Here is a 56,767-nt window from a genome sequence, read left to right as displayed (position 1 = left end):
TGCCCCAGAGCCGCTTGTAGGACGGGTTGTCGGGATTCCACACCGCCGGCCAGTCCATGACCTCGTCGAGGCCGGTGACCATCAGGCTTTCGCTCATGAAGCGTGCCTGTTCGTCGCGGCCATACCAGCCGCCGCCCCACTCATATGCGGTCGGCGGCACAGCCGAGCCGGGTTGCGGAAAGATCTTCAGCGGCGAGCCGCGACGGCGTGCCTCGAACCAGAATTCGAGATTGCGCGCACCGTTGACGTTGGAGAATTCGTGGCTCGCCTCGCAGGTCCAGGTATTGCCGTGCGGCAGCACCAGCGCCGCTTCCCATTCGGGCGTCAGATGCGAGCTTTCGATATGCTTGTGCACCTCACCGAAGCCGGGCACAGCTGCAAGATCCGGCCGATGCATACGCTCGCGGACCTCGCCGGGATAACTGCCGGCCGGGCCCACCCACGCGATCCGCCGGCCCTTGAAGACGATCTCCTGGTCCTCGCTCCACGTGCGGCTGTGCACGTCGAGCAATTTGCCGACCCGCAACGAACGATCGGCCGGGCGACGACCGAGCGCCGTCAGCACCAGGTCCTGGCGAATGCGCACCTCGTCAGGCGCATTGATCAGGAGATCGTCGGGTATCGCGTTCATGGCTGCCTCACTCTATGCCGGTGCTTTCGCAGCCGCGGTCCGCTTCCGAGGTGGTTTGCGCCCCTTGCCGGCGCGCGCAGCAGCGGCATCGCGCTGACGCACATCCTTCAAAAGGGTCGTGAGCGCCCATTCGATCGCGTCGGCGATCTCGGAGCTCGTCATGCCGAAATCCTCGCGCATCGCGTTCCAGGCCAGCACGTTGTTGAGGTAGGACGCGAGAGCTTCGGCCTGGCGGACGTCCTTGGCGGTGAGATGGCGCACGAGCGGCGCCATCGCCTTGCGATGCTGGTCAATTAGGTGCCGTCTGAAGCCTGCACGCACCCGGCGCCCCACCCGCGTTATCGCAATGGCGCGCGCCAGATGCGGATGACGGTCGAACCGCTTGCACAGCTTGCGGAAGATCTCGGGAAGCTCGTCGGGCGAGGTGAAGGGAATGTAGCTGAAGACGTTGTTCTCGATCCACTCGCCGGCCGCGGCGAACAGCTCCGCACGGGTCTTGAAGTGCCGATAGATGGTTCGCTCGGCCACCTTCGCGCGCTTGGCCACCGCGGCCATCGAGATGTCGTCGGCCTCCTCGTCCTCGAGCGTCGCAACAAAAGCGGCAACGATGCGCTGCCGCGTCATCTCGGCATATTCGTCACGAATGCTGACGGTATGTCGCTCTGCTGTACTCATGTCATAAGTCTGACACCGGTCGATTTTGCGGGTCAAGCCGAGACTTGAGGCACGTGGCGCTGCAAGAATAGGCGCCCGCCGGCTCGGGGGAACTGGTACCCCACGTTAGCACGACGGTCACTGCCGCCTGAAAAATGGACTTTTGCGCATCGCCAAAATCGGATTTGCTCCGCCGAGAACTGCGCGCAACGGCGCCGCGCGGGTAGCAAGGGAGCTGATCATGAACGGGCTTGGCGGACTGAACAAATCGCCTGAGGGCGTCGTGATTGGGCTGGTTCAGTTGCAGCTACCGAACGTCGTCACCCGCGCCGATCTCGCCAGGCAAACCGAGCGCATCGCCTGGATGGTCGGCAAGGCCCGCCGCAATCTCTCCACCATGGATCTGGTGGTCTTCCCCGAATACTCGCTGCACGGCCTCTCGATGGACACCAATCCGGAGATCATGTGTCGGCTTGACGGACCGGAGGTCGCGGCCTTCAAGCAGGCCTGTGTCGACAACAGGATCTGGGGCTGCTTCTCCATCATGGAGTTCAACCCGCATGGCAATCCCTACAACTCGGGCCTGATCATCGACGACCACGGCGAGATCAAGCTCTACTATCGGAAACTTCATCCCTGGATTCCGGTCGAGCCATGGGAGCCCGGTGACATCGGCATTCCCGTGATCGAGGGCCCGAAGGGCGCCAGGATCGCGCTGATCATCTGCCATGACGGCATGCTCCCGGAGATGGCACGGGAATGCGCCTACAAAGGCGCGGAGATCATGATCCGCACCGCCGGCTACACCGCGCCGATCCGCGAAGCCTGGCGCTTCACCAACCAGGCCAATTCGTTTCAGAACCTGATGGTCACCGCAAATGTCTGCATGTGCGGCTCGGACGGCTCGTTCGATTCCATGGGCGAAGGCATGATCGTCAATTTCGACGGCACCGTGCTGGCGCATGGTACGACCGGCCGTGCCGACGAGATCATCACCGCAGAGGTCCGGCCGGACCTCGTGCGCGAGGCGCGCATCAACTGGGGCGTCGAAAACAACATCTACCAGCTCTGGCACCGCGGCTATGTCGCGGTGAAGGGCGGCGCGATGGACTGCCCCTACACCTTCATGCAGGACATGGTCGCCGGCACCTTCCGACTGCCGTGGGAAGACCAGGTCAAGGTCACCGACGGCACCTCGTGCGGCTTCCCGGCCCCGACGCGGATGTTCGGCAAGACGGCGAAGGCGGCGGAATAACCCGGTTTCTCGGGCGTGACCGCGACATTCTGGCACGGTTGTTGCTCCTCTCTGACGTCCAGGACGTGTCAAAGGGGAGTGCACCATGTCGACCATCGCCGCGGCACCCGCCGCCGAGCCGAAGCCGCTCTACACCTCGCTGTTCGTCCAGGTCTTGGCTGCGCTGGTGCTTGGCGTCATCCTGGGGATGGCCGTTCCGAACTTCGCCATCAGCCTCAAGATCCTCAGCGATGCCTTCCTGAAGCTGATCTCGATGATCGTGGCGCCGATCGTGTTCTGCGTCGTCGTGCATGGCATTGCCGGCGCCGGCGATCTCAAGAAGGTCGGCCGCGTCGGCGTCAAGGCGTTGATCTATTTCGAGATCATGACGACGGTGGCCCTCGTGGTCGGCCTCTTGCTCGCCTACATCTTCGGTCCCGGCCACGGCATGAACATCGATCCCTCGACGCTGGATGCCAAGGCGCTCAACACTTATGCCGACAACGCCCACAAGCTCTCCGGCGGCGGCATCGGTGCCTTCCTGATGAACGTGATTCCGACCACCTCCTTCGATGCGCTGTCGCGTAACGACGTGCTTCAGGTGCTGTTCTTCGCGGTTCTGTTCGGCATCGGTCTGGCGCTCGTCGGCGGCGAGAAGGGCGCGCTCGTCACCTCCATGATCGACGCAGCCTCCACCGTGCTGTTCCGCGTCATGGGGCTCATTGTGCGGGTTGCGCCGCTCGGCGTGCTCGGCGCGGTCGCCTACACGGTCGGCAAATATGGCGTCGGCTCGCTGAAGCAGCTCGTGTCGCTGGTGATGCTGTTCTACGTCTCGGTCGGCATCTTCGTGCTCGGTGTGCTCGGCGGCGTGATGGCGCTCGCCGGCATCAACATCCTCAAGTTCCTCGCCTACCTGCGCGAGGAGCTGACCATCGTGCTGGCGACGGCATCCTCGGACGCGGTGCTGCCCCAGATCATGAAGAAGCTGGAGCGCATGGGCGTGAAGGATTCCGTCGTCGGTCTCGTCATTCCGACCGGCTATTCCTTCAACCTCGACGCCTTCTCGATCTACCTCACACTCGCCGTCGTCTTCATTGCGCAGGCCACCAACACGCCGTTGTCGTTCGGCGACCTGCTGCTGGTGCTCGGCGTGTCCTTGATCACGTCGAAGGGCGCACATGGCGTGCCGGGCTCGGCGATCGTGATCCTCGCCGCGACCTTGAACGCGGTGCCGAGCATCCCCGCGATCGGCCTCGTGCTGGTGCTGTCGGTCGACTGGTTCATCGGCATGGCCCGCGCGCTCGGCAACCTCGTCGGCAACTGCGTCGCAACCGTCGTGGTCGCGGCCTGGGAAGGCGATCTCGACCGCAGCAAGGCAGCCAAGGTGCTGGAGGGCGGCGAGGTGGTCGACGTGACCGCGGGATAGCGGTTCGCGGGATCAGTCATTCCACTGGAGGAGTGGCGTGCCGTACGCCCGCCTCCAAACCGACAGGAAGCGCGGAAACCACGAGTGGGCCACGGCGCCCTTATAGGCCCAGGTGCGATACTTCAGACCCTGCTCCGAGATCAGCTCCTGATAGCCGCCGTGGACCTCGGTCGCGGTGCGAATGTCCTTCAGGATTCCTTGCGCGCAGGCCCGGTAGATCGCACTCCCTGAGGCCTCATCAAAGTCGAGCATACGATCCGCAAACTCGACATTGAATGTCGGCCAGGAGGAGCGCCCCTGATAGGCGGGCGCCGCTATCTTGTGGATGATCTTGTTGCGCGGATTATCCGCCGACACCAGGAAGTGGAACGTGCTGGGAATGCGAAACCGCGGTTCGGCGATGATCAGATCCGCCGTGGCCGCGAACAGCGCGCGCTCGCTCGCCTCGCTCATATTCCAGAAGCCGCGATGCACGCTGACGAAATCCAATGCGACCGACGATGCCGGTGAGCTCGCCGGGCCGTCCAGGGAATGCCTGATATAGCCGTCCTTCCCGAACAGGCGGAGCAGGTCCCTCTTGTACTGCGCGAGGTCGCGCCCGAGCAGCCGCTTCAACTCGTTCTCGCCGACAATTCCGAGCTGCACGCCCCACACGAAGGTCGTGTAGACACAGGCATTGGTGACGAAACGCCGGCGCTCGGCGCGGGTATCCGTCGCCGCGGAGCGCGGGCCGGTGGAGTCGCACAGCAAATATCTGGTGCCGTCAGCGTCGAATGCCTCCAGCTCGCTCGCAAGCTTCAGCATCGCGCGCTTCAGGTCTCCGCCATATTCGGCCAGCAGCAAGCGGCCGGCATGCGCGCATTGCGACATCGCCAGGTAGGATGAGGCCCTCTGCTCGGCAGATAGCATCTGCTGCAGACCGGCGAGAATGCCAAGCAGCGTATCCGAGGGCCGCGAGAAATAGTTCACGCCGAGATACCGGCCGCGCCCCGCGGGGACGATGGTCGTGGTGACGACGTCGGCGCGAACTGCCTCCAGCAGCAGGCGAACGCTCTTTTCGAGCAGACGGACCCGTCGCACCGCGTCCCGCGAGTCCATGATCGTCTCGGGATCGAGCACGTCAGGATAGAACCAGGCGAAGTCGCGGGGGTAATAGGCCGATGCGTGGGGTGCGCCGGTGACCAGGAAGGCCTCGGTCAGGGAAAAGGCACTGTCCATCGAGTGCCGATAGAGGTCCGCGATGGCCGACAAAGAATGGGGCGATTGTCTCAGAAATCGATCACCGAGAAAATTGACCGCCTGAAGGGCGTTGGCGACGAAGGTCGCAGCCATCCCCTGATAAAACCGGTTCTCACGATGTGATGGAAAAGAGATGTCGCTGTTCATGTCCGTCAATCGGCTGATTGTCTCGTGACCCTCGCGATGATGGCCACCATTCTAAACATGACTGATTCGTATCTCTACCCGGTGACTTGCGGGTTCGTGACGCTTGCCTAAGCCGTACGCGGCCTGAAATTCTCGATCACCCTGAGCAGCACACGCGCGCCGGCGTCGGCATCGGCAAGCTCGACATGCTCGTCCGGATGATGGCTGATACCACCGCGGCAGCGGACGAAGATCATGCCGACGTCCGCGATGTCGATCATCGCCATGCCGTCGTGCCCTGCCCCGCTCGGCAGCTCGAACACGGAGAAGCCTTCGGCTTCGATCGCCTGCGCGATCTGCTGCTTGAGCCAGGGCGCGCAGGGCGCGGTGCGGTTCTCGTGGGTCACGTCAAGTTGGAGTCCCAATTGCCTCCGCTTGGCGATCGCCTCGATCTGGCGGACGACATCGGCCACCGCGCGCTTGCGGTGCATATCGGTCGGCGCGCGCATGTCGATGGTGAAGGATACTTCGCCCGGAATGACGTTGGTCGCGCCGGGCCTCGCCTGGATGTAGCCGACGGTGCCGACGAGGCCGCCCTCGTCGGTGCGGCAAAACTGCTCGATCGCACCGACGCATTCGGCCGCGCCGGCGAGCGCGTCGCGGCGCAGCGCCATCGGCACGGTGCCAGCATGCCCGGCCATGCCGGTGAGCCGCGCCGCAAGGCGTGTGGCGCCGGCAATCGCGGTCACGACGCCGACGGGCAGGTTCTGCGCTTCCAGCACCGGCCCCTGCTCGATGTGCAATTCGAGATAGGCAAGCAGCTCGCGCCGCGTCCGCGCGGCCGCGCCGATATGGTCGGAATCGAGGCCGAAGTGAACGAGGGCCTCGCGCATCGACACGCCATTGCTGTCGCGCGTATTCAGCACGCTCTCATCGAAAGTGCCGGCCACCGCACGGCTGCCGAGCAAGGTCGAGGCAAACCGCACTCCCTCCTCGTCGGCAAAACCGATCACCTCGATCGCAAACGGCAGGCGCTTGCCGCGGCGGTTGAGATCGGCGACGCAAGAGATCGCCGTGATCACACCCAGCGGTCCATCCCATTTGCCGGCATCGCGCACGGTGTCGTAATGTGAGCCGAGCATCAGGCAGGGCGCGCCCGGCCGCTCGCCTTCGTACCGTCCGCAGACATTGCCGATCGCGTCCAGATGCGCGCTCATACCGGCCTCGCGCATCCAACCCATGATGAGGTCAGCGGCCTTGCGCAGCTCCTTGCTGAGAAAGATGCGGGTGAGTTTTTCGGGGTCTTCCGAGATCGCGCCGAGCTCGTTGATCCGGCGAGCGATCTCATTGCTGAGCGATGCATCGTGAACGGTACCAGCGCCCATCTCGGCGAGCTTTCCATCTTCTGAGGACACGGCGGTCCTGGCGACAATCGATACAAGTTCGGTGCCAGCGAACATCACCGGCGCCGTCCCAGTCAGCGCGTGGTTAGCATGAATGCGCCTTGCCGGCCGACCGTCCAACGGCGGTCATACACATGCGCGAGCTGGTTCGGACTGCTTAACTCCACTGCATACAATATTTAGATATTGCCCATAAATTAATCTGCACCTTTCCTCGCCAAGTTCGACGCTCTCCTTATCTAGCATTTGTTTTCAAGTACTTATAACGAATTGCTCTCTTCATAGCCTCTGGCACGAAGCTTGCGACATCTGGTCCCGGCTCCGCCAAGCCGGCGCAGCCGCGAGATCAAGGCGGGACATCCGCCAAGGGGAGCGAGCAATGGATTATGGCAGGATTTCACGACGTCATTTGTTGCAGGGCGGCGCGGCCCTCACCCTCGGCGCGGCTGCGGGCCTCCGCCCGGCCTTCGCGGCCGAGACCACCATCGGCTTCATCTATGTCGGCTCGCGCGACGACTACGGCTACAATCAGGCCCACGCGCAGGGTGCGGCGGCGCTGAAGAAGATTCCCGGCCTCAAGGTGGTCGAGGAGGAAAAGGTGCCGGAGACCGACGCGGTCGAGAAGACAATCGAGTCCATGATCAATCTCGACGGCGCCACCCTGCTCTTCCCGACCTCGTTCGGGTACTACAATCCGCACATGATCAAGATGGCCAACAAGTACCCGAAGCTCCGCTTCGAGCATTGCGGCGGCCTCTGGAGCGACAAGGACCCCAAGAATGCCGGCAGCTATTTCGGCTATATCGACGAGGCCCAGTACATCTCAGGCATCGTCGCCGGCCTGACGTCGAAGAGCGGCAAACTCGGCTTTGTCGCAGCCAAGCCGATCCCTCAAGTGCTACGCAACATCAACGCCTTCACGCTTGGCGCCAAGTCCGTCAATCCAAAGGCCACCACGCAGGTGATCTTCACCGGTGACTGGTCGATGCCGGTCAAGGAGGCCGAAGCCACCAACAGCCTGATCGATCAGGGTGTGGACGTGCTCACCTGCCACGTCGATGGGCCCAAGACCATGGTCGAGAATGCCGCGCGGCGCGGCGCCTTCGTCTGCGGCTATCACACCAACCAGTCGGCGCTGGCACCCAAGGCCTATCTCACCGGCGCGGAGTGGAACTGGGAAGCGCTCTATCCGAAGTTCGTCAAGATGATCGCCTCCGGCGAAGGCATCCCGAATTTCTACCGCGGCGGCCTGAAGGAAGAGATCGTCAAGACCTCGCCCTATGGCGAAGCGGTCTCGGCCGAAGCGCGCAAGGCGGCCGACGAGGCCAAGGCAAAATTCCTGTCGGCAGAAGGCTACGCCATCTTCAAGGGTGGGCTGGTCGACAACAAGGGCAAGACGGTGATCCCCGCCGGTACCGACCGCGGCCAGAAGGATCCTGAGCTGGAGAAGATGGACTACCTCGTCGAGGGCGTGCTCGGAGCCACTTCGTGACCACGGAAGCGGCGGATTCCACGGACGCGGTCGGGACAGTCGCCCCGGCCGCCGATCCCGGTTTCCTCCAACGCCACGGCGGCACGATCGAATATGTCCTGATCCCCGGCGCGGCGCTCGTCGGCGCGCTCGCGGTGTTCGGCATCTTCGTCGCGATGTTCGGCAAGAACCCGTTAGATCTCTATTTCTACATGTATTACGGCGCGTTCGGCACCTGGTTCTCCTGGCAGAACACGCTGACGCGCGCAGCGCCCCTCATCCTCACCGCGCTCTGTACCGCGCTGCCGGCGCAGCTCGGCATGGTCATCATCGGTGGCGAAGGCGCGCTGCTGATCGGCGCGTTGTCGGCAACCAGCGCCGCACTCGCGCTTCAGGGCATGCCGCCGTTCGTCGTCCAGATCGCCATGGTCTGCGCCGGCGTGATCGGCGGCGGACTGTGGATCATGCTCTCAGGCGGCTTGCGGCAGTATCGCGGCGTCAACGAGACCATCTCGAGCCTGCTGCTCGTCTACATCGCGCTCGCGATCCTCAACCATCTGGTCGAAGGGCTGATGCGCGATCCCGCCAGCCTCAACAAGCCGTCCACCCGCGAGATCGGCGCCGCCAACATGATCGGCTCCATTCCCGGCACCGACGTGCATTGGGGCCTCGTGTTCGGCGTGATTGCCGCGATCGCCTCTTACATCCTGATCTATCACACCGTGTTCGGCTTCGCCGCGCGCGTGGCTGGCGGCAACATCCGTGCTGCGAAGATCGTCGGCCTCGGCGTCGACAAGCTGATCCTGACCGTCTGCTTCCTTGCCGGTGGCGCGGCTGGCCTTGCCGGCATGGTCGAGGTCGCCGCCGTGCAGGGACGCACCAACGCCAACCTCGCGGCCGGCTACGGCTTCACCGGCATCCTCGTTGCCTTCCTGGCGCGGCAAAATCCGCTCGCCATCATCCCCGTCGCAATCCTGCTCGGCGGCATCAGCGCCAGTGGCGGCCTGCTGCAACGCCGCTTGGGGCTACCCGATGCGTCCGTGCTGGTGCTGCAGGGCATCATCTTCGTTTTCGTGCTCGCCAGCGATGCGCTCTACGGCCGCATCGGATTTCTGAAGGGAAAATCCTGAGATGGCAGACGGATCGATCGGCCTCTGGACAGTCCCGCTCGCCGTCCTTGGCGGCGCCATTCGCGTCTCCACCCCATTCCTGTTCGTGAGCCTGGGCGAATGCATCACCGAGCGTTCGGGCCGTATCAATCTCGGCCTCGAAGGCACGCTGGTGATGGGTGCGATGAGCGCCTATGGCATCTCCTATCTCACCGGCTCTCCGTGGCTCGGCGTGCTGGCCGCCGGTATCACCGGCGCGCTACTGGGTGCGCTGCATGCCGGCATCTGCTCGCTGCCGCGCGTCAACGACGTTGCCGTGGGTATTGCCTTGATGCTGTTCGGCACCGGCCTTGCCTTCTATCTCGGCAAGCCGCTGATCGAGCCGACAGCGCCGCGGCTGCCCGCCATCGACTTCGGCTGGTGGAGCGACATCCCGCAAGTCCGCGCCGCGCTACGCATCAACGTGCTGTTCCTGATCGGCGTGGTGCTGGCGCCAATCCTTTATTGGGCCTTCCGCACCACTCGCTGGGGCTTGCTCATCCGCACCGCCGGCGAGAGCTCGGATGCCGCACGCGCGATGGGTCATTCCGTGCTGCTGATCCGCCTGCGCGCCACCATGGTCGGCGGCTTCCTCGCCGGCATTGGCGGCTCGTTCCTGTCGCTGTTCTATCCGGGAAGCTGGAACGAGGGCCTTTCCTCGGGCCAGGGCATCACCGCCGTCGCGCTCGTGATCTTCGCGCGCTGGGATCCCCTGCTCTGCCTGTGGGCTTCGCTCGCCTTCGGCGGCGCGGCGGCGCTGGGTCCGGCGCTGCAATCGGTCGGCGTCACCTCCGGCTATCACCTCTTCAATGCTGCGCCCTACATCCTGACGCTGGCGATCATGATCATCACCTGCTCGCCGAAGCGGACGCTGACCGGCGCGCCCGCCGAACTCTCGATCACACGGTAAACACGCACGAGGTCGTCCATGCCCGAGCGCTACATCAAGTCCGAGCCCTATGCCTGGCCCTACAATGGTGATCTCCGCCCGGAGAATACGGCACTGATCATCATCGACATGCAGACCGATTTCTGCGGCGTCGGCGGCTATGTCGACAAGATGGGCTATGACCTCTCGCTGACGCGGGCGCCGATCGAGCCGATCAAGCGGCTGCTCGCGGCGATGCGCAGCCAAGGCTTCCACATCATCCATACCCGCGAGGGCCACCGCCCCGATCTCTCCGACCTGCCCGCCAACAAGCGCTGGCGCTCGCGCCAGATCGGCGCCGGCATCGGCGATCCCGGCCCGTGCGGCCGCATCCTGGTGCGCGGCGAGCCCGGCTGGGACATCATCGAGGAGCTGGCGCCACTGCCCGGCGAGCCGATCATCGACAAGCCCGGAAAGGGCTCGTTCTGCGCCACCGATCTGGAGCTGATCCTGCGCGTCCGCGGCATCGAGAACATCGTGCTGACCGGGATCACGACCGACGTCTGCGTCCACACCACCATGCGCGAGGCCAACGACCGCGGCTTCGAATGCGTCCTGCTGCACGATTGTTGCGGCGCGACCGACAAGAGCAACCACGACCACGCGCTGAAGATGATCAAGATGCAGGGCGGCGTGTTCGGCGCGGTCTCGACCTCTGATGCCTTCATCGGAGCGATTTCGTGATCATCGGCGAAACGCCTCCGCCCTCGGGCGCCTTCGGCGTCGATGCCATCGCCATGACCATGCGCTTCGGCGACTTCCTGGCGCTGGACAATGTCGAGCTGAAGGTGCGGCCCGGCTCGTTCCATGCTCTGCTCGGCGAGAATGGCGCCGGCAAATCCACCCTCGTCAAATGCATCATGGGCTACTACCACGCGACAGAAGGCGACATTCTCGTCGGCGGCCGCGAGCAGGCGATCGCCAACCCGAAGGATGCCCATGCCCTCGGCCTCGGCATGGTCTATCAGCATTTTACGCTGGTGCCCGCGATGACGGTTGCCGAAAACCTCGTGCTGGCGCGCGACGACGTGCCGGCCGTGGTGAGCTGGCCGAACGAGATGAAAGAGCTGGAGGCGTTCCTTGCTCGGATGCCTTTCAAGGTGCCGCTTGCCGCGAAAGTTTCGGACATCTCTGCCGGCGAACGGCAGAAGTGCGAGATCCTCAAGCAGCTTTATCTGAAGCGCCGCTTCCTGATCCTGGACGAGCCGACCTCGGTGCTGACGCCGGCGGAAGCGGACGAGGTGCTCGGCATGCTCCGCGACATGGTCGTGAAGGGCGAGCTGACCATCCTGATGATCACGCACAAGTTCCGCGAGGTCATGGCCTTCGCCGACGAAGTCACCATCCTGCGCCGCGGCAAGCTCGCTGGAGCCGGCAAGGTTTCCGAGCTGACGCCGGATGAGATGGCACGCACCATGATCGGCGCCGAGGAGCTGACGGTGCAGCCGCCGCGCACCGGCGAAGCCGGTCAGGCCAGGCTGGAGCTGCAAAAGCTCCGCGCCCTGGACGATGCGGGCGCCGTTGCCGTGCACGATGTCTCGCTCACGGTTCGCGCCGGGGAGATCGTCGGCATCGCCGGCGTTTCCGGCAACGGCCAGCGCCAGCTCGTCGAAGTTCTGGCCGGCCAGCGCGAGGCCGAGAGCGGCGATATTCGCGTCGCCGGCGATCCCTATCACGCAAGCCGCGAGGAGATGCGGCGCCACAGGATGTCTCTCCTGCCCGAGGAGCCGCTGAAGAATGCCTGCGTCGGCGGCATGAGCGTCGCCGACAACATCGCCTTCCGCGAATTCGACCGCGCACCCTTTGCCAGCGGCGGCTGGTGGCTCAATCGCGGAGCCTTCCGGAGCGACGCCAGGAAGAAGATCGGGCAATACAAGATCAAGACCCGCACGCCTGACACGCCGATCTCGGCACTGTCCGGCGGCAACGTGCAGCGCGCTGTGCTGGCCCGCGAGCTAGGCGGCGACGTCGAGGTGCTGATCGCCGCCAACCCCTGCTTCGGCCTCGATTTCGCCGCGGTGGCGCAGATCCACGCCGAGATCATGGCGGCGCGCAACCGCGGCGCCGCCGTCCTGCTCGTCAGTGAGGACCTCGACGAGCTGCTCGAACTGTCGGATAGGCTGGTGGTGATGTTCCACGGCGAATTCGTGTATGAAGCACGGACCAGCGAAGCCGATCTCACCGTGGTCGGCCGGCACATGGCAGGACACTGAACGGAGGATCGATGGACGACGCATCAGGGCGCGACGAGCACTTCCTGCGCCTGTCCTTCGCGGTCGCCCGTCGTTCCCTCACCCATGGCAACCACCCGTTCGGCTGCATCGTCGTCGATGCCGACGGCAAGGTGCTGATCGAGACCGAGAACGGCTACATGCCGGATCGCGACGCCACCGCGCACGCCGAGCGCCTCGCAGCCACCCAGGCCTGCCGCACGCTCGATCGCGAGGTGCTGGCGAAAGCCACGCTCTATTCCTCAGCCGAACCCTGCGCGATGTGTGCGGGCGCGATCTACTGGGCCGGCATCGGCCGCGTCGTCTATGGCCTCAGCGAGCATCGCCTGCGCGGCATCACCGGCAACCATCCGGAGAATCCGACCCTCGACCTGCCATGCCGCGAGGTCTTTGCCAGCGGCCAGCGGCGGACGGAGGTCGTCGGGCCCCTGCTCGAAGACGAAGCCGAAGCGCTGCACGACGGCGTTTGGACGACGTAGCAGCACATCCCCAAAGGACCAAAGAAGATGACGCCGCGGAGGTTTGACGCGGCGCCATCGTCTTCACCTGCAGAGCATCAGGCGATCAGAACTTCACGGTGATACCGGAGTAGAGCGAGGACTCGGTGCACGCTCCGGTGCTCACCCTCGCGCCACCGACGAGCGTGGTACAGCCGACCGCGAGGTTGTGATCGAGACCAAACTTGTTCTGCCAGTAGCGGTAAGCCACCCAGACGTCCACGAAGTGCGAGTACTTGTCGCCCCAGGCCGCCTTCGACGCATCGAAGGTCAGACGGATGGGCTCCGAATTCAACTCGACCGCGGTGTTGTAGACGCCGTTCGCCGGGCTGTAGGGAAGCGGCTCGGTGTCCGTGCCCTTCTTGCCGTACCAGCCGGCGCGGCCGCTGATCGAGAAATACTGCATGTTCGGCGGCAGGAAGCCGAGGTCCATGTAGTAATTGACCTCGACGGCCCAGGTTGGCTTGAACGACGTGTTGCCGTCCGCAAGACAGGTGACGCCGGGAACGCCCGGACCGAACAGCCCGCACTGGCTGAAGGAATTGTGGTTGGCGAACTCCCAATAGACCAGCGGCGCGACATTGACGTACCCCTTGTAGGGCAGGTCGAATGCGAACTGCAGACCGCCGACGACGTCGCGCTTGGCAGCGCCGAAATACCGGTTCTCGGTATTGGCATCCATGCCGACTTCGAACGAAATGTTGTGCAGCGGGCCCGCGCTGAAGGCCTTGGTGTTGAAGAGTTCGTTCCAGCCGAAGGTCGAGCGGAACAGGCCGTAGATTTCGGTCGCACCCGCGCACGTCGCCGGCGCACCGAAGATTGTCCCCGCATTGGTGCACGGCCCCGCCGGATCATTGTGATCCGACTTGAACAGGGAGATGGTGAAGAAGTTGGTGCCGTACGCCCAGAGGTCGAAATGGGTGAACGAATAGACCTGCTTGGTGGTCTTGCTGTCGATCGACCCATCTGGCCGGAATGACCACGCGCCCGGTTGCGCAGCGTTGAAGATGTATGAGAACGTGACGCGGTTATCGATCACCAGGAAGAACGGAAGGTCTGGAGCCTTCTTGGCCGCCTTGACCGGCAGGTCCGCCGCCTGAGCCAGGCCACCGATGGCCAGCGTAGCAAGTGACAGCGCCGCTGCTGCCACTGCCGTATAACGAAACGACATCCTGAATACCCCCTCGTTTGGGCAAGCAAAAATGCGCGCCCCCGGGTGCGACATTTGCGCCGATCTCCCGGGCCGAGAAGCCTCAACTTTTCACATGGCGTGCCGCATGTTGCAGCAGCGCGCGACAGGCGACCGAAGAATCTCAGCGCTTGCGCATGGAGCGAACACACAAGGAGAGGGGCGCCGCTGCCGAACATTCCCGATTGTTTTTATTCGGATTTTCTGATTGAGCCCGAACGCAGTGCCGCATCGACGCAGCTGTTGCCGTCGCTGCACTCCTCGCGATGGACGACCGACGCGTCCATTGCTCAACATGGCGTCAGGACTGCACAGCGGGTTCCGATTTACCTTGAACCGTCACAAATTTGCAACAGAGGACCGACTCGCGGACGCGATCGCCCCCACCGTCCAGGTGCCGTTTGCGGGAATTGATCGCCCGGAGTCGACGACGAGCGCTGGCCCGAGGGCCTGCCGAAGCGTTGAGCAAGGGATGATGCTTTTTCACATCTTACACCGCGGTCCAAACTGGCCCAGTATTGAGGCACTTCACCCATGCAAGCGCATCAGCGAATGTTAGATCGGACGCCCAACGGCCAGCATTCCGGCAAATCCCCGCTCCTGAGGACCATCGGCCTCACCAAGCGTTACGGGGATTTCCTTGCCAACGATTGCATCGATATCGACATCTGGCCGAGGGAAATCCACGCCCTGCTGGGCGAGAACGGCGCCGGCAAGTCCACGCTGGTCAAGGCGATCTACGGACTGATCCAGCCCAGCGCCGGCGAGATTCACTGGCAGGGCGAGCGAATCGTGCTGTCCGGTCCGTCCGAAGCGCGCAGCCGCGGCATCGGTATGGTGTTCCAGCACTTCTCGCTGTTCGACAATCTCACGGTGGCCGAGAACGTCGCGCTCGGCCTCGACGGCAAGGAATCCTTCAAGGACATGTCGGCCCGGCTGGAACAGGTGTCCAAGACTTACGGTCTGCCGCTCGATCCCAGGCGCGAGGTGTGGCAACTCTCCGTCGGCGAGCGTCAGCGCATCGAGATCGTCCGCGCCTTGATGCAGGATCCGAAATTCCTGATCCTAGACGAGCCCACCGCGGTGCTGACGCCGCAGGAAGCCGACCAGCTCTTCATCGTGTTGGAGCGCCTCAAGGCCGAAGGCCGCGCCATCCTCTATATTAGCCACAAGCTGGAGGAGGTGAAACGGCTCTGCGACACCGCCACGATCCTGCGCGGCGGCAGGAAGGTCGAGACCTGCAATCCTCGGCTCGAAACCGCCGCCTCACTTGCGCGGATGATGGTCGGCGGCGAGGTCAAGGAAGTGAAGGCCGCATCCGGCCGCAAGACCACCGTGCCGCGGCTCGTCGTCAACGATCTCTCGCTCGCCCCCGCCGAGGCGCATGGCGTGCGGCTCGAGCACATCTCATTCGAGCTAAAGGGCGGCGAGATCCTCGGCATCGCCGGCGTCGCCGGCAACGGCCAGGACGAATTGTTCGCGGCGCTGTCCGGCGAGCGCCTCTCGAAGGACCCCGGAACGGTGGTGATCGAAGGCATCGCCGCCGGTCATCTTTCGATCACCCAACGGCGAAAGCTGGGCGCAGCTTTCGTTCCCGAGGAGCGGCTCGGCCACGGCACGGCTCCGCGGATGAGACTGTCGGAGAATGCGCTGCTCACCGGCCATGCCGCCAGCGGCATGGTCCATCGCGGCTTCATCGATACGGCGGCCACGCTGAGAACGGTCGACCGCGCGACCGAAACCTTCGACGTCCGCAAGGCCAAGCGCGATCCCGAGGCCGCGAGCCTGTCCGGCGGCAATCTGCAGAAGTTCATCGTGGGACGCGAGATCCTGCGCAACCCCGCGGTGCTGGTGGTGAGCCAGCCGACCTGGGGCGTCGACGCCGGCGCTGCCGCCGTCATCCGTCAGGCACTGCTTGATCTCGCCACCGCAGGCGCCGCGGTGCTCGTGACCAGCCAGGATCTCGACGAGCTCGCCGAGATCGCCGACCGCATCGCCGTGATGTTCCACGGCAAGCTGTCGGCTCCGCTCTCGGCAGGCGAAGCAAGCCGCGAGAAGCTGGGCCTTCTGATGGGCGGCAGCAGCCTGGAGCCGAAGGAGGTCGCGCATGCAGCTGGTGCTTGAGAAGCGTGCCGAGCGCTCCAATACGATCGCGCTGGTGTCTCCCCTGATCGCGATTGGCCTTACGATCGTCACCATGGTCATCCTGTTCGCGATCCTCGGCAAGAATCCGCTGCTTGCCCTGCACGCCTATTTCATTGCGCCCCTGACCGACGGCTATTCGCTCCAGGAGATCGCGGTGAAGGCAACGCCCCTGGTGATGATCGCGATCGGCCTGTCGCTGTGCTATCTCGCCAACGCCTGGAACATCGGCGCCGAAGGGCAATTCCTGATCGGCGCCGTCGCGGGAAGCTGGATCGCGGTGAAGACGCAAGGCACTGACGCCGGCGCCTGGGTGCTGCCGGCCATGCTCGTCCTCGCCGCCGCCGCGGGCGCGCTCTATGCGCTGATCCCTGCGATCTGCAGGGTGAAGTTCGGCGCCAGCGAAATCCTGACCAGCCTGATGCTGGTCTATGTCGCCGACCTTTTCCTCGACTATCTCGTGCGCGGTCCCTGGCGCGATCCGCACGGCTTCAATTTCCCGACCACGGCCGAGTTCGATCCGGTGGCGACGGTGCCGTTGCTGATCGAGGGCGGCCGGCTCCATGTCGGCTCGATCATCGCCCTGCTCGTCGTCGCCGCAGCCGCGATCCTGCTCGGGCGCACCATCAAAGGTTTCGAGATCCGCGTGGTCGGCGCGGCGCCGCGTGCAGCGCGGTTCGGCGGCTTCAACGCCAACCAGCTGATCATCCTGACCTTCGCCGTCTCCGGGGCGCTGGCCGGGCTTGCCGGCATCATCGAGGTGGCGGGGCCGGTCGGGCATCTCCAGCCCGGCATCTCGCCCGGCTACGGCTTTACCGCGATCATCGTCGCCTTCCTCGGCCGGTTGAACCCGCTTGGAATATTAATTGCAGGCCTCTTCCTCGCGTTGACCTTTATCGGCGGCGAGCAGGCGCAGATCGCGATGAAGATTCCGCTGGACGTCACCAAGGTCTTTCAGGGCATTCTGCTGTTCTACGTGCTCGCCTGCGACTCCCTCATTCTCTACCGCTTCAAGCTGGTGTTCCCGAACCGACAGGTGGCCCGTGGTGCTGGTTGAGGCCATCATCCTGGCGGTGCTCGCCGCGTCGACGCCGCTGTTGATTGCGGCGACGGGCGAGCTCGTGGTCGAGCGTTCCGGCGTGCTCAATCTCGGCGTCGAGGGCATGATGATCGTCGGCGCGGCCTGTGGCTTTGCCGGCGCGTGGCTGACCGGATCAACCTTTATCGGCGCGCTGTTCGGCATCGTCGCGGGCACGCTGATGTCGCTCGTGTTCGCGCTGATGGCGCTCGGGCTCGCCGTCAACCAGGTCGCAACCGGCCTCGCGCTGACCATCCTCGGCGTCGGGCTCTCGGGCCTGATCGGCGCCGGCTTCGTCGGCGAGCGCATCACGCCGGCCGTGCACCTCCATATCCCTGTCCTGACCGATATTCCGCTGATCGGCCGCGTGCTGTTCGGCGAGGACGGCTTCGTCTATTTCTCGATCGCGCTGATCGTCGGCGTGTGGTGGTTCCTGTACCGCACCCGGGCGGGACTGATCTTGCGCGCCTGCGGCGACAATCACGTTTCCGCGCATGCGCTCGGCTATCCCGTACTGCGCATCCGCACCTTCGCGGTGATGTTCGGCGGCGCCTGCGCGGGTCTTGCGGGCGCCTATCTGCCGCTCGCCTATACGCCGTTCTTCATTCCAGGTATGACCGCGGGGCGCGGCTGGATCGCATTGGCGCTGGTGGTGTTCTCGTCCTGGCGGCCGGGCCGGCTCGTTGTCGGCGCCTATCTGTTCGGCGCGGTGACGATCCTGCAGCTGCACGCGCAAGGTTGGGGCGTCGGCATTCCCTCGCAATTCATGTCGGCGCTGCCTTACCTTGCGACCGTCATCGTGCTGGTCCTGCTCTCCCGCGCGCGCACGGGCGGCTCGACCGCACCGGCCGCGCTCGGCACGGTGTTCGTGCCCGACCGCTAGATTTCGTTTCCGCAGTGTGCGCGAAGGGGCGCGCATGCGGCGGATTGTGGCTTCCCCCGATGTTTGGAGATTGATGATGAGGAAATCACTTCTTGCACTGGCTGCCGGGCTCTTGCTCGCCGGGAGTGTCAGTGCGGCCTCCGCCGCCGACAAGCTGAAAGTCGGCTTCATTTATCTCGGTCCGATCGGAGACCTCGGCTGGACCTATCAGCACGACCTCGGTCGCCAGGCGCTGGTGAAGGAACTGGGCGACAAGATCGAGACCACCTATCTCGAGAACGTGCCCGAAGGCCCGGACTCCGAGCGAGCGATCGAGCAGCTCGTCCGCGCCGGCAACAAGCTGATCTTCACCACCTCGTTCGGCTACATGGATCCGACGCTGAAGGTCGCCAAGAAATACCCGAACGTGCATTTCGAGCACGCCACCGGCTACAAGCGCAACCCGAACATGTCGACCTATTCGGCGAAATGGTATCAGGGCCGCTACATTCAAGGCCTGATCGCGGCCAAGATGTCGAAGTCGGGCGTGCTCGGCTATATCGGCTCGTTCCCGATTCCGGAGGTCGTCTCCGGCATCAATGCGACGATCCTGGCGGCGCAGACCATCAATCCGAACATCAAGGTCAAGATCATCTGGGCCAACACCTGGTTCGACCCGGGGAAGGAGGCCGACGCCGCCAAGGCGCTGATCGACCAGGGCGCCGACGTGATCATGCAGCACACGGATTCGCCCGCGGCCATGCAGATCGCCAGCGAGCGCGGCAAGCTGGCCTTCGGGCAGGATTCCGAGATGATCAAGTTCGGGCCCAAGACCCAGCTGACCTCGATCCTCGACACCTGGGGCCCCTATTACATCGAGCGCGTCAAGGCCGAGCTCGCCGGCACCTGGAAGTCCGAGGACACCTGGGGCGGCCTCGACAGCCACATGTTCGCGATGGCGCCCTACACCAACATGCCTGACGATGTGAAAAAAATGGCTGAGGATGCCCAGGCCGCGATCACCGCTGGCAAGCTGCATCCGTTCAAATGCCCGATCGTTGGGCAGGACGGCAAGCCGGTCGAGTGCAAGGGCGGCGATCACCTGGATGACGGCCAGATCCTCGGCATGAATTTCTACGTGAAGGGCATCGACGACAAGCTGCCGGGCAAGTAGCACGCTTCTTGCATTGGCTAAATCACCTGCTCCTCCCGGAGGAGGTTCGGAGGGGGTGGCCAGAAGCACCCGGCACTTGTGGCTGCCCCCTCTTTTTATTTCGCCCCGACTATCCCGCCTGCATAGCCTGCGCCGCGGAACTGTGGCGACGGATGAGATCGGCGACATCGAGGCCCGGGATCGCACCGTCGATCACCGCCCATTTTCCAGCCACCATCACCCGGTCGGCGCGATGCACCCCGCACAGCACAAGCGCGGCCAGTGGATCGCCGTGGCCGGAGAAGCGCAGCTCGTCGAGCCTGAACAGCGCAAGATCGGCGGCCTTGCCGACGGCGATCTCGCCAAGTTCCGGCCGGCCGACACACGCCGCCGAGCCCTTGGTGGCCCAGCGCAGCGCATCCTTGTGGCTGACCTTCGTGACGCCATAGCGCGCCCGTTGCAGCAGGAACGCGGCCCGGACCTCCTGCATCAGGTTCGATCCGTCGTTGGAGGCCGAGCCGTCGACACCAATGCCGATCCCGACGCCGGCTTCTTCCATGTCGCACACCGGGCAACAGCCGGACGCGAGCAGCTGGTTGCTGCACGCACAATGGCTGACGGTCGTGCCGGCCTTGCCGAGCCGTCTCATCTCGTCCGGATTGAAGAAGATTCCATGGGCGAGCCAGGTCCGCGCATTGAGCCAGCCGCATTGCTCGAGATAGTCGAGCGGACGGCAGCCATACATCTCCTGGCAGAATCTGTTCTCGTCCTCGGTCTCGGCGAGATGGGTGTGCAGGCGCACGTCGAGCTTGTCGGCGAGATCGGCCGTGGCGCGCATCAGCGACGTCGTCACCGAGAACGGCGAGCATGGCGCGAGCGCGATCTGCACCATCGCGTCCGCGCCGCGCTGGTGATGCTTGGCAACCACGCGGGCGCTGTCGGCGAGAATGGTGTCCTCGTCCTGCACGACGCTGTCCGGCGGCAGGCCGCCGTCGCGCTGCGACAGGTTCATCGAGCCGCGCGTCAGCAGCACGCGCACGCCGAGGCGCTTCGCCACCGCCACCTCGATATCGACGGATTCCTCGAGCCCCGCCGGGAAGACGTAATGATGATCCGTCGTGGTGGTGCAGCCGGAGAGCAACAGCTCGGACATCGCCACGGTGACGCCGAGCTCGAGCGCTTCGGGCGTCAGCCTCGCCCACACCGGATAGAGCGCCTGGAGCCAGGGGAACAGCTCGCGGTCCATTGCGGCCGGCAGCGCCCGCGTCAGCGTCTGGTAGAAATGATGATGCGTGTTGATCAAGCCCGGCAGCACGACGTGCTCGGCCGCGTCGAACACTGCGACCTCCGCACTTGCCGGCACACCGCCCGCCGGCACGAGCTCCACGATCCGGCCGTCCTTGACGACAATGCCGCGCTCGGCCCCGTCGGCGAGGATGGCCAGCGGATCCCTGATCCAGGTTGGACTTGCCTCACTCATGATCCTGGTTCTCCTCACACAAGCTGACAGCGGAGCCGCAAGGCGGAGGACGACTTGCGTCCTTGCTGCGACTTGCTGTTGCCACTTGGCTCCCGTCTTGCAACACTTCTCTCGGACCATTCACCCTTGGGACGCGTTGGCCCAGCCATGGACTTGAATACCATCACAGCCGTCGCCCATCCGCAAACGCGCGCGCAGCTGCCCGTTTGGACGGCAGGTGATGCTTGGCTCGCAGGCGGCACCTGGCTGTTCTCGGAGTCGCAAACGCATCTGACACGACTGATCGATCTCACCGATCTGAAATGGCCGGCGCTGACGATCACCGAGAGCCACCTCTCGATCGCGGCCACCTGCACCATCGCAGAGCTCGATGGACTCGCCTGCCCGTCCGATTGGCTCGCGGCGCCGCTGATCAACCAATGCTGCCGGGCCTTCCTTGCGTCGTTCAAGATCTGGAAGACCGCGACCGTCGGCGGCAATCTCTGCATGTCGCTGCCGGCGGGACCGATGATCTCGCTCGCCTCGGCGCTCGACGGCGTCTGCACCATCTGGACGGCCGGCGGCGGTGAACAGAGGCTTCCCGTCGCCGAATTCGTCACCGGCAACCAGCGCAATCGCCTGACGCCAGGCGACCTTCTCCGGCAGATCGACATCCCGCTTCCCGCACTGAAGCGCCGCACAGCATTCCGCCAGATCTCGCTGGCGCCGGTCGGCCGCTCGGCAGCGCTCTTGATCGGCAGCCTCGAAGCCGACGACACGCTGACGCTCACAATCACCGCGTCGACGGTGCGGCCGATCCAGCTGCGCTTCCGCAAAGCCCCGGACTCGAGCGCGCTGCGCGCCGCGCTCATGCAAGAGATTACAGATGATCTGTACCACACGGACATCCATGGCACGCCACTCTGGCGCAAGCACGTGACGCTGCGTCTTGCCGAGGAAATTCGCGGCGAGCTGCTGGGAGCGACACCCGCATGAGCCTTGAGGTCAACGGCAAGGCATTTTCTCAGGAGCCGCGCGCCGGCCAGTGCCTGCGCACGTTCCTGCGGGAGCTTGGCCATTTCGGCGTGAAGAAGGGCTGCGATGCCGGCGACTGCGGCGCCTGCACCGTGCTGCTCGACGGCGAGCCCGTGCACAGCTGCCTGATCCCGGCGTTCCGGGCCGAGGGCCGCACCGTGACTACGATCGAAGGCCTTGGCGGCGATCATGGCACGCATCCGATGCAGCAGGCCTTCCTCGATGCGCAGGGCTTCCAATGCGGCTTCTGCACCGCCGGCATGATCCTGACCTGCGCCTCGCTGAACCAGGCGCAGCGCACCGACCTCGGCGCGGCGCTGAAGGGCAACATCTGCCGCTGCACCGGCTATCGCTCGATCGAGGACGCGATCATCGGCAAGACCAATGTCGAGGCGAGCGTCGAGGCCGGCGCCGCCTTCGGCCGCAGCCTGCCGGCCCCCGCAGGCCCCGACGTGGTCCGCGGCACGGCACGCTACACCTTCGACACCGCAATCGACGGCCTGCTCCACATCAAGCTGCTGCGATCGCCGCACGCCCACGCCAGGATCGTCGCGATCGACAAGTCGGACGCTCTGAGCATCCCCGGCGTGCACGCCGTGCTGACGCATGAGGATGCGCCGTCCGTCCTGATGTCGACGGCGCGGCACGAGAAGGACTGGATGGACCCGGAGGATACCCGCGTCCTCGACGACGTCGTCCGTTTCATCGGCCAGAAGGTTGCCGCCGTCGTCGCGGAGACCGAAGCCGCCGCCGAGGCGGCGTGCCGCAGGCTGAAAGTCAGTTACGACATCCTGCCGGCGCTGATCGATCCCGAGCAGGCGATGGCACCGGGCGCGCCGGTCATTCATCCCGGCCGCACCAGCGCGAACCGCGTTGCCGATGCCGAGCGCAACCTGGTCGCGGAGACTCATGGCGAGTTCGGCGACGTCGCATCGGCGCTTGCGACATCTGCCGCTACCTATGAGGCCACTTTCCACAGTCACCGTGTGCAGCACGCTGCGCTCGAGACCCATGGCGGCCTCGCCTGGCTCGATGATTCCGGCGTGCTCAATGTCCGCACCTCGACGCAGGTGCCGTTCCTGACCCGGCGTGCGCTGTCGGACATCTTCCAGCTCCCCATGGACAAGGTCCGCGTGTTCTGCGAACGCGTCGGCGGCGGGTTCGGCGGCAAGCAGGAGATGTTCGTCGAGGACATCCTGGCGCTCGCCGCGCTGAGGACGGGGCGGCCGGTCAAGCTGGAGCTGACACGCGAGGAGCAGTTCATCGCGACCTCGACGCGGCATCCGATGCGGATCCACGTCAAAGCCGGCGCCGATAGCGACGGCAAGCTCACCGCGCTCCAGCTCGACGTGCTCTCCAACACCGGCGCCTACGGCAATCATGCCGGTCCGGTGATGTTCCACGCGCTGGCCGAGTCCATCGCCGTCTACAATTGCCCGAACAAGCGGGTCGACGGCGTCGCCGTCTACACCAACACCGTGCCGGCAGGGGCGTTTCGGGGCTATGGCCTGCCGCAGGCGTTGATCGCGGTGGAAGCGGCGATCGACGAACTGGCGAGGCAACTTGGCATCAACCCTTACGAGATGCGGCGGCGCAATATCGTGAGGCCCGGCGATCCCATGCTGTCGCCGCCGCCGTCCGAATATCACGACGTGCTCTACGGCTCCTATGGGCTCGACCAGTGCCTCGACCTCGCCGAGCGCGCGATGCAGGCCGATGGCCCGCAGCCGGAGCTGTCGCCGGATTGGCTGATCGGCGATGGCATCGCGCTGACCATGATCGACACCGTGCCGCCGGCCGGCCACTTCGCCGATGCTGCGATCGCGCTCAACGACGACGGCGGCTTCGACCTCACCGTCGGCACGGCCGAGTTCGGCAACGGCACCAGCACCGTGCATCGCCAGATCGCGGCGACCACGCTGGCGACCACGGTCGAGAGGATCCATCTGCGCCAGTCCGACACCGCCCATGGCGGCCACGACACCGGCGCGTATGGCAGCGCCGGCACCTTCGTTGCGGGCAAGGCGACGCATGCGGCAGCCGTGCAGCTTGCGAGCGAGTTGAAGGCGGCAGCCGCCGGCGCCTGGCTGTGCGATGTGGAGACTTGCGCGCTCGATGCGGACGCTGTCGTCAGCGGCGTCCGCCGCATGCCTTTTGCGGAGCTGGCGAAGCTCGCCCGCGAGCGCGGACGGCCGTTCGCAGGCAGCGGCACGTCCGGCGGCACGCCGCGATCGGTCGGGTTCAACGTGCAGGGCTTTCGCGTCGCGGTGAACAAGGGCACCGGCGAGCTCCGGATTCTCAGGAGCGTGCACGCCGCGGACGCGGGCGTGGTCGCCAATCCCATGCAGTGCCGCGGTCAGGTCGAAGGCGGCGTGGCGCAGGCGCTCGGCGCTGCGCTCTACGAGGAGATGGTGATCGACGCGAACGGCCGCGTCATCAATCCGAAATTCCGCGACTACCACCTGCCCTCATTCGCCGACGTGCCCCGCACGGAAGTGTTCTTCGCCGACACGTCCGACACGATCGGACCGCTCGGCGCGAAATCGATGAGCGAGAGCCCGTACAATCCGGTCGCCGCCGCGCTCGGCAACGCGATTGCGGATGCCACCGGCATTCGCTTTACTGCACCACCCTTCAAGCCGGACCGGCTGTTTCCGGGGCTGCTCGACAAGTTTGGGGGCTTCGACCGGACTCGATAGCAGCGACCATGGTGGCGCCATGCTCCCTCGCCCCGCTTGCGGGGAGAGGGTTGGGGTGAGGGGGAGTCTCGGCGAGGACGGTGACAGTTGGACTCGCGGAGAGTCCCCCTCACCCGGATTGCATCTTCGATGCAATCCGACCTCTCCCCGCAAGCGGGGCGAGGTGAAGAGAGCGCTCGCATTTAGCTGCCGCGATAGGTCGAGTAGCTCCAGGGCGTGACCAGCAGCGGCACGTGGTAATGGCTTTCCGGCTCGCTGATCGCAAAGTGCAGCGGGATCTCGTCGAGGAACGGCGGGTCGGACAGCGGCACGTTGCGCGCGGCATAATATTTGGCAACGCTGAAGCGCAGCTCGTAGCGGCCGATCGGCAGCGGACGGCCGCCGATCAGCGGCCCGTCGGTGCGGCCGTCGGCATTGGTCACCGTGCGCGCGATGACGCGGTTCTCGCCAAGGCTCGCGAGCTCCACGAGCTCAATCGGAATGCCCGGCGCGGGCTTGCCGATCTGGTTGTCCAGCACATGGGTCGAGAGCCGGCCGTGCACCTTCAGCCTGTCATCGGCGACGACGAGCTGGTCGAGCCGCAGCGCGGAGATGCGGCCGATCTCCTCGATCGCACGCCTTATCTCGGTCTTGGCGATGTTGAGCAGCCGGGCCTCGAAGTCGCGCAGCACGGAATCCTTGGTGTGACGGCGCACGCAGACGATATAGGGGAAGCCGAACTTGTCGCGATAGGCATTGTTGGCCCGCTCGAACGCGGAATATTCGGCATCCGACAGCCGGTCGAGGCCGGCGCTGTTCTGCTCGTCGGTCGATTCCGCGGTGAGGCCGGCGGCGCGCTGGGTCTTGTTGGCGAGATCGGGATGCGCCCGGATCAATGCCAGCTGCACGTCGGGCTCGGCACTCTGGATTGCCGCCATCAGCGCGCCGTGCAGCTCATTGATGCCGGCGAACGGCCGCTTTGCCGCGAGCTGCTCGGCGATCCACGGCGAATATTCGACGACGTTGGCGAGCACCGCGACGAAGTCGGCCGTGCTTGCAGCGTTGAGATCGCCGAGCGAAATCTGCGACATCATCTCACCCGATCTCGAATGCGTCGGCGGCAAGGTGGGCGTGCTTGTCGTGCCAGTGCTGCGCGATCTGCAGCCGCGTCGGCACCCAGACGCGCTCGTGCTTGCCGATATAGTCGAGAAAGCGGATCAGGCCCGCTGCGCGGCCGGGCCGGCCGGCGAGGCGGCAATGCAGGCCGACCGACATCATCTTCGGCGCGGTCTCACCTTCCGCGTAGAGCACGTCGAAGGCGTCCTTCAGATAGGTGAAGAACTGCTCGCCCTCGGCAAAGCCCTGCGGGTTGATGAACCGCATGTCGTTGGCATCCAGCGTATAGGGAATGATGAGCTGCTTGCCGCCCGTGCCCTTGACCCAATAGGGCAGATCGTCGGCATAGGAGTCGCAGAGATAGAGGAAGCCGCCCTCCTCCATCAACAGACGATTGGTGTTGATCGAGGAGCGCCCGGTGTACCAGCCGAGCGGACGCGAGCCCGTCGCCTCGGTATGGACGCGGATGGACTCGGCGATCTCGGCGCGTTCCTGCGCCTCGGTCATGTCCTTGTGCTCGATCCATTTCAGGCTGTGGCTGGCGATATCCCAGCCCGCCTCCTTCATCGCAGCGACAATCTCGGGATTGCGCTTCAGCGCGGTGGCGACACCGAACACCGTGGTCGGCCACTTCCGCTCGTTGAACATCCGCCACAGCCGCCAGAAGCCGGCGCGCGAGCCATATTCGAACATGGATTCGATGTTGGCGTGGCGCTGGCCGGGCCAGGGCTGCGCGCCGAGCACGTCGGACAGGAAGGCTTCCGAGGCGCGATCGCCGTGCAGGATGTTGTTCTCGCCGCCCTCTTCGAAATTGACGACGAACTGCACCGCGACCCGCGCGTCACCAGGCCATTGCGGATGCGGCGGGTTGCGGCCGTAACCGCGGAGATCGCGCGGGTAGCGGGGCTCAGTCACTCAGACTTCCTCGAAGCGGATCGGCAGCGCGCCCTTCCACAGCACGCTCTTGCCCAGCGTCGCCAGATTCTCCAGGCCCGAGGTCAGCGTGATGAAATGGTTGCCGGCGAGCTGGCCCATCTTGCTCGCGAAATGCACGCCGCCATAGGCCAGCAGGATCTCGGTCTCGCTGATGCCGCCGGGATAGAGGATGATCTGGCCGGGCGCCGGATAGCTGGTGTGGTTCTCGTAGCCGACGCCGAAGTCGAGGTCGCCGAGCGGCATCCACACGCCCTCGCCGCTCCAGCGCACATGGATGATGTGGCTTTCGAACGGCAGCGCCTTGCGGAAAGCGGCGACGGTCTTGGGCGCCGCTTGCTCCTCGAAACGGGCATCGAAGGTGAAATCGCCGGCGCGGATAACGAGTTTGCTCATCTCATCTCTCTGGATCGGGGGCGATGCGCCCCGCGGGAACTTTCAGCAAAGAGCACTCCATCGGGCTTCGCGCAAGGGGCGAAGCCACATCACCTGCGGTCGTAGGACCAGCCGAATATGCCGCTCCGCCTGACCTCCGGCTCCGGCTCGGCCGCGGCCGGCGCCTCCTTCAGTTCCGCCTGCGGCGGCGGTGCGGGCGGCGCCGGCAGGTTCTCGCATTTCATGGAATAGACCAGCTTGCCGTCCGCGGTCCGCCCGATTGGTGCGCAGGGGTCGGGACGCGCCGCCGCGCTCTTCGGCGTGGGCTTGATCTGCGCCGCCGCCGGCGCGGCAACCAAGAGAAGGACCAGCAGATATTTCGACATCGTTGTCGCCTGGAAGCTCAATGTCCCATTGAACCGGATTGCGCAGGCTGAGTCCATATGTGAGGCGGCAATCGTGCTCACGAACGTGTCCCGGACAAGCTGCAACGCTTTGAGCGTGGCAGCGCAGAGCCGGGACCCGGAGCGATACAGCACGATGCCGCGACGTGGGCCCCGGCTCTGCGGCGCATCGTCGAAGGGACGCTGCCATAGCGCGTCGAAGACGCGCGTAAACGCGCTGATGGCGTCCGGGGCACGAGAGCGAAGTGTGGTGGCACACTCTCCTCCTCGTCATTGCGAGCGCACGAAGCAATCCAGAGTCTTTCCACGGAGGGATTCTGGATTGTTTCGCTGCGCTCGCAATGACGGAGTATGAGGCAACTGCATTGCTCTTTCGGCTCGCATCTTGCTTGCAGACACGCCTTCGCGTCCTCGCGGCTTATTCGCCCGAGCCTTGCTTGATTGCTCGACCCTCTCTAGCCAAGAGGGCGCAGGGAAGACCGGGTGCCGACTGGCACCCGCGGTCCGCTGCGCGAAAGGTAGCGCAAAAGAACCGCACAGCAGCATACAGGTGTAGCCAAACACTCGGCCTTCCCTGCGCGATGGTCGGACGGCTTATGCCGCGCTCTCCCGGGAGCCGAATTCCTTCTGGCCTCCCTCGCCCCGCGAATTGCATGATGCAGTCCGCCCGGTTGGGCTCGCTCGCACCTCCGCAGAAGCTTGACCGTAGCAACGACGGCCAGGACCACACGGTTTTGCCGTACGCACGGCCCGCCATTTCGCCGCAGTATTCCCGAGCCCTGTCGACAAAGCTGGAAACTTACAGACGAGACGAAGCCTAGCAGCGCCGTCGTCCGCACGCGGTTACGGACTCACAGGGACTACCCGCCCTGCCCGCACCTCTCGTGCCGACGCTGCCGCGCCCACCGCAAGCCCGGCTCGCGACAATGACGACCACAAGATCGCCCCTCTTGGATGAGCCAGGATAGGCGAAACATACGATATTTCCGAATTTCGGTAAAGCGGAATGTTTTCGCGCGGGTGGGTTGACAGCCCGGCGACACACCCGGGTCTCGTGGCCCGGATGGAGCGCCAGCGTAATCCGGGACAATGCAAGATGCCGGGCGAGCGGACCCGGATTACGCTTTCGCTCCATCCGCGCTACGGAAGCGGGATTTAGCTTGGACGCGCCGTGTCCGGCCGAAAGACCTGTGCTGCCGCCGACCGCTCAGTATGGTGCGTAACGATAGCCCGGATCGTAGTAGTAAGGACCGCCGCCGTAATAGCCGGGACCGCCGTAGTAGGGACGCGGGCCATAACCATAATAATAGCGGTTTTCATAGTATTCCTGGCGGCGGCTCTCGGCGATTGCGCCTCCGATCAGACCTGCGGCCATGCCCATGAAGGCGAGACCCGCGGCATTCGGCCCGCGTCGATAGTAACGCCGCCGGTGCGCGCTGAAATCGGTGACGTCGGAGGCAGCCTGACCGGCCACGGCCGCCTTGGCGGCCGGTGTCCCGGCCGAAGCCGCTGCGGACGGGGATGCGGAAGCCGCAATCAGGGCGAGGCTCGCAAGCGCGACCACGATCGTGTTGCGGCCGGCAGCGGAAATCACGGGTCCAATACTCATTTTCGTATTCCCTCTCTTCTCGCCCAAAGAAACATAAGCAAACGATCTATAATCCGCAAACCACTGAAATGGTTTCATGATCGCGGCGATCTGCCACGGTTTGAACGATTGTAAACCGAACGATCAGATCCAGCTTGAACCCTCCAACCTGAGCGGATAATGAACAGCCGCGCCGTTTTTCGGTCGCCGTAAGCGTTTCACGTGAACCAACGCATCAACCGACGCCGTCGGGATCGATGCCATTTTCGGGTTCAACGTGACTGACGCGTCCTTCTCCAAGAGAAACCAGATGATCGTGGTTCGCAAACTGCCGGCGCGCTATGCGCCGATCGTGATGCCATTCGTGCTGTCCATCCTCATGACGGCCGTGGTGTCGGTCATTTCGACGCTGCGGAGCCTGGGGGCAACGCCGGCGTTCCTGGCGACCTGGCCGGGCGCCTGGGGACTGTCCTGGCTCGTCGCCTTCCCGACGCTGCTCCTGGTGCTGCCGCTGGTCCGCCGGATCGTTGCCTGGCTCGTGGCAACCCCACCCGGCCGGTAGCCGCGCCTACGACAGCGCCCCCAGCACGCCCCTCGTCGCCTTGTCGATCTCCTCGACATAGCGGCGGCGGGCGAAGTTCTCGGTGAGGAAACCGACCACCTTGCGGCTGTCGGTGGAATCGACCACCGCCAGCATCTCCGCCTCGGCTTCGTCGAACACCGCCATCGCCGACTTCACGTTCATTTCCGGGATCAGCACGATGTCGATCAGGCGGGCGAGCTCGATCACCTGGATGTCGTCGGCGATGGTGTCGAGGTCGCTGGAGAACAAATCGGGCAGCAGGACGAGGCCGATATATTCGTCCGCATTGTTGACGATGACGATTCCCGGCCGCGAGCCGAGCGCGAACTCGCGGCGCGCGGCGGCGATCGTCGTGGTCGAGGGCACCTTGCCGACGTCCGAGCGCATCAGGCGCTCGACCGTGAGGTTGCGCAGCCAGCCGACGTCGTTGGCGCTGCGGATGGTCTCGCCGCGCAGATGCAGGCGCCAGGTCGAGAAGGAATGGCCGAACATGAAGCGGACGCAGATCGAGGTGACGATGCAGCCGGCCAGCACCACGGCGGTGACGTCGACATTGCGTGTCATCTCGAGCACCAGGAACGACATCGTGAGCGGGCCGCCGACGATGGCGACGCCGAGCGTCGCCATGCCGGTCAGCATCGCCACCAGGGGGTCGATCACGAAATGCGGACTGATCAGCTCCAACAGCTCGGCGAAGAACTTTCCGATCAGGCTGCCGACGAACAGCGAGGCGAAGAACAGGCCGCCGCGAAAGCCCGAGGCGAGCGAGATCAGGCAGGCCGTCACCTTCAAGGCGATGATCAGCGCGATCAGGCCGATGGTCATGTCGTGGAAGAGATCGAGCACCATGGCGCCATGGCCGGCCGCGAGAACCTGCGGCGTGATGATGGCGAATCCGCCGACGATGAGGCCGCCGATCACGGGACGCAGCCAGACCGGCATCCAGGCGAACAGCCGCTCGAACACCGGCGAGGAGCGCATCACGGCGATGCCGACGCCGCTGGTGATGAGGGCGAGCCCGATCAAGGCGAGATACTGCTCGACGCCGACGGCGCTGACCTTGGGTATCTCCAGCGAATAGGGCGCGCCGCCGAGCCATTGCGCGGTCAGGGCGCCCGCCAGCGAGGCCGCCAGGATCGGCGCTGCGCTGCCGACCGAATAGACGCCGACGATCAGCTCGCAGGCGTAGAAGGCGCCGGTGATCGGCGCGCCGAACGCCGCCGCGATCGCTGCCGCCGCCCCGCAACCGACCATCAGGCGCAGATCGTTGCGACGGAGATTGAAGAACTTGCCGAGCAGCGAGGCGATGCCGGAGCCGATCTGGGTATAGCCGGCCTCGAGGCCGACCGAGGCGCCGCAGCCGTTCGAGATCAGGGTCTGGCTCGACACAACCACGCTGTCGCGCATCGACAGATTGCCGCCGCGCAGCGCGTTGGCCTCGATCGGGTCGACGGCGTTAGAGATCTTCATCCGCCGTCGCGACCATTCCATGATGCCGAGCGCGAGCCCGCCGAGTGCAGGCGCGATCAATGCCGCCCACGGACTGACGCTCGCGTGGGCCGACAGGTGGACATCAACGGGAATGCCGTAGATCACGACATGCGCGATCTGGGCGATGTGGGCCATCAGCGTCACGACGGCACCCGCGAGCGTGCCGATCACGAGCGCGAGCGGGATCAAATAGAACTCGTTGCTGCGCAACAGCGCACGCAGCCGAACCATCGTGCGGTTCGTCTTCTTGCGATCGACGAGATGCCTGATCCGCACCAACATCGTCTGGCCCGCCTCCTACCCTTCCGACAGGCCGTAACCGGCCATGCGCTGGCGGACCCGTTCGATCTCCTCGCTCGGAAGCAGCGGCGGTTGTCCGATCTGCAGACAGCCGTGATATTGCCGCGCCAACGTCTCGACCTCGACCGCGAGCCACATCGCCTTGTCCAAGGTCTTGCCGATCGCGATCATGCCGTGATGGTCGAGCAGGCAGGCCAGGCGGCCCTCCAGCGCCCGCACCGCATGCTCAGACAGCTCCGCCGTTCCGAACGTCGCGTAGGGCGCGCAGCGGATGCTGTCGCCGCCCGCCGCCGCGATCATGTAATGCACGGGCGGGATCTCCATGCCCATGATCGCCAGGATGGTGCAATAGGTCGGGTGGGCGTGCACGACGGCGTTGACGTCGGGCCGCGACTTCAGGATGTCGCGATGAAAGCGCCATTCGCTCGACGGCTTCTGGCCGGGCGCGTGCGAGCCGTCCATGGCCATGAAGACGATCTGGTCCGGACTCATGGCCTCATAGGGCACGCTGGTGGGCGTGACCAGGAGCCCGTCCGCATGCCGGACGCTGATATTGCCCGATGTGCCCTGGTTGATGCCGAGCGCGTTCATGCGCCGGCAGGCCTCGATAATGGCCTGTCTCTTGGCGAGCTCGTCCGCTGTCAGCGACATGTCGCTTTCCTGTCGAAGGGCTTGTTGGACCGGAAGTACGTCAAAGCAACGTGACAGTGCAAGCGAAAGCGTCCCGGATCCTGCCGCCAAGCCCTAGGGCAAACTGTCCGGACCGCCGCGACCCCGTTGATGACGAACTGCTCGGAATAGGCGGCGAGCCTCATGCCAAGGACGCGCGAGAGCACGGCATTTCCGCAACCGCTGCCGACCTGGTCTGACGCCGCGGGCCGCGGCCGCATGGAACGAGGCTTCGGCCGCCGACTTAGCTCAGCGTGACAGCAATGGACAATTGTGGAGACCCATCATGAGCGACAGTGGAGTTAGCATGCTCTTGGGCCACGCCTCGGCCCAGATGCTTTGGCTCTGGTTCATCGGCGCGTTCGTGCTCGGCGCGGTCCTCGTCTACGGGGTGATGAAGGCCGGCAACTTGCGCCGCAGCGAGCGCGCACGCCTTGATCGCGCAACGGAAGAGCGCCAGCGTCAGGAAGACCCTTTCAAACGCCCGACCTGAGCGCGGTTGCAGTTTGGAACTTTCGTTCTCCGACGGCTTTGATCGGCCGAGGATTGAGGAAGGCGAGGCCTTCCCGTGTCGCCTCATGAGGAGGACGTATGGCTAAACGAGCGAAGAAACGCACGACAAAGAAGACCGCGGCGCGCCGGCCGCGTCCGGCGCCGAAGATGCTCAGCGACCTGTTTCTGGAGACGCTGAAGGACATCTATTTCGCCGAGAACAAGATCATCAAGACCCTGCCCAAGATGGCCAAGGCCGCGAATTCCAAGGAGCTTGCGGCCGCCTTCAACAAGCATTTGCGCGAGACCCAGGGCCAGGTCAAACGGCTCGACCAGATCTTCAAGATGCTGGGCAAGCCGGCACGCGGCAAGCCCTGCGAAGCCATCAACGGCATTGCCGACGAGGGCGCCGAGATCATGAAGGAGTTCAAGGGCGCGCCAGCGCTCGATGCCGGACTGCTCGCGGCAGCGCAGTCGGTCGAGCACTACGAGATCTCCCGCTACGGCACGCTGCGCACCTGGGCCGAGGAGCTCGGCATGCAGGACGCAGCAAGGCTGCTCCAGGAGACGCTGGACGAGGAAGAAGCGACCGATCGGACGCTGACCGAGCTCGCCACCTCCGTGATCAACCTCGAAGCGGAAGAAGAGTACCGCGCAGCGGCCTGACCGCGCGCCCTGCCAATGAACGGAACGTCGCGGCCGCATGCCGCGGCGTTCGCTTGCCTTGATCGCACTGCGGCGCATGGCACGTGCGCGCCACCGCACTGGATTTCCTTGGAACCAGCCCCATATGCAGGCTTTCGCAGCCCCCGAGCCCGCATCATGCAACCCAAAAATCCCCTCGACTGGATGCTGTCCGAAGCCCTGGACTCGCTGACCCGCGCCGATCGGCTGCGCCAGCAGTTCGGCCGCCAGGAAGCCTGCTGGGAACCGCCGATCGACGTGCTCGAAACCGAGCGTGAGCTCCTGATCCTTGTCGCACTTCCCGGCGTCAATCCGGACAATGTCGAGACCGTCATCCATGACGGCGTTCTCGTCATCTCGGGTCAGCGCACGCTCCCGCCGGAGCTTCGCAACGCCCGCATCCATCGGCTCGAGCTGCCGCAGGGCCGCTTCGAGCGCCGCATCGCGCTTCCCCTCGGCCGCTACGCCATCAGCCGCTTCGTGATGGACGGCTGCGTCGCACTGCGCCTCGCGAAATCCTGAGGTCGATCATGGCCACCGAACAGATGAACAACGAACAGACCAATAACGACGTGAAGATCCCCGACGACGCGCTGATCATCGTCCCCGTGCGCGAGATGGTGCTGTTTCCCGGCGCCATCGCGCCGATCACGATCGGCCGGGCGAAGTCGATTGCCGCCGCGCAGCAGGCGCTGCGCGAGCAACGGCCGATCGGCATCGTCCTGCAGCGCAGCCCCGAGACCAATGCCCCCGGGCCGGACGACCTCTATAGGGTCGCAACCATTGCCAACATCGTGCGCTACATCACCGCGCCCGACGGCACCCATCACATCGTCTGCCAGGGCGTGCAGCGCGCGCGCATCCTCGACTTCCTGCCGGGGACGCCGTTCCCCGCCGCGCGCTTCCAGCAGATCCCCGAGCCGACCACGACCTCGCCCGAGATCGAGGCCCGCGCGCTGAACCTGCAGCGCCAGGCCATCGAGGCGATCGAGCTGCTGCCGCAGGCGCCGCCCGAGCTTGCCGCGATGTTCCAGGGCACCAGCGCGCCCGGCGCGCTGGCGGACCTGGCCACCTCGTTCATGGACATCAAGCCGCAGGACAAGCAGGAGGTGCTGGAGACCATCGACCTCGCGCTCCGCATCGACAAGGTGTCGAAGCACCTGGCCGAGCGGCTCGAGGTGCTGCGCATTTCCAACGAGATCGGCCAGCAGACCAAGGCCTCCTTCGACGAGCGGCAGCGCGAGGCGATCCTGCGCGAGCAGATGGCGACCATCCAGCGCCAGCTCGGCGAAGGCGACGGCAAGGCCGCCGAGGTCACCGAGCTGACGGCTGCGATCGCCAAGGCCAACATGCCGCCGGAGGCGGAGGCGCATGCCAAGAAGGAGCTGCGCCGCTACGAGCGCATGCCGGAGGCTGCCGGCGAAGCCGGCATGGTCCGCACTTACCTCGACTGGCTGATCGAGCTGCCCTGGGCGCTGCCCGCGGAGAAGCCGATCGACATCAAGCAGGCGCGAGCCATCCTGGATGCCGACCATTTCGGCCTGGAAAAGATCAAGAGCCGGATCATCGAATATCTGGCGGTGCGCAAGCTCGCCCCGCAGGGCAAGGCCCCGATCCTGTGCTTCGTCGGCCCGCCCGGCGTCGGCAAGACCTCGCTCGGCCAGTCCATCGCGCGCGCGATGGATCGCCCGTTCGTGCGCGTCAGCCTGGGCGGCGTGCATGACGAGGCCGAGATCCGCGGTCACCGCCGCACCTATATCGGTGCGCTGCCCGGCAACATCATCCAGGGCATCAAGAAGGCGGGTGCGCGCAATTGTGTCATGATGCTTGACGAGATCGACAAGATGGGCCGCGGCGTCCAGGGCGATCCTTCCGCCGCCATGCTGGAGGTGCTCGACCCCGAGCAGAACGGGACATTCCGGGACAACTATCTGGGCGTGCCCTTCGACCTGTCGCGCGTGGTGTTCATCGCGACCGCCAACATGCTGGACCAGATCCCGGGTCCGCTGCTGGACCGCATGGAGCTGATCAGCCTCGCCGGCTATACCGAGGACGAGAAGCTGGAGATCGCGCGGCGCTATCTGGTGCGGCGGCAGCTCGAGGCCAATGGCCTCTCGGCCGAGCAGGCCGAGATCGAGCCGGAGGCCTTGAAGCTGATCGTCAAGGGCTACACCCGTGAGGCCGGCGTGCGTAACCTCGAGCGCGAAATCGGCAAGGTGTTCCGCCATGCCGCGGTGCAGGTCGCCGAAGGCACGGCCACGAAGGTCGTGGTGACGGCAAACGACATCGCCACCGTGCTCGGCCAGCCGCGCTTCGAGGGCGAGATCGCACTGCGCACCAGCGTTCCGGGCGTTGCCACTGGCCTCGCCTGGACGCCGGTCGGCGGTGACATCCTGTTCATCGAGGCCACGCGCGTGCCCGGCAAGGGCGGGCTGATCCTGACCGGCCAGCTCGGCGACGTCATGCGCGAGAGCGTGCAGGCTGCGCTGACGCTGGTGAAGAGCCGGGCCTCCCAGCTCGGCATCGATCCGCAGGCGTTCGAGAAGAGCGACATCCACGTTCACGTCCCGGCGGGGGCAACCCCGAAGGACGGGCCGAGCGCGGGCGTTGCGATGTTCACGGCGCTGACGTCCCTGCTCACCAACCGGACGGTGAGGAGCGACACCGCGATGACGGGCGAGATCTCGCTGCGCGGCCTGGTGCTGCCGGTCGGCGGCATCAAGGAGAAGGTGGTGGCGGCGGCGGCTGCCGGCCTGAAGCGGGTGATGCTGCCGGCGCGCAACAAGCGGGATTACGACGACATCCCGAAGAGCGCGCGGGACAACCTCGAATTCATCTGGCTGGAGCGCGTCGACGAAGCCATCGCCGCGGCGCTCGAGCCGGCTGAAGCCAAAGAAGCGGCGGAGTGAAGGCGATGAAGAAACTGCTGGAAAGAGCGAAGCGATCGCGGAAGACGCAGCGGCTGCGCCAATTGCTCGATCGGGCGATCGACCGGATTCGCGATACGCTCGCAGGAGCCGCGGCTTCAGCCTGTTACGGTCCGGGTGAAGCGCCGCAAGGGTTGAGCCCTCCGTCTCAGGCCCTCGCGGCAGCCCCAGACAAAAGGCCCCCTCGTTCGAGGGGGCCTTTGCGTTGTTAGCCCACGGCGTCCTTGGCGGCCTTGACCGGGCGGGCGCGGACGATCTTCCGGGCCGGCTTGGCCTTGAACATCATCTCTTCACCCGTGAACGGGTTGGTGCCCTTGCGCGCCTTGGTCGCGGGCTTCTTGATGACCACGAACTTGGCGAAGCCCGGCACCAGGAACAGGCCGTTCTTCTTGAGCTCCTTGTGGCCGACGTCGGTCAACGTCTCCATGACGTTCTTGACGTCACGCTTGGAAAGCTCGGTGGCGGTCGCAATCTTTTCGATCAACTGCGATTTGGACATCTGGGTTGGCATCGTGTCTCCTCTGATTCGTTGCCGGTTGCATATTAGACCAACCGTTGAAGGCCTATAGCCTTCTGCACAGTTTTGTCGCGAAATTACGGGCTTTTCTGGCCTGCTGTGACAAAAAACCCTGCTTTTTAGCACCTTCCGGAGCGGAGGAAGCCTCGGGCAGCGGTTTTTGCCTTGTTTCAAAGGCCCGCACGACATCTTGCTAGAACTGATTCGCCGCTTTCGACAAGCGACGACCGGCCTCTTTGTGAATGCCGGTCGTGTTTTCACCCTGAAAAATAAGGGTCGGATCGCAGGTCGCCGGTCTTCCTCCCCGTAAAAATGGGGAGAAAGTGAGGGGCGACTGGCTAGACGCGCTCGATGATGATGGCCGGCGCCATGCCGCCGGCGGCGCACATGGTGACGAGACCGCGCTTGAGGTGGCGCCGTTCGAGCTCGTCCAGCACCGTGCCGATCAGGATCGAGCCGGTGGCGCCGATCGGATGGCCGAGCGCGATCGAGCCGCCGTTGACGTTGACCTTGGCCCGGTCGAGCTTGAGGTCGCGGATATATTTTTCCGCCACCACGGCGAAGGCCTCGTTGATCTCGAACAGGTCGATGTCGTCGATGGTGAGGCCGGCCCTGGCCAGCACCTTGCGCGTTGCCGGTCCCGGTGCGTTCAGCATCAGGGTCGGCGAGTCCCCCATGTTGGCCATCGCGACCACGCGGGCCCGGGCTTTGAGGCCATGGGCCTTGGCGTAAGCGGGCGAGGCCAGCAGGATCGCAGCGGCGCCGTCGACGACGCCGGAGGAATTGCCGGCGTGATGCACGAAGTCGATGTCGAGATCGGGGTACTTTTGCAGGATCAGGCCGCGATAGGTCGTGCCCTTGTCGTCGAGCGCGTAGTCCGCGATCGCCGGAAACGCCGGCTTCAGGCTGCTGAGGCCTTCCATCGTGGTCTGCGGCCGCGGGTATTCTTCGTGGTCCAGCGCCAGGCTGCCGTCCTCGCGGTGGACCGGCACGAGGCTCTTCTTGAAGTGGCCGTTCGCGATCGCATGCGCGGCGCGCTTCTGGCTCTCCAGCCCGAGCGCGTCGACGTCCCTTCGGGTGATGCCCTCCAGCGTCGCGATCGCATCGGCGCAGACGCCCTGATGCGACTGCGGATGCCGTGCCCGCAGGCGCAGATTGCCGCCGTCCATCATCATCGGGCCGCCGCCGCGGCGTCCCTCCATCGACATCATCTCGCAGCCGCCGGCGATGACGAGGTCTTCCGCACCCGCCATGATCGAGGATGCCGCCATGTTGACGCTGGTGATGCCGCTCCCGCAGAAGCGGTCGAGCGTCACCGCGCTGGCACGCACGTCGTAGCCGGCATCGAGCGCCGACATGCGGCCGAGATCGCCGCTCTGCGTTGCCACCTGCGCGCTGCAGCCCCAGACGATGTCGTCGACATCGGCAGTGTCGATGCCGGTGCGGTCGGCGAGCGCGCGCAGCACGGTTGCCCCGAGCTGCTGCGGATGAATGCCCGACAGGGCTCCCTTGCCGGCCTTGCCGATGCCCCGCGGGGTCCGGCAGGCATCGATGATCAGCGCGTCAGCCATTGGCGTCGTCCTCTTGTTTATGGGTGTTGAAGACGGTTTTGAATAAGCGGGAGAGTGGAGTCAATCCGAGACGCCTTCTTCGCCTCTCCCCGCGTGCGGGGAGAGGCCGGATTTTACGCGCAGCGGAAAATCCGGGTGAGGGGGAGCTTCAGCAAGGACGGCGACAGATGGACTCGCGGAGAGAGCCCCTCACCCCTGCCCTCTCCCCGTAAGAACGGGGAGAGGGAGAAGAGCTACGCCCCCGCCGCGTTCTTCGCGATCACGTTGCGGTAGAAGCTGGCGCTGAGTTTTGCCGTGCGGACCTGGGTGTCGAAATTGACGTGGTACAGCCCGAAACGCTTGTTGAGGCCATACACCCACTCGAAATTGTCCATCAGGCTCCAGAGGAAATAGCCGCGCACCGGCACGCCTTCGTCGGTGGCGCGCTGGAGCTGGGCGAGATAATTGCGCAAATACATGATGCGGTCGGTGTCGTAGATCTTGCCGTCGGGCGACACCACATCGTCGCCGGAGGTGCCGTTCTCGCTGATATAGATCGCATCCGTCTTCCAGATCTTCGCCGCCAGCTTCGGCACCCAGTAGATCGTCTCTGGCCCGACGCGCAGCCAGTCCGAATTCATGTGCGGAAACGATTTCGGGATCGGCAGCGGCTTGAAGCCCGCGCCCTGATCGGACGCCACCACGTAGTTCTGCGGCGCATAGATGTTCAGGCCGAGGAAGTCGACCGGCGACGAGATGATCTTGAGCTCCGCGTCGGTGTATTTCGGCGCGTTGGACCCGGCGTATTTCAGGAATGCATCGGTATAGCGGCCCGTCATGATGACGTTGAGATAACCGGCATTCATCTCGCGTAGCGCGATCTCCGCGGCGCGCACGTTTTCCGGCGTGTCGAACGCAGGCGCGCAGGCATCGATGTTCTCCGCCGGCCCCACCCTGGTGCCGCGGCGGCCATGGGCGCGCACCGCCTGCACCGCAAGCCCGTGCGCCAGCGCGCTGTTGTGCCTGATCTGGTTGACGGCGGCTTGCGGCAGCTTCAAGCCCGGCGCGTCGATGCCGATGCCGTAACCGAAATAGACGAAGCGCCCGCTCTCGTTCAGCGTGAACACGTTCCTGACCCGGTCGGTGAGGTGCGCGGCGACATAGGCCGCGTAATCGCCGAAGATCTTGCAGGTCTCGGTCGAACGCCAGCCGCCGAAACGGTCCTCGAGCGATTGCGGCAGATCCCAATGATAGAGGGTCAGCCACGGCTCGATGCCGTTCTTCAGGAGCTCGTCGACCAGACGATGGTAGAAGTCGAGCCCTTTCGGATTGGGCTTGCCGTCGCCGTCGGGAAACAGCCGCGGCCAGGCCACCGAGAAGCGATAGGCCTTGCAGCCGAGCTCCTTGATGAGGGCGATGTCCTCCTTGTAGCGGTGATAGTGCTCGTTGGCGCGGTCGCCGGTGGTGCCGTCCTCGATCTTGCCGGGGATGCGGACGAACTTGTCCCAGATCGAGGCCCCTCGCCCATCCTCCTCGACCGCGCCCTCGACCTGATAGGACGAGGTCGCCGTGCCCCAGAGAAAGCCCGCAGGAAAGCCGCCTGCATTGCGCGGCGGCCGTCTCGGCTTGGCCTCGACCGCCTCAAGGGGACTCGCAATCCCGGCTGCGGACAATCCCGCCAGCGTGGCAAACCGGCGGCGCGAGACCCCATCCATCATCGATGCTGCTCCACTTCTCTTCATTTCGGGCCGGCACAATGAACAGTTCCGGGCGATTTGAGAAGCGGGTGGATTCTAGCGTCGACTTGCTCCGATTGAACCGACCAAGACCTGCATCAGCCACTCAATGCCGGCGTCTCTCATCGCCGCCTTGGTTGCGATGGCCCGGATCGTGTCAGGTTTGCGCGCGAAAGGCAGCTCGACGAACACCAAGCCGAAACGGCGCGCGTGGTGCTCCACCAATCGGCGCGGCAAGGCTGCGATCAGGTCAGACCCGGAAAGTTGGGCAAGCGCCATCATGAAATTCGGGACCGTCAAGGCGATGCGGCGTTGGAGGCCGCGCTTGGCCAACATGTCGTCGACGAAACCGCGCGGTTCACCACTGAGAGAGACCAGCAGATGTTGCGATTGCGCGAAGGCCGCATGGGTTGGCGCTTTTGACAAGCGATGTCCCTTGCGCATGGCCAGCACAAACTCCTCCTCATAGAGGCTGCGCGCCTCGAACCGCGGTGATACCGAAGGCAGCGGCAACATTGCGACGTCCAGCTCGCGTCTTTCCAGCATGTCGAGGCATTGCTGCCAAGGCTCTCCGATCGCGCCGTCGCGCGGCGCCGGCATCAGGTGGATCAACCCGATGTCTATGTGCGGCGCGGCAGCTGCGATCGATCGCAACAGCGGACCGGTAGCCGAGACCAGCACCGCATCGGGTGCGCCAATGGTGAACCTGCGGCTGCTCTTTTCGGGGTCGAACGGCGTAGCCGAGCCGAACAGCTGTTCGACGCGCGCGATGATCTCAGCCACCGGCTCCCCTAGCTCCAAGGCCCGTGCCGTTGGAACGACGCCCTTCGGGGTCCGCAGAAACAGCGGATCGTTCAGCAGAAGCCGGAGCCGGCCGAGCGCATGGCTGACGGCCGACGGTGTCAGGCTCAGCCGAGCGGCTGCGCGCGCCACATGGCGCTCTTCCAAAACCACGCGGAAGAGCACGAGGAGATTGAGGTCGATCCTGGATAAATCAATTTGGTTCAGCATGTTGCTGAAATCATATCGCTGGATTCATCGGGATCAAGGCTCCATGGATGAGCTCGCACGTCATTCGACCAGGAGCTGTGAAATGACCAGGAGACCGCCCGGAGCGAACAAAAGCCCAGATTCTCAGCAGATCTCGCGGCGCTCGATGATGGCCGCTACGGCTGCAATTCCACTGTCCGTTCAGCTGTCGGCCGATGCGGCGGCTCAGAACGAGGCGGTAACGGCTCTCGTTGAGCGCGCTCGGCAGAAAAATGCCGCCTTCATGCGGGGCGACATGGATCGCTGGTCCAGGCTTGTTGGCATTGCGCCGGATTTCACGCTGATGCAGCCCTTCGGCGGCCCGGCAAGCCGCGGATTTGATGCCAGCCCCGAGCGCCTTGCTGCGCTATCGCGATACTTCAGGGAAGGTAAAACGGACCTCGAGGTTTTGCAGACCTATGCATCGGACGCGCTCGTCGTTCTCGTCATGGTCGAGCGCCAGCGCGCCGAGGTGGGCGGGCTGCCGGCCCAAGACTGGTCGCTGCGCGTGACCGAAGTCTACCGCAGGGACGGCACGGATTGGCAACTCGTGCACCGTCATGCGGATCCCCTGGTCCGAAGCATCACCTTGAAACAGGCGGCGATACTCGCCCGGGGCTGGCCAGAGGAAGAATGACGAAGTGCCGCAGATGAGCTGGATTCGGCGCTGACGCGAGATCTTGTCCGACATGTGATGCTGCCCCCGCGATGGTTGTTGCAGCCGTACAATGACGGGTCAGGGGAATTTGAGAAGCAGTGGGGCAGACGATGCAAATATGCCGAAGAGCGCCCCTGCTCCCAGGCGCTATTCAGGCTCGATGCCGAGCCCCTGGATGATCTTGCCGGACGAGACGAGCTGGTCGTCGAGGAAGCGCTTGGCGCCTGCCGCCGTCACGGCATCGCCGACACGGACATCGAAGCCGAGGGTCGGCGCGCGCTCGCGCACATCGGACGATTCCAGGGCGCGCGCAATCTCGGCGCTCAGTTTCGCGACGATGTCAGCGGGAGTACCGGCCGGGGCCATGAACATGAACCAGCCCTGGAGATCGACGCTTTGCAGCATCTCCGCAATCGCGGGAACGTCCGGCAGGGAGTCGATCCGTTTGGAACCTGCAACGGCAACAGGTATCGCAGCGTACCCGCCTTGATGAAGGCCTCGGCGATCGATGCCGACTGGATCGTCACCTGGATACGTCCTGAAATGGCGTCCTGCACCGCATTCGTGGTCGTGTTGTAGGGGATGAGGACAAAACCGGTCCCGGCGCTCTTGTTGATGGCTTGAGCGATCAGGCCCGAGAGGTTGCGCGCACCGTCGACGGCGAGGCTTAGCGAACCCGGTGCCGATTTTTCCAGCTTGATCAATTCCGGCAGCGTATTGGCCTTCACCTCGGGATTGACGAGAAGGACGTGGTTGCTTTTGGCCACCATCGCGACCGGGATGAAGTCTTTCACGGGATCATAGGGGAGCTTCTTGAACGTGTAGGGATTGGTGACGAGCGCCGCCGATGTGGCGAACAGGAACGTGTAGCCATCCGGAGCCGCACGGGCGACCGCCTGTGTGCCGACAAGGTTTGCGGCACCCGGACGATTCTCGACGACGAACTGCTGCCCGAAGGTCCGCGAGAGTTTTTCGGTGATGAGGCGACACATCACGTCGGGGCTGTTGCCCGCCGGCTGAGGCACGACGACGGTCACGGGCCGCTGCGGCCACGACTGCGCGAAGGCCGGAAGAGAGCAGCAAAGCGCAACGCCGGCGAGCAGCAGACGACGGGATAATCCGGACATTGGGCGTTCCTCCCTGGAGATCCCGCTTTGCGGGCCATTTTTGGTCGTTCGCACGCCGCAGCCGTCGGCGGCAGCAATCGCTCGATCAGGTTTCGTCTGTGACGACATTCCTGAGCACGCCGAGGCGTTCGACCTCGATCTCGACGACATCGCCAGGCTTCATCCAGAGCGGCGGCTCGCGCCGCGCACCGACACCCCCCGGCGTTCCGCTGACGATGACGTCCCCGGGCTCGAGCCGCGTAAACGTGGAGCAGTATTCGATCTGGCGCGGGATATCGAAGATCATCTGCTTGATCAGCGCTTCCTGCATGACTTGCCCGTTGAGGCGGGTCTGGAGCTTGAGCTCTCCGAGCGGGCCGAGCTCGGCCGGCGTCATCATCCAGGGCCCGAACGCGCCGGTATCCGGAAAATTCTTGCCCGGCGTGAATTGATGGGTGTGACGCTGGAAATCGCGGATGCTGCCGTCATTGTAGCAGGAGTATCCCGCGACATGATCCATGGCATCCGCGCGGGAGATGTAACGTCCCGCCTTGCCGATGATGACCGCGAGTTCGCCTTCGAAATCGAGATCAGTCGAGACGCGCGGCCGCACGATGGGCTGCAAATGTCCGGTCTGGCTGTTGGCATAGCGCGAGAAAATGGTGGGGTGATCGACCTCAGCGCGGCCGGTCTCCTTGCGGTGGGTCTCGTAGTTCAGGCCCACGCACAGGATCTTGTCCGGGTTCGGGATGACCGGCAGCCAGGTGACCGTTGAGATCGGAACGCCGGCGACGGAGGTCTTTGCATCCGCAACGCCGGCGAAGTCGGCGCCGATAGCGGCCTTGAGATCGGCATAGCGCGCTTTGAGTGCAGCGCCGACATCGAAAAAGGTTTCGTCCTCGACAATGCCCCAGGTGGTGCGGCCGTCGATCGCCACGGTGGCAAGCTTCACGGTATTCTCTCCATGTCAGATCGGGAATCTTGTCTTGCTCGGACGTCGCGACGACGCAACTCGATCTCGCGCAGGAGATCGCCTAGCTCGGAGGCATTGCGCACGGTTCCGAAAACGTAATGGTCTGGTCGCACGATCGCAGCGACGACACCGTGGCGGTCGAACCAGTTCGCGAGCACGCCCTCGGTCTCTTCAAGCGCATTTGGCAGACCCGCGCCGGCAGGCGCGACTGCCGCCGCCGACACGTCCGGGCGCGTGGCACAGAGCGAGAGCATGGAAGCGGCATCATCGCTGCGGCCGTCGATCAACACGCGCCAGCCGGTCCCGGTCACATCGTCCAGCAAGCGAGCGGTAGGGCCCCTCGCGATGCGCGGCTGCGGAAACAGAGTGCCACGTGCGGGCATCTCGTGCTGTGACAGGCATCCCGCGCGGAGCGGCGGAATGATTTCCTGCCGCGTCAGCAGCAGCGGCTTGCCGCCGCCGTCGGCGAGGATTTGCGCATCCCGCCGCCGGGCCGCTGCCGCATCGCGTTCGCAGATCGACTGGCCGATCGCCTTGATCTTGCCGGTCAGCTCGATGACGTGCTGCTTGCGTTCGACCGTGTAGCTGTCGAGCAGACTGTCGGAGGAGACGCCCTTGAGCACATGATCCAGCTTCCAGACCAGGTTCGTGGCGTCGCGCAGGCCCTGGCACATACCCTGGCCGATGAAGGGAGGCTGCTGATGCGCAGCATCGCCGGCGATCAGGATCCTGCCGTTGCGCCACTCGGCGGCGACGAGGGCGTGGAAACGATAGGAGGCGGCCCGCCACAATTCTCCGTCATGCGGCGTGAGCCATGGCGCGAGCAGCTTCCAGACATTGTCGGGCCGCTCCATCTGCCGCGCGTCTTCGCCTGGCAGCAGCATGATCTCCCAGCGGCGGTGCTTCTTCGGGCCGATCAGGAAGCTCACAGGGCGCGCCGGATTGCAGAACTGCGCGGAACATTGCGGCAGTCGGGCAAGCGCGTCTTCGTTCACGCGGACGTCGACCACCAGCCAGGGTTCATCGAAGATGAGGTCCTCAAGCGCGAGATCTGCGATCTGACGCACGGTGCTCGATGCGCCGTCGCAGCCGACTACGTAGCGCGCCGTCACGGAGCGGTGCTGTCCATCGCTGTTCTTCAGGCATGCTTCGACGCGATCGGGCGTTTGCACGAGACCGAGCAGCTCGACCCCGAGCTCTACCCACGTTGGAAAAACTGGTCGCGTGGCAGCGCAGTTCGGCCTCGACCGCGGGCTGGCTGAACACCATGCTCGGCGTGTAGCCAAGCGGATAGGGCTTTGCGACCATGTCGATTCGCCGGATCAGCTGGCCGTCGACGCCAAAATGCTCCGATGCGGTGAAAGGCTCGATATAGGGCGAGATTGCATCAGTGAGCCCCATATTATCAAAGTGACGGAAAATCTCGTGATCGAGCGCGATCGCGCGCGGCTTGTCGTACACGTCGGTCAGCCGGTCAATGACCAGCGTGCGATGACCAAGGCCGCCGAGCAGGCCTGCGGCAACGGCGCCGGTCGGCCCGAAGCCGACGACGAGCACGTCGTAGTCGATGGCGCCGGCCGTATCCGTCATGTGCGCGCCGTCGCGAAGGGAACGGCGATCTGCGCCGTTTTGCAGGCGTCAGACTTGGGCGGAGCGATGCCCCATTGATCGGTTCGTCCCGGAGGCCAGACCCAATCGCTCGGCCCCTTCGCGACGTAGCTGTCGTCGATCTGCAAGACTTCGGCCGTGTATTCAATGACGCTACCAGCCGGATCGACGAAATAGGCGAACACGTTGTCGCCCGGACCGTGGCGGCCAACGCCCCAGCCGATCGGATAGCCATGATCGATCATGCGGCCGGAGGCACGCATGACGGATTCGAGATCAGGCATGAGGAAAGCCACGTGATTGAGGCCGTTGCGAGGAGCCTCCGCAAGCACGACCGCGTGGTGATCGCTGTTGCAGCACAGGAACGCCATCAGCTTGGATCGATCCGACAGCCGGAACCCCAAGGTCTCCTGGTAGAAGGCCGAAAGCTTTTCAATGCCGGCGCTGTTGATGTTGACATGTGCCAGCCGCTCGGGGCGATCCGCGATCACGCGCGCCGGCTTGGTACGGTCGCCATGAACGAACTCGATGACGCATCCCTGCGCTTCGCGAACCACGAAACTTGTCCCGCCTGACGGCGCAGGCGACGGCGCGGGTGAGCTGATCACATCACAGCCGGCCTGCCGCGCACGCCCGAACAAGTGGTGCAGATCGTCGTGCGAGCGGGTGCGGAAGCTGATCTTGCGGAGTGACGTCGTCTCGCCCGGCGTGAGCTCGAGGACGTGGAAGTCGCTGCCCGTCGCGGCAAGGTACACCGTGTCGCCCGCTTCCGCCGCGACGTCGAGGCCCCAGACCTTGCTGTAGAAGTCGACCGAGCCGGCAAGCTGCGGCGTCGTGATTTCGACGCTGCGCAGGGCCGTTACCGGAAAGGCGGACATTGGGCTTCCTTACCAAGGAACGCGAACGTCTCCCTCCTTAATATGTATAAAGTTCCAGGTAAAGCAAAAATTTATAAATAATTGGCGCGAGCCGTGCTAATGTACATAAGTGCTGGAGATTCTGATGGGATGCCCATGAGCACTGACGGCCAACCGGCCACGCTGGCCACCACGATCTACGCACGCCTCAAGGCCGACATCCTGACGACGCGGCTCGAGCCCGGTCGCAAACTCCAGTCGCGCTTCCTGATGGAGCAGTACAATGTCGGGCAGACCCCGCTGCGCGAGGCGCTCAACCGCCTGACCAGCGAAGAGTTCGTCGTCGGCATGGAGCAACGCGGCTTCTACGTGAAGGAGGTCAGCAAGGAGGAGTTGCAGGAGCTGACCAAGACGCGATGCTGGGTGGAAGGCCTGGCGCTCCGCGAGTCCATGCAGAATGCGACCCAGACCTGGGAAGAGGCTCTGCTGGTTGCGCATCACAGGCTTGATCGTACGGCGCGCTCGCTCAAGCACGACACGTTCGAGGACAATCCGGATTGGGAGAAGGTGCACCGTGCCTTCCACACGACGCTGATCGGTCTTTGCGGCTCACGGCCGCTGCTCGGCTTCTGCGAGCAACTCGCCGACCGGCTCTATCGGTATCGCATGATGTCGATTGCGAAGGCCTATCCGGCACGCAAGGTCGGTGCCGAGCACACCGATATCCTTCAGGCGGTTCTCGGCAGGGACAGTGAGCGGGCCGTGCATCTGCTTCAGCAGCACTATCAGCGTACGGCCGACGTCATCTATTCCGATCTCGACGGATTGCTGGCGTAGCTTCGCATCAGGGACATGGCTCCCTCGTTCAGCGCGAGCGCTTCGGCAACGGATCACGCGGCGTGCATCAGGATCATGAACCGGTCTTCGGTCTACAGAACAGATCGAAGGCTGAGCCGAACACGTTATGTCCGTCCGGACAATTGATTCCGGCGAAACCGCCATTGGCAAACGCCATCACGCCGAAGAAGATGAGCAGGCCGGCCATGACGGCAAGTCCGAGAGTGCCTCCCTTGATCAACCGCACCCACCTGGCCCACTTTTCCTGCCGAGCGATGAAGTCTCCCAGCATCGTGATCGACAGGTGAACGGCCGCCGTGATCGCCAAAGCAATCAGGCTGACATTGCGAGCACCCGACGCCCCGATCAACGCGGTAACGCCGAAGAACAGGAGCTCCACAACGTACAGCAGCCCGAGCCAGTAGCAGAACACGGCTCGACCAAGGCTGCCCGGCGTCGAGATCGTGAGCAGGGTCTGAACCGCGCGACCGGCCCTTGTGACCCACATCATCCAGCTTCGCTGTCCCCGACGGTGCTGTTCCGCCTGCTCGAGGATCTGTCCGGTAATGGTCAAGGCGCGTGAGCCGGTCCGCAGCGCGACCTCGGTGCTGGGCCTGCGGTTGACGTTGTAGTACTCGCGCACATAGTTGAGCATGCCCTGGTCGCCCAGCACCTCTTTCAGCGCCTGAGCGATCTGCGTGCGGCGCTGTCCGCCCGCGGTCAGCGCCAGTTTTTGCCATAAGGCATCGAAGGCGCCTTCGAGCGTTTCATTCTTCTGCTCCGCCAGCGCCTTTGTGAAGCCGTCAACCAATTGGTCGTAACTATCCGGCTTCATCTCCTCGCGTATGATCGTACATTGCGCCTCCTTGAGGAGAGCGTCTCTGATCACCTTGTCCTCGGCGGCAGGAAACAGCGTTGCCAGTATCCGCTCGCAACCGTCCAGCCGGCCCCACATGATGTCGTTGCGCCGCCACTGCTCGTCGAGAAAGGCGCCGAAGTGAAGCACGGCAACGCCGGCGAGCTTGTGTCGCAGGCCATTGCGTTCGTCGATCAGGCTGGTGGCATCCTCCGGGCTGACCCGAACGATCTCGACGGTCGAAGGCTCGCCGGTACCTGTATCGTAGTAGAGCGGGAAGCTCGCCTGATCGTACTCGTCGAACCTCATGAAATATTCGGCCAGGAATTCGCGGAGCGCCGTCCCCTCCGGGGTGTTGAGCGCATCGACGTCCTCTGGCAAGGCCACCTTGGCGACCGCGACGCGGACCTTGGGGCCGCCTTCGTCGCTCTCCTCGCAGGCATGAAGCTCCGGGTTTCCAAGCAGGGCCTGGGGAAGCGGCATCTGGCCGCGCGGCGCCATGCCGATCACCGGGGCGTAACCGTCTTTCAACGCGCGAATGTCGCCCTCGAGCGCGACCTGAAGCTGCGTCTCGACGGCCCTCGTATATTGGAGGAGCATCTTGGCGTTGGCGAAGACGTTCTCCTGAAGCGTCCGCAGCGGACTCGGAGGCGGCAGGTCGCTCGGAAGCGGCACGGGCGTACCGGACTTGGTCGTCAACGCCTTCAATTTGGGATCCGGCTTCTGGCCAAGAATCACACGAAGCGTCTGGATCAATTCTTCATGACATGCCGACCTGCACCCGTTCTCCGGGGGCTTCAACTGCCAGGTCACGCAACGGAGCTGGGCGATGGCTTCTCCGAGCCCGCCGGCGAGGCTGTTCAACGCAGCGAGGAGCGCCAGCGTGTCCATTCGCCGGTGGGACACGTGCCTGTCCCACCGTTCCATGAGATGTGTTTCAGCATCCGACCAGGCGTTCCCGGCGCCAGGCAGCTCCGGCTTGATGAAAAGACTTCGAAGCTGATGCACCTTGCGCAGGATAAACCCGGTGCGCCTGAGGCGATACTTGACGTCGTAATCGTCCAGAAAGGCGTTGACCGACTCGGTACGACCCTTGGCGTCTTTCTCGTATTCGTAGAAATTCTCCTCGCGCCAGGCTCGCGCCAATGCGCGCAACGCGTAAAATTGGTCGGAGCGGCGGTCGATGCCCCACCAGACGGCCAATCGATCGGCGATATCGTCCGTGACGGTCATCAGCCGGAGATGACGGTATGGCAGAAACGCGACGCCGTAATAATCGACCATATGGCGCATGTCGCGCGACCGCCAGGCAGGCACCTTGCCGTCCCCGTCGAGCACGATGCGCGCGAAGGGGTCATCGTTGCGCGCTTCGATGTCGACTTCGACCTGACGCACAATCCGCTCGACCCGCTCGATGCGCCTGTTGCGCGCCAACACCGCTTCGATGTCCTCGCGGATCGTCTCATCCTGCGGGATTGTCAGCATGGCCGAGAGCGCATTGGCGAGCGCATCGGGTTTTTGGCTCGCGCTTCCCTGCTCGGTTTCGGGATGAGCGGGGGTCGGCTCGACATAGATCAGCTTGCGTTCCATCGGTAGGCTGCCGAGACGCCATGACAGCGCATCGACGACGTAGCTGAACGGCTTGTTGTCGAGATAGCCTCCGTCGCCGAACGCGCGCTTGCGCCAACCGTCACCGTCCAGGTCCGCGATCGACAGCCCCGTGAAGAACGGCTTCCAGGCGTCGAAATTCACGCTCCCGACGGTCTGGCGCGCGTCGCACAAGCGCTGCGCGTCGGATACGGACATCGGTTCGAATGCGAATGGGAAGGATGACGTGCAACGCGCCGCAAACGCAAGGAACGGGGCGAAACTTTCGGTGAAATGGTTCTCGCCCCCGGCGGCATATTGGAAGTGATAGACCTGCTTGTAGCGCTGCTCATAGACGACCTTGTCGAACAGCCGCAACGGCACGACTGCGCCTCGAATGTCCGTCGTCGTGACGTACAGATCCAGTTCGTCGACCAGTTGAGACTCGCCCCTCGCCGTCGGCGCGACCCTCCCCTCTCTCTCCTTCTCCATTTTCTCGAAGGCATCGAGAAGCTTGACGTACATCCGATCGCTGTTCAGGAGCGACTGCGGCGCAGAACCGGTCTTGGCGAACTCCAGCCCCTCGTAGGAGGCGTCGTCGTTGAGCAGACGATTGATATCGCCCTCCTCGATCCACAACGTCTTCAATGGAGCGAACTTCTGTCCGCTGACGAGAGCTTTTGCGAGGAAAATGCCGTTGATGCCGCCAGCGGAGGTGCCCGCGAGCGAATCCACCACGAAGCGTGTGCGTTGCCCAGTCGGCAGAGTGGCCATGTCGGCGAACGGGTCACGCCCGCCGATGGTCAGATGCTCGAGATAGCGGGCGCGCAAGTTCTCGTCGCGCAACAGCCATGACGCCTTTCGGTAGACCTCGCGCGTCCCGCGAAGATTCAGGTCGTCATGCTCCTTCGGCGTCGCGCACGCCATCTCGTAGAGCTCATTCGTAACTCCGTTGATGTAGATCGCGAGCGAAACGCCACCATACATCACGATGCCGAAGCGGATCTCCCGCGAATAGAGATTATCCCCCACCCTGGGGTGACAAGCCGCAGCAACTTCCATCGCCCGCCTCGTTCAAAAAATCTTCACGCAATTCGTCGAAGCGAGGCCACCCATGGCGGCTCGCAACGTTCCCGCTAATCGGTCAGCAGCTCATTGTGCCCTTGCCACGACGCCACTGAAATCGCGTCGGGCTCCTGCACGCACACCATCGAGGTCATGCCCTCGAAATCACGATCGAAACATATGGACGCAAAATCGAACCGGCGTGGCTTGGTCCTCGTACGAACCTGCCACCCATCGCAACGGCTGTATTATGATCTATCGGCAACCATTGATACAAGCCTATCCAGGCCTGATTGCGACAATTTCCGCTGAACCTGCCTGAGACAATTTGCCCGACCGTTGGCACGTGGCGGTGCCGGATCGGAGTTCACGATCGTCATGCTGGGCCGAAGAAGCAGCACGTACAATGCGGACCGGCGCGGCGGCGGCCCCTCGTTCAGCGCGAGCGCTTCGGCAATTTCGGCAGCTTGTCGGGATTGAATGCCGGCATCTGCCCTGGTGGTTCAGGTGCGGGCGGCTGTTGTTCCGTGCGGATGAGCGTTCCGTGGAGGATCATGCCCGGCGCCTGAGGTGCCGTCGCCGTGTAGGTCGCGATCCTGCCAGGGCAGCTTCCTTCGATCGTCAGCGTCAGCTCGTCATCGTTGCCGAACACGGTGGCGCGACCGTCGGTATGGCGCCTCGTCGACACGATAGCGGTGAAGCGATCTCCATCGACCTGGCAGGTGCCGTGATAGGTCATCAGGCTGTCACGGCCCCAGATCTGGCCGTCTGCGACATGGACGATCCCGGTACCCTGGTCGATCGGCGTCTTGTACCAAGCCGCGTAGGTGCCGTCCTTCAACATGGGAGCAGCCTCCCCTGGTATTCCCACGCCGACAATTGGCATCATTAGCGCCAACAAACGGTTAATGACCGGGCCCGTGCCAATCCGGTCTTTCCTTGCGCAGCTCGGCCTCGAGCTCCTCGATGATGCTGTGAAGCAGATGCACGGCAAGCGGGTCGGTCACCTCGCGCTCCAGATGCCGGTATCGCGCGATCAAAAATTCCTGCTCTCTCAACTGGTGCTCTGTCATCGGACGGGCCCTCCGACACATCGACGCACAGACGATCAAGCAGTTTCGTTAAAGTTTTCAGATCATTTGCTATGGTTTCTGACCGGTTAAGAGGCCCGCGCCGCCGACCTTCGCCCGCGGGCCTGCAACGATCGCCCGCCGTCATCCAGCGTGCCTTTGAAACCGCGCGCTCGGCTGGAGCAGGATCAGGCAAAGCACAACCGTTTCGGGCAAGACCCGGTGCCTCGGCCCCGCATAGAACCCGCGCCAACCCGTACAAGTACGGACCCCTGATCTCAGGCAGCAGGCGATCGGAAGGAGCCACGCAATGACCGGGAGCACCGCATCCAGGCACAATCCCTCGCCCAATGGCCGGCCACCCGTCCCTGGCGCACACCCCGCCGATGTCGCGATTTCCGAGCGGCGCGCCGCCGGATCGGAGATGGCGCGGGTGCTCAGGACCGAACCGACCCGCATGGCCTTGGACGCCTCCGGCGCCGGCATCGCGCACTGGAATCACGACCCATTGCACGACGTCGTCGAGCCCATGAGCCACCACGTGATCATGGCGTATAACGGCGTGATACAGCGCATGGAGCGCCGGACGGGAAAATCGGTTTCGATCGGGACGTTTCGCCCCGGAGTCGTGATCATCATTCCGGAAGGATCGAGCTCCCGATGGGACATTCCGAAGCCGGTCGATGTCGTTCAACTCTACCTTCCGAATGCGACACTGAAGCGCGTCGCCGGCGAAGCCGGAATCGCAGGGTCGACCGACCTGCTGGAGCGGACGGCGCACCCTGACCCCATCACATCGAGACTGCTGTTGAGCGCAGCGGATGCACTCGAAGGCAACGGGGTCCTGGATGCGCTGTTCCGGCATCAGGTGACGGATCTTCTCGCTACCCGCGTCCTGGCGGCGCACACAGGCACGCGGGCCACGTTCCAACCGGCCATGGGCGGGCTGGCGCCGAAGGTCCTGCTCCGCGCGATCGAACGGTTGCGCTCGGACGGCGATGCGGACGTCTCGCTCGATGCGCTGGCATCCGATGCCGGCCTCTCGCGCTTCCACTTCTGCCGCGCCTTCAAGGAGAGCACCGGGCTCTCGCCCCACGCCTGGCTGCGCCAACACCGGCTCGAGCAGGCCATGCACAAGCTGCGGGAGAGCGACGAGCCGATCGTCTCGATCGCTGCCGCGCTCGGCTATTCCTCGCAGACGGCGTTCGCGGCGGCGTTCCGGAAGCTCACCGGCGAGACGCCGAGCGATTGGCGCAGGCGCATGCGCTAGCAGCAATCGCTCGATAGCGACAGCAATCGCGCTGGGGCAGCGGCACACCCGATCGGTTAGACCATCATCATGTCCAATCCCACGACGGAGACAGATGATGATCTGGAAAGATGTCGTCCAGCGGCTGGCAACCACTTCATCACGCAAGGGTCTGGCGACCGCAATCGTGTACGGCCTTTCGCTGACTGTCCGCTTCACGTCAGCCGCCGGTGACGAGGCCGACATACAACGCGCTCATCCGGCGCTGTCTGTCGTGACCGGGGACGGGCCCCGCCTTCTCCATCAGGACTGGGGCCGCAAGCCGCCCTCCATCGTCTTTCGTCAGGGCTGGCCGCAGAGCTCGCAGTCGTCCGGCTGCCCCCTCCATTAAGCGCGCGCAAGTCCGCTTCAACCCTTGGCGCCGTTGCTGACCGCAACAGAGCCTGCCGCGAACCCGTAGCCGCGGCGGCAACGCGCCGTCGTGTCCAGGAAGATCAACCAGAGGAGACCACCAATGCGACTAGTCATCATCGGCGCCGGCTTCGCCGGCATGTATGCCGCTCTATCCGCTGCCCGCCTGCGTGACATCCAGGGAGTCTCGCCCGACGAACTCGAAATCGCGCTGGTCGCGCCCGAGCCGACGCTGGTCGTCCGCCCGCGGCTATACGAACAACATCCCGAAACCTTGACGGCACCGCTGCTCGATGTGCTCAAGGCGATCGACGTCACCCATGTTCAGGGCAGCGTCGACACGGTGGAAACCCAATCCCGCGTGGTGAGGATCGCCACGGCGAAGGGCACCAAGAAGATGCTCTCTTACGATTGCCTCGTGGTCGCCACCGGCAGCCGGCTGTTCCGCCCGAACATTCCGGGCCTCGCCGAGCACGGCTTCAGCGTCGATTCGCTCGACGATGCGATTGCGCTCGACAGGCACCTGCATGGCCTCGCCAAGCGGCCGGCCGTGAACGGACGCGACACGGTCGTCGTCGCCGGCGGCGGCTTCACCGGCATCGAGGCGGCCACCGAAATGCCGGCGCGGCTTCGTGCCGTCCTCGGACCGGGTGCAAAGACCCGCGTCATCATCGTCGAGCGCAACAGCGCGATTGCACCCGACATGGGCGAAGGTCCGCGGCCGGTCATCGAGAGCGCACTCCAGAAGCTCGGCGTGGAAACCCGCCTTGGCGCCGGGGTGGCCTCGCTCGATGCGTCCGGCGTGACCTTGTCCAACGGTGAACACATCGAAACCGAGACCGTGATCTGGGCGGCGGGGATTCGTGCGGCCCCTTTGACGACGCAGATTCCCGCCGAGCGCGACAATTTCGGCCGGTTGCTGGTCGACCCCTGTTTGCGGGTGCCAGGCGTCGAGGGCGTCTTCGCAACCGGCGATGCGGCCCGTGCCGCCTGCGACGACGAGGGCAATTACGCGCTGATGTCGTGCCAGCACGCCACGCGGATGGGCGCCTTTGCGGGCAACAATGCCGCCGCCGAACTGCTCGGCGTTCCGACCAGGCCGTACCACCAGAAGGCCTACGTCACCTGTCTCGATCTCGGCGAAGCCGGCGCACTGTTCACGCGCGGCTGGGAGCGCAAGGTCGAGATGGTCGGCGACGTCGCCAAGAAGACCAAGCAAGAGATCAACACCGTCTGGATCTATCCGCCGAAGGCCGAACGCGCCGCCGCGCTCGCCTCCGCTGATCCGGAACGCGTGACCAGCCTCTAACGCACGACACCATGACGGCCGTGCTCCCTGGCTGCGCGGCCTGATCAACAAGATCAGCCAGCAGCATGAAACAGGAGAACAACATGAACCTCCACAACACCTCATACGCCGCGAAACCCGAAGAGCTCGTGCCGTCGCGCTACGCGCTCAAGATCGGTGAGATCGACGTGCTCGTGGTCAGCGACGGCGTTCTGCCGCTGCCGACCACCATGTTGGCGCACAATGCCGCCCCGGCCGAGCGTGCGGCCTGGCTGCGTGACATGTTCCTGCCGCCTGATGCTTTCGACTGGGCACTGAATGCGGTCATGGTGCGAAGCGGCGGCAAGACCATTCTCATTGACGCCGGCCTCGGCTCCGACCCGAACTTGCACTTGCCGCGGGCCGGGCAGTTGATCAAGCGACTGGAGGCCGCCGGCATCGATCTTTCCTCCGTGACCGATCTGGTGCTCACCCACATGCACATGGACCACATCGGCGGGCTGCTCGTCGACGGTGTGAAGCAGCGGCTGCGCCCCGACCTGCGGATCCACGTCGCGGCGGCGGAGGTCAAGTTCTGGGAAGCACCTGATTTCTCTCACACCAACATGCCTCAGGGCTTCCCCGATGCGCTGCGGGCGACCGCCAAGCAGTTCGTGAAAGCCTATGGCAGTCAGCTCAGGCCGTTCGATGAGGCGCACGAGGTTGCGCCGGGCGTCGTCGCACGGCGCACCGGCGGTCACACTCCCGGGCACAGCGTGGTTCGCATCGCGTCCGGCGGCGAGGCGCTGACGTTTGCCGGCGACGCCGTGTTCGCCGTCGGGTTCGACCAGCCCGACTGGCACAACGGTTTCGAACACGATCCCGAGGAGGCTGCGCGCGTGCGTACCCGTCTTCTGCGGGAGCTTGCCAAGACTGGCGAGATGCTGGTGGCCACGCACCTGCCGTTCCCGTCGGTCGGACGGGTCGCGGCGGATGGCGACGCCTTCCGCTGGGTGCCGGTGTTCTGGGACTACTGAGCCGAGTGGACGCTGCGCTGCCTTCTCCTCCTTTGGGAGGAGGAGGCGTCAGCGCCTGCTGCAACTCAGAACGTCACCCGCGTCCCAGCGTCGAATGCCCTTGGCCGTGCCGGGCCGACCGAGCGCGGACCTACTTGATAACGCAGTCTGATTTTGCATGTGGTGAGCCATTGGCGAGCGCATGCCGCCTCATCTCGTGAGGCACGACATCACCTCAGCGCCGAGATTGGCGTCCGGACCGTCGCTTCCAATTGCGCGCCCCGCGGGCTTCTGCTAGCTTGAGGTACGTGCCTCATTTCACCTCGCCGGCCGGGTCGGTGACCCGCCTCTGCCGCAACGATGCGGGTGGCGGCCGATTGCCGCGCCGCCGGGGGTGAGGCATGCGCCCAATCTGGGCTCAAGCAGAGTTGGCCATCGAAAACGGCCGACCGCCTTAGGGAGGATGATATGCAGCGTCTCTTGGTTGCAGGTGCGTCTATTGCCTTCGCGATTGCAGCGGGGTTCGGCTCGGCCGATGCGGCGGACAAGAAGGTTCTGGCCTTCGTCGTCAATGGCGCATCCGACTTCTGGAAGATCGCCGAGGCCGGGATGAAGAAGGCGCAGGGCGAGTTGCCCAACTACGAGCTCCAGTTCAAATATCCGGAACAGGCTGCGGCCGCCGTGCAGCAGCGCGTGATGGACGACCTCGTCGCCGCCGGTGCCGCCGGCATCATGGTCAGCGCGGTCGATCCGAAGAACCAGACCGAGCACCTCAACAAGGTTGCGTCCCAGACGGTGCTGTTCACCACCGACAGCGACGCGCCGCAATCCAAGCGCGTGGCCTATATCGGCTCTTCCAACACCGACCTCGGCAAGGAGGCAGGAAAGCTGATGGTCAAGGCGCTGCCGAACGGCGGCAAATGCGTCGGCTTCGTCGGCCTGCCCGGCGCCGACAATGCGCGCGAGCGCATCGAAGGCGTAAAGGAGACGATCAAGGGCTCGAAGGTCGAGCTCGTCGACGTTCGCGGCGACGAGATCGACCAGACCCGCGCCAAGCGCAATGTCGAGGACATCCTCGCGGCCATGCCCGATGTGAGCTGCCTCGTCGGCTTCTACTCCTACAATACGCCGCGGATCTACGAGGTGCTCAAGGAGGCCGGCAAGCTCGACAAGATCAAGATCATCGGCTTTGACGAGGATCCGATCACGCTCGGCGGCGTCAAGGAAGG

General features: G+C 64.5%; 50 protein-coding genes and 2 pseudogenes (2 of these 52 only partly in view). 26 read left to right on the top strand and 26 right to left on the bottom strand.

Features of this window, described 5'->3' with window-relative positions:
- Positions 1-631 carry the beginning of an adenine deaminase gene (locus ACNJYD_RS12035; protein ID WP_439366492.1) on the bottom strand. It extends 1,235 nt beyond the left edge of the window, so 631 of the gene's 1,866 nt are visible here — the first part of the coding sequence; its start codon is at positions 629-631; the stop codon falls past the left edge of the window.
- A gap of 12 nt (positions 632-643) precedes the next feature.
- Entirely contained in the window at positions 644-1,306 is a 663-nt protein-coding gene (locus ACNJYD_RS12030) for a TetR/AcrR family transcriptional regulator (protein WP_439366491.1), read from the bottom strand.
- Between the two features lie 220 nt (positions 1,307-1,526).
- Between ACNJYD_RS12030 and ACNJYD_RS12025 the strand changes: the two genes are divergently transcribed.
- Together ACNJYD_RS12025 and ACNJYD_RS12020 are read left to right on the top strand one after the other, a co-directional pair.
- On the top strand, positions 1,527-2,540 hold the full coding sequence (locus tag ACNJYD_RS12025) for a formamidase (protein WP_439366490.1): 1,014 nt from the start codon (positions 1,527-1,529) through the stop codon (positions 2,538-2,540).
- Positions 2,541-2,625: 85 nt separating this feature from the next.
- Positions 2,626-3,945 carry a dicarboxylate/amino acid:cation symporter gene (locus ACNJYD_RS12020; RefSeq protein ID WP_172785511.1) on the top strand — a complete coding sequence of 440 codons (1,320 nt, stop codon included), beginning with the start codon at positions 2,626-2,628 and terminating at the stop codon, positions 3,943-3,945.
- Between the two features lie 12 nt (positions 3,946-3,957).
- Here the strand turns inward: ACNJYD_RS12020 and ACNJYD_RS12015 are convergent, their stop codons facing one another.
- Together ACNJYD_RS12015 and ACNJYD_RS12010 are read right to left on the bottom strand one after the other, a co-directional pair.
- Positions 3,958-5,331 carry a hypothetical protein gene (locus tag ACNJYD_RS12015; protein WP_439366489.1) on the bottom strand — a complete coding sequence of 458 codons (1,374 nt, stop codon included), beginning with the start codon at positions 5,329-5,331 and terminating at the stop codon, positions 3,958-3,960.
- A gap of 107 nt (positions 5,332-5,438) precedes the next feature.
- Entirely contained in the window at positions 5,439-6,695 is a 1,257-nt protein-coding gene (locus ACNJYD_RS12010) for an allantoate amidohydrolase (protein WP_439367469.1), read from the bottom strand.
- Positions 6,696-7,092: 397 nt separating this feature from the next.
- Between ACNJYD_RS12010 and ACNJYD_RS12005 the strand changes: the two genes are divergently transcribed.
- Genes ACNJYD_RS12005 through ACNJYD_RS11980 form a run of 6 tightly spaced genes read left to right on the top strand, consistent with a single transcriptional unit; the run spans position 7,093 to position 12,970 of the window.
- Positions 7,093-8,205 carry a BMP family ABC transporter substrate-binding protein gene (locus tag ACNJYD_RS12005; protein WP_172785513.1) on the top strand — a complete coding sequence of 371 codons (1,113 nt, stop codon included), beginning with the start codon at positions 7,093-7,095 and terminating at the stop codon, positions 8,203-8,205.
- Complete coding sequence (locus tag ACNJYD_RS12000) at positions 8,202-9,314, top strand: ABC transporter permease (protein WP_439366488.1); 1,113 nt, start codon at positions 8,202-8,204, stop codon at positions 9,312-9,314. Before ACNJYD_RS12005 ends, ACNJYD_RS12000 begins: the two co-directional genes overlap by 4 nt.
- Position 9,315: 1 nt before the next feature.
- Entirely contained in the window at positions 9,316-10,242 is a 927-nt protein-coding gene (locus ACNJYD_RS11995) for an ABC transporter permease (RefSeq protein ID WP_025037674.1), read from the top strand.
- A gap of 18 nt (positions 10,243-10,260) precedes the next feature.
- A complete protein-coding gene (biuH, locus tag ACNJYD_RS11990; protein ID WP_063688390.1) occupies positions 10,261-10,944 on the top strand; it encodes a biuret amidohydrolase in 684 nt (227 codons plus the stop codon).
- Complete coding sequence (locus ACNJYD_RS11985; RefSeq protein WP_172785516.1) at positions 10,941-12,473, top strand: ABC transporter ATP-binding protein; 1,533 nt, start codon at positions 10,941-10,943, stop codon at positions 12,471-12,473. Before biuH ends, ACNJYD_RS11985 begins: the two co-directional genes overlap by 4 nt.
- Positions 12,474-12,484: 11 nt before the next feature.
- Positions 12,485-12,970 carry a nucleoside deaminase gene (locus ACNJYD_RS11980; protein ID WP_172785517.1) on the top strand — a complete coding sequence of 162 codons (486 nt, stop codon included), beginning with the start codon at positions 12,485-12,487 and terminating at the stop codon, positions 12,968-12,970.
- A gap of 85 nt (positions 12,971-13,055) precedes the next feature.
- Here the strand turns inward: ACNJYD_RS11980 and ACNJYD_RS11975 are convergent, their stop codons facing one another.
- On the bottom strand, positions 13,056-14,159 hold the full coding sequence (locus ACNJYD_RS11975; RefSeq protein WP_260380129.1) for a hypothetical protein: 1,104 nt from the start codon (positions 14,157-14,159) through the stop codon (positions 13,056-13,058).
- 570 nt (positions 14,160-14,729) lie between these two features.
- Here ACNJYD_RS11975 and ACNJYD_RS11970 point away from each other — a divergent pair.
- From ACNJYD_RS11970 to ACNJYD_RS11955, 4 genes are all read left to right on the top strand, one after another.
- On the top strand, positions 14,730-16,301 hold the full coding sequence (locus ACNJYD_RS11970) for an ABC transporter ATP-binding protein (protein WP_439366487.1): 1,572 nt from the start codon (positions 14,730-14,732) through the stop codon (positions 16,299-16,301).
- The gene (locus tag ACNJYD_RS11965; RefSeq protein WP_212255319.1) at positions 16,285-17,376 is read left to right on the top strand and encodes an ABC transporter permease; all 1,092 of its coding nucleotides are present in this window, start codon (positions 16,285-16,287) and stop codon (positions 17,374-17,376) included. Before ACNJYD_RS11970 ends, ACNJYD_RS11965 begins: the two co-directional genes overlap by 17 nt.
- Positions 17,363-18,280 (top strand): ABC transporter permease, encoded by a 918-nt coding sequence (locus tag ACNJYD_RS11960; protein ID WP_212255317.1) that lies wholly within the window; start codon positions 17,363-17,365, stop codon positions 18,278-18,280. Before ACNJYD_RS11965 ends, ACNJYD_RS11960 begins: the two co-directional genes overlap by 14 nt.
- 76 nt (positions 18,281-18,356) lie before the next feature.
- A complete protein-coding gene (locus ACNJYD_RS11955) occupies positions 18,357-19,433 on the top strand; it encodes a BMP family ABC transporter substrate-binding protein (RefSeq protein WP_172785522.1) in 1,077 nt (358 codons plus the stop codon).
- A gap of 109 nt (positions 19,434-19,542) precedes the next feature.
- Here ACNJYD_RS11955 and ACNJYD_RS11950 read toward each other — a convergent pair whose 3' ends face one another.
- Positions 19,543-20,892, bottom strand: a complete 1,350-nt coding sequence (locus ACNJYD_RS11950) for an 8-oxoguanine deaminase (protein WP_439366486.1) — start codon at positions 20,890-20,892, stop codon at positions 19,543-19,545.
- Positions 20,893-21,039: 147 nt separating this feature from the next.
- Here ACNJYD_RS11950 and ACNJYD_RS11945 point away from each other — a divergent pair, with 147 nt between their 5' ends.
- Together ACNJYD_RS11945 and ACNJYD_RS11940 are read left to right on the top strand one after the other, a co-directional pair.
- The gene (locus ACNJYD_RS11945; RefSeq protein ID WP_439366485.1) at positions 21,040-21,867 is read left to right on the top strand and encodes an FAD binding domain-containing protein; all 828 of its coding nucleotides are present in this window, start codon (positions 21,040-21,042) and stop codon (positions 21,865-21,867) included.
- On the top strand, positions 21,864-24,605 hold the full coding sequence (locus ACNJYD_RS11940) for a molybdopterin-dependent oxidoreductase (protein WP_439366484.1): 2,742 nt from the start codon (positions 21,864-21,866) through the stop codon (positions 24,603-24,605). Before ACNJYD_RS11945 ends, ACNJYD_RS11940 begins: the two co-directional genes overlap by 4 nt.
- A 182-nt stretch (positions 24,606-24,787) precedes the next feature.
- Here ACNJYD_RS11940 and uraD read toward each other — a convergent pair whose 3' ends face one another.
- The 5 genes from uraD to ACNJYD_RS11915 all read right to left on the bottom strand — a co-directional run bounded on the left by uraD (position 24,788) and on the right by ACNJYD_RS11915 (position 29,021).
- On the bottom strand, positions 24,788-25,675 hold the full coding sequence (uraD, locus tag ACNJYD_RS11935; protein ID WP_439366483.1) for a 2-oxo-4-hydroxy-4-carboxy-5-ureidoimidazoline decarboxylase: 888 nt from the start codon (positions 25,673-25,675) through the stop codon (positions 24,788-24,790).
- A gap of 4 nt (positions 25,676-25,679) precedes the next feature.
- Positions 25,680-26,615 carry an allantoinase PuuE gene (gene puuE, locus ACNJYD_RS11930; RefSeq protein ID WP_260380135.1) on the bottom strand — a complete coding sequence of 312 codons (936 nt, stop codon included), beginning with the start codon at positions 26,613-26,615 and terminating at the stop codon, positions 25,680-25,682.
- Positions 26,616-27,029, bottom strand: a complete 414-nt coding sequence (locus tag ACNJYD_RS11925; RefSeq protein WP_036045261.1) for a DUF3830 family protein — start codon at positions 27,027-27,029, stop codon at positions 26,616-26,618.
- Positions 27,030-27,118: 89 nt separating this feature from the next.
- Entirely contained in the window at positions 27,119-27,394 is a 276-nt protein-coding gene (locus tag ACNJYD_RS11920; protein WP_439366482.1) for a hypothetical protein, read from the bottom strand.
- Positions 27,395-28,619: 1,225 nt separating this feature from the next.
- Positions 28,620-29,021, bottom strand: a complete 402-nt coding sequence (locus ACNJYD_RS11915) for a hypothetical protein (RefSeq protein ID WP_172785528.1) — start codon at positions 29,019-29,021, stop codon at positions 28,620-28,622.
- A 289-nt stretch (positions 29,022-29,310) separates the two neighbouring features.
- Here ACNJYD_RS11915 and ACNJYD_RS11910 point away from each other — a divergent pair, with 289 nt between their 5' ends.
- Entirely contained in the window at positions 29,311-29,562 is a 252-nt protein-coding gene (locus tag ACNJYD_RS11910) for a DUF2798 domain-containing protein (RefSeq protein ID WP_172785529.1), read from the top strand.
- 6 nt (positions 29,563-29,568) lie between these two features.
- On the opposite strand, the gene ACNJYD_RS11905 is transcribed toward ACNJYD_RS11910, so the two are convergent.
- The 3 genes and pseudogenes from ACNJYD_RS11905 to ACNJYD_RS11895 all read right to left on the bottom strand — a co-directional run.
- Positions 29,569-31,356: a chloride channel protein gene (locus ACNJYD_RS11905; protein ID WP_172785530.1), complete on the bottom strand. Its 1,788-nt coding sequence runs from the start codon at positions 31,354-31,356 to the stop codon at positions 29,569-29,571.
- A 15-nt stretch (positions 31,357-31,371) separates the two neighbouring features.
- Entirely contained in the window at positions 31,372-32,025 is a 654-nt protein-coding gene (locus ACNJYD_RS11900; protein WP_260380139.1) for an L-fuculose-phosphate aldolase, read from the bottom strand.
- 107 nt (positions 32,026-32,132) lie between these two features.
- A pseudogene (locus ACNJYD_RS11895) lies at positions 32,133-32,219 on the bottom strand (MarC family protein); the annotation flags it as partial.
- Between the two features lie 110 nt (positions 32,220-32,329).
- Between ACNJYD_RS11895 and ACNJYD_RS11890 the strand changes: the two are divergent.
- The 4 genes from ACNJYD_RS11890 (at position 32,330) to lon (ending at position 36,128) form a co-directional block, all read left to right on the top strand.
- Entirely contained in the window at positions 32,330-32,536 is a 207-nt protein-coding gene (locus ACNJYD_RS11890; protein WP_172785532.1) for a hypothetical protein, read from the top strand.
- 98 nt (positions 32,537-32,634) lie between these two features.
- Complete coding sequence (locus tag ACNJYD_RS11885) at positions 32,635-33,201, top strand: YciE/YciF ferroxidase family protein (protein ID WP_172785533.1); 567 nt, start codon at positions 32,635-32,637, stop codon at positions 33,199-33,201.
- Positions 33,202-33,357: 156 nt separating this feature from the next.
- Complete coding sequence (locus ACNJYD_RS11880; RefSeq protein ID WP_024342525.1) at positions 33,358-33,741, top strand: Hsp20/alpha crystallin family protein; 384 nt, start codon at positions 33,358-33,360, stop codon at positions 33,739-33,741.
- Positions 33,742-33,749: 8 nt separating this feature from the next.
- Positions 33,750-36,128 carry an endopeptidase La gene (lon, locus tag ACNJYD_RS11875; RefSeq protein ID WP_439366481.1) on the top strand — a complete coding sequence of 793 codons (2,379 nt, stop codon included), beginning with the start codon at positions 33,750-33,752 and terminating at the stop codon, positions 36,126-36,128.
- 226 nt (positions 36,129-36,354) lie between these two features.
- Here the strand turns inward: lon and ACNJYD_RS11870 are convergent, their stop codons facing one another.
- The 4 genes from ACNJYD_RS11870 to ACNJYD_RS11855 all read right to left on the bottom strand — a co-directional run bounded on the left by ACNJYD_RS11870 (position 36,355) and on the right by ACNJYD_RS11855 (position 40,960).
- Positions 36,355-36,657: an HU family DNA-binding protein gene (locus ACNJYD_RS11870; RefSeq protein ID WP_018320691.1), complete on the bottom strand. Its 303-nt coding sequence runs from the start codon at positions 36,655-36,657 to the stop codon at positions 36,355-36,357.
- A gap of 344 nt (positions 36,658-37,001) precedes the next feature.
- On the bottom strand, positions 37,002-38,234 hold the full coding sequence (locus ACNJYD_RS11865) for an acetyl-CoA C-acetyltransferase (RefSeq protein ID WP_439366480.1): 1,233 nt from the start codon (positions 38,232-38,234) through the stop codon (positions 37,002-37,004).
- A gap of 233 nt (positions 38,235-38,467) precedes the next feature.
- A complete protein-coding gene (locus ACNJYD_RS11860) occupies positions 38,468-39,931 on the bottom strand; it encodes a GH1 family beta-glucosidase (protein WP_439366479.1) in 1,464 nt (487 codons plus the stop codon).
- A gap of 75 nt (positions 39,932-40,006) precedes the next feature.
- Positions 40,007-40,960 (bottom strand): LysR family transcriptional regulator, encoded by a 954-nt coding sequence (locus ACNJYD_RS11855; RefSeq protein ID WP_260380143.1) that lies wholly within the window; start codon positions 40,958-40,960, stop codon positions 40,007-40,009.
- Positions 40,961-41,042: 82 nt separating this feature from the next.
- Between ACNJYD_RS11855 and ACNJYD_RS11850 the strand changes: the two genes are divergently transcribed.
- The gene (locus tag ACNJYD_RS11850; protein WP_260380144.1) at positions 41,043-41,615 is read left to right on the top strand and encodes a YybH family protein; all 573 of its coding nucleotides are present in this window, start codon (positions 41,043-41,045) and stop codon (positions 41,613-41,615) included.
- 168 nt (positions 41,616-41,783) lie between these two features.
- Here the strand turns inward: ACNJYD_RS11850 and ACNJYD_RS11845 are convergent, their stop codons facing one another.
- The 5 genes and pseudogenes from ACNJYD_RS11845 to ACNJYD_RS11825 all read right to left on the bottom strand — a co-directional run bounded on the left by ACNJYD_RS11845 (position 41,784) and on the right by ACNJYD_RS11825 (position 46,201).
- Positions 41,784-42,041 (bottom strand): tripartite tricarboxylate transporter substrate-binding protein, encoded by a 258-nt coding sequence (locus tag ACNJYD_RS11845; RefSeq protein WP_439366478.1) that lies wholly within the window; start codon positions 42,039-42,041, stop codon positions 41,784-41,786.
- Positions 41,960-42,871: a Bug family tripartite tricarboxylate transporter substrate binding protein gene (locus ACNJYD_RS11840; protein ID WP_439366477.1), complete on the bottom strand. Its 912-nt coding sequence runs from the start codon at positions 42,869-42,871 to the stop codon at positions 41,960-41,962. The genes ACNJYD_RS11845 and ACNJYD_RS11840 overlap by 82 nt, the downstream gene beginning before the upstream one ends.
- Positions 42,849-43,694, bottom strand: a complete 846-nt coding sequence (locus tag ACNJYD_RS11835; protein ID WP_439366476.1) for a fumarylacetoacetate hydrolase family protein — start codon at positions 43,692-43,694, stop codon at positions 42,849-42,851. Before ACNJYD_RS11835 ends, ACNJYD_RS11840 begins: the two co-directional genes overlap by 23 nt.
- Positions 43,691-45,305 (bottom strand): annotated as a pseudogene (locus tag ACNJYD_RS11830) (bifunctional 3-(3-hydroxy-phenyl)propionate/3-hydroxycinnamic acid hydroxylase). Before ACNJYD_RS11830 ends, ACNJYD_RS11835 begins: the two are co-directional and overlap by 4 nt.
- The gene (locus tag ACNJYD_RS11825; RefSeq protein WP_439366475.1) at positions 45,302-46,201 is read right to left on the bottom strand and encodes a VOC family protein; all 900 of its coding nucleotides are present in this window, start codon (positions 46,199-46,201) and stop codon (positions 45,302-45,304) included. Before ACNJYD_RS11825 ends, ACNJYD_RS11830 begins: the two are co-directional and overlap by 4 nt.
- A 135-nt stretch (positions 46,202-46,336) precedes the next feature.
- Between ACNJYD_RS11825 and ACNJYD_RS11820 the strand changes: the two genes are divergently transcribed.
- Positions 46,337-47,017 (top strand): GntR family transcriptional regulator, encoded by a 681-nt coding sequence (locus ACNJYD_RS11820; RefSeq protein WP_246570757.1) that lies wholly within the window; start codon positions 46,337-46,339, stop codon positions 47,015-47,017.
- Between the two features lie 73 nt (positions 47,018-47,090).
- Here ACNJYD_RS11820 and ACNJYD_RS11815 read toward each other — a convergent pair whose 3' ends face one another.
- The 3 genes from ACNJYD_RS11815 to ACNJYD_RS11805 form a co-directional block, all read right to left on the bottom strand.
- Entirely contained in the window at positions 47,091-50,522 is a 3,432-nt protein-coding gene (locus ACNJYD_RS11815) for a patatin-like protein (protein WP_439366474.1), read from the bottom strand.
- 439 nt (positions 50,523-50,961) lie between these two features.
- Complete coding sequence (locus tag ACNJYD_RS11810; protein ID WP_172785546.1) at positions 50,962-51,369, bottom strand: hypothetical protein; 408 nt, start codon at positions 51,367-51,369, stop codon at positions 50,962-50,964.
- Between the two features lie 61 nt (positions 51,370-51,430).
- Complete coding sequence (locus ACNJYD_RS11805) at positions 51,431-51,598, bottom strand: hypothetical protein (protein ID WP_172785547.1); 168 nt, start codon at positions 51,596-51,598, stop codon at positions 51,431-51,433.
- 307 nt (positions 51,599-51,905) lie between these two features.
- Between ACNJYD_RS11805 and ACNJYD_RS11800 the strand changes: the two genes are divergently transcribed.
- The 5 genes from ACNJYD_RS11800 to ACNJYD_RS11780 all read left to right on the top strand — a co-directional run.
- Complete coding sequence (locus ACNJYD_RS11800; protein ID WP_439366473.1) at positions 51,906-52,865, top strand: helix-turn-helix domain-containing protein; 960 nt, start codon at positions 51,906-51,908, stop codon at positions 52,863-52,865.
- A gap of 97 nt (positions 52,866-52,962) precedes the next feature.
- Positions 52,963-53,235 carry a hypothetical protein gene (locus ACNJYD_RS11795; RefSeq protein ID WP_172785549.1) on the top strand — a complete coding sequence of 91 codons (273 nt, stop codon included), beginning with the start codon at positions 52,963-52,965 and terminating at the stop codon, positions 53,233-53,235.
- Between the two features lie 123 nt (positions 53,236-53,358).
- Positions 53,359-54,564: an NAD(P)/FAD-dependent oxidoreductase gene (locus ACNJYD_RS11790; protein ID WP_439366472.1), complete on the top strand. Its 1,206-nt coding sequence runs from the start codon at positions 53,359-53,361 to the stop codon at positions 54,562-54,564.
- An 83-nt stretch (positions 54,565-54,647) separates the two neighbouring features.
- A complete protein-coding gene (locus ACNJYD_RS11785) occupies positions 54,648-55,559 on the top strand; it encodes an MBL fold metallo-hydrolase (protein ID WP_439366471.1) in 912 nt (303 codons plus the stop codon).
- Positions 55,560-56,006: 447 nt separating this feature from the next.
- Positions 56,007-56,767: the 5' portion of a sugar-binding protein gene (locus ACNJYD_RS11780; protein ID WP_172785552.1), read on the top strand. Its footprint extends 193 nt past the window's final position; only the first 761 of its 954 coding nucleotides appear in the window; its start codon is at positions 56,007-56,009; its stop codon lies off the right edge, out of view.

Origin of the sequence: Bradyrhizobium sp. SPXBL-02, assembly GCF_051853065.1 — a bacterium.
Classification (GTDB): Bacteria; Pseudomonadota; Alphaproteobacteria; order Rhizobiales; family Xanthobacteraceae; genus Bradyrhizobium.
The sequence above is the reverse complement of the archived record's forward strand: the minus strand, read 5'-3'. Positions and strand labels throughout refer to the sequence as shown.

Excerpts from the sequence above, each read along its gene's own strand:
- ACNJYD_RS11885 (WP_172785533.1), top strand. The coding sequence starts at position 32,635 with ATGGCTAAACGAGCGAAGAAACGCACGACAAAGAAGACCGCGGCGCGC.
- ACNJYD_RS12015 (WP_439366489.1), bottom strand. The coding sequence starts at position 5,331 with ATGAACAGCGACATCTCTTTTCCATCACATCGTGAGAACCGGTTTTAT.
- uraD (WP_439366483.1), bottom strand. The coding sequence starts at position 25,675 with ATGTCGCAGATTTCGCTCGGCGATCTCAACGCTGCAAGCACGGCCGAC.
- ACNJYD_RS11970 (WP_439366487.1), top strand. The coding sequence starts at position 14,730 with ATGTTAGATCGGACGCCCAACGGCCAGCATTCCGGCAAATCCCCGCTC.
- ACNJYD_RS11805 (WP_172785547.1), bottom strand. The coding sequence starts at position 51,598 with ATGACAGAGCACCAGTTGAGAGAGCAGGAATTTTTGATCGCGCGATAC.
- ACNJYD_RS11865 (WP_439366480.1), bottom strand. The coding sequence starts at position 38,234 with ATGGCTGACGCGCTGATCATCGATGCCTGCCGGACCCCGCGGGGCATC.
- ACNJYD_RS11965 (WP_212255319.1), top strand. The coding sequence starts at position 16,285 with ATGCAGCTGGTGCTTGAGAAGCGTGCCGAGCGCTCCAATACGATCGCG.
- ACNJYD_RS11855 (WP_260380143.1), bottom strand. The coding sequence starts at position 40,960 with ATGCTGAACCAAATTGATTTATCCAGGATCGACCTCAATCTCCTCGTG.
- ACNJYD_RS12005 (WP_172785513.1), top strand. The coding sequence starts at position 7,093 with ATGGATTATGGCAGGATTTCACGACGTCATTTGTTGCAGGGCGGCGCG.
- ACNJYD_RS11790 (WP_439366472.1), top strand. The coding sequence starts at position 53,359 with ATGCGACTAGTCATCATCGGCGCCGGCTTCGCCGGCATGTATGCCGCT.
- ACNJYD_RS12030 (WP_439366491.1), bottom strand. The coding sequence starts at position 1,306 with ATGAGTACAGCAGAGCGACATACCGTCAGCATTCGTGACGAATATGCC.
- ACNJYD_RS11925 (WP_036045261.1), bottom strand. The coding sequence starts at position 27,029 with ATGAGCAAACTCGTTATCCGCGCCGGCGATTTCACCTTCGATGCCCGT.
- biuH (WP_063688390.1), top strand. The coding sequence starts at position 10,261 with ATGCCCGAGCGCTACATCAAGTCCGAGCCCTATGCCTGGCCCTACAAT.
- ACNJYD_RS11945 (WP_439366485.1), top strand. The coding sequence starts at position 21,040 with ATGGACTTGAATACCATCACAGCCGTCGCCCATCCGCAAACGCGCGCG.
- ACNJYD_RS11955 (WP_172785522.1), top strand. The coding sequence starts at position 18,357 with ATGAGGAAATCACTTCTTGCACTGGCTGCCGGGCTCTTGCTCGCCGGG.
- ACNJYD_RS11950 (WP_439366486.1), bottom strand. The coding sequence starts at position 20,892 with ATGAGTGAGGCAAGTCCAACCTGGATCAGGGATCCGCTGGCCATCCTC.
- ACNJYD_RS11910 (WP_172785529.1), top strand. The coding sequence starts at position 29,311 with ATGATCGTGGTTCGCAAACTGCCGGCGCGCTATGCGCCGATCGTGATG.
- ACNJYD_RS12025 (WP_439366490.1), top strand. The coding sequence starts at position 1,527 with ATGAACGGGCTTGGCGGACTGAACAAATCGCCTGAGGGCGTCGTGATT.
- ACNJYD_RS11900 (WP_260380139.1), bottom strand. The coding sequence starts at position 32,025 with ATGTCGCTGACAGCGGACGAGCTCGCCAAGAGACAGGCCATTATCGAG.
- ACNJYD_RS11975 (WP_260380129.1), bottom strand. The coding sequence starts at position 14,159 with ATGTCGTTTCGTTATACGGCAGTGGCAGCAGCGGCGCTGTCACTTGCT.
- ACNJYD_RS11785 (WP_439366471.1), top strand. The coding sequence starts at position 54,648 with ATGAACCTCCACAACACCTCATACGCCGCGAAACCCGAAGAGCTCGTG.
- ACNJYD_RS11920 (WP_439366482.1), bottom strand. The coding sequence starts at position 27,394 with ATGTCGAAATATCTGCTGGTCCTTCTCTTGGTTGCCGCGCCGGCGGCG.
- ACNJYD_RS11800 (WP_439366473.1), top strand. The coding sequence starts at position 51,906 with ATGACCGGGAGCACCGCATCCAGGCACAATCCCTCGCCCAATGGCCGG.
- ACNJYD_RS11860 (WP_439366479.1), bottom strand. The coding sequence starts at position 39,931 with ATGATGGATGGGGTCTCGCGCCGCCGGTTTGCCACGCTGGCGGGATTG.
- ACNJYD_RS11880 (WP_024342525.1), top strand. The coding sequence starts at position 33,358 with ATGCAACCCAAAAATCCCCTCGACTGGATGCTGTCCGAAGCCCTGGAC.
- ACNJYD_RS11845 (WP_439366478.1), bottom strand. The coding sequence starts at position 42,041 with ATGCTGCAAAGCGTCGATCTCCAGGGCTGGTTCATGTTCATGGCCCCG.
- ACNJYD_RS11825 (WP_439366475.1), bottom strand. The coding sequence starts at position 46,201 with ATGTCCGCCTTTCCGGTAACGGCCCTGCGCAGCGTCGAAATCACGACG.
- ACNJYD_RS11840 (WP_439366477.1), bottom strand. The coding sequence starts at position 42,871 with ATGTCGTCACAGACGAAACCTGATCGAGCGATTGCTGCCGCCGACGGC.
- ACNJYD_RS11810 (WP_172785546.1), bottom strand. The coding sequence starts at position 51,369 with ATGTTGAAGGACGGCACCTACGCGGCTTGGTACAAGACGCCGATCGAC.
- ACNJYD_RS11890 (WP_172785532.1), top strand. The coding sequence starts at position 32,330 with ATGAGCGACAGTGGAGTTAGCATGCTCTTGGGCCACGCCTCGGCCCAG.
- ACNJYD_RS11915 (WP_172785528.1), bottom strand. The coding sequence starts at position 29,021 with ATGAGTATTGGACCCGTGATTTCCGCTGCCGGCCGCAACACGATCGTG.
- ACNJYD_RS12010 (WP_439367469.1), bottom strand. The coding sequence starts at position 6,695 with ATGGGCGCTGGTACCGTTCACGATGCATCGCTCAGCAATGAGATCGCT.
- ACNJYD_RS11980 (WP_172785517.1), top strand. The coding sequence starts at position 12,485 with ATGGACGACGCATCAGGGCGCGACGAGCACTTCCTGCGCCTGTCCTTC.
- ACNJYD_RS11850 (WP_260380144.1), top strand. The coding sequence starts at position 41,043 with ATGACCAGGAGACCGCCCGGAGCGAACAAAAGCCCAGATTCTCAGCAG.
- ACNJYD_RS11795 (WP_172785549.1), top strand. The coding sequence starts at position 52,963 with ATGATCTGGAAAGATGTCGTCCAGCGGCTGGCAACCACTTCATCACGC.
- lon (WP_439366481.1), top strand. The coding sequence starts at position 33,750 with ATGGCCACCGAACAGATGAACAACGAACAGACCAATAACGACGTGAAG.
- ACNJYD_RS11870 (WP_018320691.1), bottom strand. The coding sequence starts at position 36,657 with ATGCCAACCCAGATGTCCAAATCGCAGTTGATCGAAAAGATTGCGACC.
- ACNJYD_RS11940 (WP_439366484.1), top strand. The coding sequence starts at position 21,864 with ATGAGCCTTGAGGTCAACGGCAAGGCATTTTCTCAGGAGCCGCGCGCC.
- ACNJYD_RS11905 (WP_172785530.1), bottom strand. The coding sequence starts at position 31,356 with ATGTTGGTGCGGATCAGGCATCTCGTCGATCGCAAGAAGACGAACCGC.
- ACNJYD_RS11995 (WP_025037674.1), top strand. The coding sequence starts at position 9,316 with ATGGCAGACGGATCGATCGGCCTCTGGACAGTCCCGCTCGCCGTCCTT.
- ACNJYD_RS11820 (WP_246570757.1), top strand. The coding sequence starts at position 46,337 with ATGAGCACTGACGGCCAACCGGCCACGCTGGCCACCACGATCTACGCA.
- ACNJYD_RS12020 (WP_172785511.1), top strand. The coding sequence starts at position 2,626 with ATGTCGACCATCGCCGCGGCACCCGCCGCCGAGCCGAAGCCGCTCTAC.
- ACNJYD_RS11815 (WP_439366474.1), bottom strand. The coding sequence starts at position 50,522 with ATGGAAGTTGCTGCGGCTTGTCACCCCAGGGTGGGGGATAATCTCTAT.